This window comes from Puia sp. (genome assembly GCF_035546395.1).
Lineage (GTDB): Bacteria > Bacteroidota > Bacteroidia > Chitinophagales > Chitinophagaceae > Puia.
Map to the genome: position 1 here is coordinate 1 of NZ_DASZXR010000005.1, position 57671 is coordinate 57671.

The window sequence follows — 57671 nt, forward strand, 5'->3', positions numbered from 1 at the left end:
TACCCCCTTCCTGTTGTTTCAGTGCTGATACGATCTGACTTTCTGTAAACTGTTTCCGTTTCATAATTCAAGTTTAAAGTTAACAATTCATTCAATTGGTAACTCTAATTCTTGTGGCCGGAGATCGGGGGAGCCGACACATTGTAATCTGGAGGAACCAATTCAACGCAATATGCAAAGAAAGTTTCCAGCTCAACGGCCGCTGTGAACTCACTATAGTTTCTATCAAGGTAATCTATTTGTCTAAATTTCAATTTGTTCTTTGACTTCGTTTCCTCATCCCAATAACTAATCCTTGATTTGGGCGACTTTTCAATTACGGCAGAATCTTGCCTTGCTAGTAGCTTGTCCAAATTAAGGTCTTCGGAGACTGAATCAATATTAAAATACATAAACCTCCGCTGGTTATAGGCCTGCTCAGGTGTCAACTCGAATGGATTTAAAGTACATAATGCCATGTTACGCATTTCCGATGGCAATACTGTATTAATTAGCCATCCATTTGGAGCATATATAATTGCTCCGACTTTTCCGCGATAGGGGTTAGCCCAAAAATTTTGAAACTTTGGCAGGTGCTCAAAATCTAGAACCTGCAATTGAATATTGTTTTCAGACTTAGCCCTATTGTACGCTCCGCTGGTATAGCCCAATTTGGATACCATTATCCCCATCGAAATACCTACATCCTTCAATTTGTCCAAAAAACCTCCTACGTCGGCCACATCAATTTTGGAGTTCCATCTCTTACACTCAATTGCTAACTGAACCGAGCTACCAAAAGTAGTCGTAGAGAGCAAAATATCTATTTCTCGCTTCCTCTTCGAAAGACGACCAACAATTTTGACGTTTCGATCAATTTTGCAGTCCGGAAATCTGTGTGAGAAATATTCTAAAACTCTCTTTTCAAAATCCTTCCAAGCAATCATTTCCATAATGAATTTAGGCAAAATGGCTATAAAAGGCCCCCTTTATCAATCACCGCTACTTATCAGATCGCTTCGCAGAAAATGGTAAATCCATTTTTCATTTTATCCTCAAGTCGAATCCTGCGAAAACTAACTGAACCTTCATGAAGAATCTCATTTCCAGTATAGCTCGCACAATTATAGATCTTATACCCAGGCTTAGCAGACAGGCTCATCAAATCTCCTCCATTGTTGTATCCAACTATAACAAATTCTTCCGCATTAAGATAACCATGGTCTGTAAGAAGCCAAGCTGTCTTTGTTGTCAATCTTGACCCTATTCCACCGATGTGCATGACATCCGCAGCGTACTTTAGAACAGGCCCCCTATTGAATTTCCTCAATGCGTGTTCACTTTCTTTTCTAATATGATCTAAACACTCATCGGGCGCCATAACCAGCAGACTTACAGAATCCTTAAGCGTCTTGGCATTTCTAAGTATGTCATGATCATTTGTTACAAATACATCTCTTCGATTTATAAGATGTCCTATCAAATGTTCAATGTCCGAAATCTTGTTATGGATTCTCTTGTCATTGTGATTGAGTCCTGGAAATATAATTCTTCTTAGTTCTGTCCACAGCTTAGCGTGCTGGCTATTCAATTCTCTATCCCCTTCAAGAGAATTGATAGGAGTTGCAACCGATCCAACAACAGGAAAAATGCTCAGTTTTTCAAACATGTTGGCTTTCCTTATCGCACTTTTATCTCGTGCTAGATCGACCTCCGCTCTTGTCGTAATTGCCAGATTTAATTTTCCAGAAAATGACAAATTCAAAAGCTGAGTTAAACTTTCAAAATGAGGTGGTTTATCGAAATCAGGATCGAATAGGTAAATGAGACATTGCGTATCCAATGTAATTTTTAAAACGCCTTCTTTCATAAATCCATATACTTTGATTGAATGCTTTTAGATTACTAATTCGGTCAATCCGAAAATAAATCGCCGATCTTAAATTACAATTTAAGAAAAAATACAATATTTCACGTCAAAAATTCACCAAGGCCTTCGTGTACTGCGCCTGGGCGGCCAAATCAAACCCGGCAAAATACTTTTCCGTCGTGGCAATACTCGCATGCCCCAGGGTCTGCTTAGCCAAAGCCAAGGGAGCCCCGCTCCTGACCAGGATGGTCGCAAAAGAATGTCGGGCGACATAGGTGGTCAGGTTCAGGTCAAATTCCAGTTCCTTCCCTAGCCCCTTCATCCAGTCATTCACGAAATGGATAAACAGTTGCACCTTCAGCCGCGCCGGCTCGCCCTGATCGGTAATGTCTAAGATATCGAAAATATAACCGTTATACGACTTTGTTTCCGCCCTACCCCACTTCTCAATAAGGCCATTGATTTGGTTGTTCCGGATCACGGTTATAGTTATGGGATTATCCCGCCGGGTCCGTTTCGTCTTCTCCCGCTGAAAGCTGATCGTTTCAGCCGAAACATTGGACCAACGAAGCCGGGCGATATCTGCGATATTCATCCCGTTGCACAGATAACTGAACATCCAGAAATCTTTCGCCTTTTCTAGGGAGGACCCCGGCTCCGGCTTATACTGGAAGATTTGGCGGATCTGGTCTATATTTAAAGCCCGCTTCATATTCCGCCCAGTGGGTATAACATATTTCCGCCGCCCGAATGGGTACAACTCAGGGCGAACCACGCCCTGCGCGATAGCATTATTGAAGATAGTGCGCAGCGTCCGGAGATAGATGCCGACAGTGGAAATAGACCGCCCTTTCTCGATCATCCACTTCTCAAAGTCGTTCAGAAATTCCTTGGTAACGTCCTCCAGCCGGACCTTGCCGGGTCGAAAATGCTTTAACGCACTCATGCTATTCCGGTAGGAATTGGCCGACCCAAACTGTTCGTTGGCGCACAGCTCCGCAATATAATTGTCGTAAGCGATCTCCAGGGTTTGTTCACCGGGTGACGCACGGAAGAACTCCCGCTCGAAAATGGAAAAGGAAAACGGGACGATCCTGCCAACGCAGTCGAGAGCCTTCTTCTCGATCTCCGCCATCTCTATCCGTATTTTCTGAAATTTGCCTTTGACTTCGGGACTATTGATGATCTCCCATTGTGCATCTGATACGTCCAGGCCGGTAGCGTAATATTTGCGCGAACCTTTGAAAGTGATCCGCAATTTGAGGGGATATTTGGAAGCTGTTTTGATCCGGCGGATATCGGGGACAATCTTCACATGTACTTTAGCCTGCTTCATAAAACAAGGTTGAAAATTTGATACATAATTTGATACATTTTTTTGAAAAATGACCGCAACTATGTACCTGCAATTTAACCCTTCCATTGAATCAACAAAATAAAAATGAACACGTTACACGTAACTGTTAACAACTATAAGTAACCGAAAGTCAGCGGGTCGCGGCTCTTAATCAGCGGGTCCACGGTTCGAGCCCGTGCGGGGACACTGAAAATGAAGCACCTGGAAGCATTTAGCCGCCAGGTGCTTTTCTTTTGATACTAAATCGTCCCGTCACCCGTTTTATAGCAGGAAAACGAACCCCATATCCAATCCTAAGTAAAACCTCATGAAGCTTACCCCTATTTGCCTCGCCATAACCCTCCTGGCCTGTTCCTGCAGCTCCACCAACCTGATGTCACTCAGCGTCAACGTACCAGCCCCGGTGAGCCTCCCCCCAACTATAAAAGCCGCCGCAGTCGTCAATAGAACCCGCGCCGCCGAGGAGAACCGCACCATCGACGCCCTCCATAAAGCAGTCTCGCTGGAAAGCAAAACCCTCCAGGCAGAAGGCGCCAAAGCCACCGTCGATGGCCTCACCGACGAATTAAAGAAGAACAACCGCTTCGCCTCCGTCAGGTCCCTCGATAACCTCGACCTCCGTTCCTTCGGCGCCGGCGTATTCCCCAATGCCCTGCCCTGGGACACGGTGGAAAAGATCTGCCGCGACAGCTATGCCGACGTACTCTTCTCCCTCGAACTCTTCGACGCGGAAGCGACAGTGGGAGCCGGGTTCGGCGGCGGTCCGGGAGCAATGCTCGCCACCATCACCAAGGCGCCCGCACTCGCCGCCCAGGTGAATGTGAATACCCAGGTGAAGACCGGCTGGCGTATCTACGATCCCGCCTCCCACACCATCCTCGATGAATACGTCCTTTCCCGTAACCTCAATACCCGGGTACGCTTAATCGATCCTGTCGGCTCGGGTACCGCCATCGCCAGCCGCAAAGAAGCAGTCAAACAGGCCGGTATCGATGCCGGACAGGTTTATTCGTCCCGCATCCTCCCCTATTCCATCCGCGTCTCGCGATTGTACTATGTACGCGGCAACAGCAATTTTCACATCGCCAAAAGAATGGCACAAACCGGCAACTGGGATGGCGCTGGAAAAATATGGCAGCAGGAAACCAACAATCCTTCCCGAAAAGCCGCCGGCCGCGCCTGCTATAACATGGCCATTATCACCGAGATCAACGGCGATGTCGATGGCGCTCTCCAGTGGGCACAGAAGGCCTACGAGGTATATGGGCTACGCCTCGCCCTTAACTACGTCAATATCCTTCGGTATCGGCAAAATAACAATGCCATCCTAAAAAGCCAGGAAGTCACCAGCAATCCATAGTCAATCCCGAATAAGAAAACCCAGCAAGAAACCCGAACAACAACACCGGTCACACCCCCATCTCGCGCAGCGCCTCCACGCGTCCATTCACACCCCTGTCGAGGGATATCCCCTCGACTAACGCCCCGTTGATCCATTCCATAAAGTCGTCGGGATGGGCCAGCCGCCGCCCGGTTCGCGGATCGATACGGGTAAACCGCGTCCAAAGAATGGCCTTCAGCTGCCGCCGCTCCTCGTCGTACATCAGCATCTCCACCGCCAGCCAGCTGTCTCCCCATCCGATCAGTGAAGACTGGATAGCCACCCGGTCGTTATACAGCACCGGCCGCAGGTAGCGGATCTCGTGATGACTCACGACGAAACCGATGCCCTTCGACGCCCATTCCCGAAGATCGATGCCATAGTGCGCCCGCAGATGATCCTCGCGCGCATTCAGGCAATAGTCGATGTATCGCCCGTTGTTGAGATGCCCCAGCGGATCGCAGTCATTGAACCGAACAGTATAAAAGGAAACCGGCGTTCTTTCCATATTTCGTAATTTGGTAGGGCAAACATAGATGCTGGAGTATACTCCACCGTCGCCGCGACCAGAAAAAAAATTTTTACACGCATCAAAAAACACCGCTATGCGTATCGGGCAGCTGTCAAAGTTATCGGGTTTTAGCAGGGATACCATCCGCTTTTACGAAAAGAAAGGCCTTATCCGTGTCGCCGACGCCGGCCGCGACAGATACCAGTTCAAAGATTACCCCGATTCGGTCCTCAAGCGTCTCATGGCCATCCGGCAGATAAAGGAATACGGCTTTACCCTGCAGGAGACCCTGGCCATGCTCATCCTTTTCGAGGAAGGTGTTCTCGAACCCGAACGCGGCATCCGCTATGTAAGAAGGAAGATCGATCGCATCGATCAGAAGATACAGCAGTTGACCACCGTCAAATGCCGCCTGCTGGAAGTCATCGACAAGACCTATACCGGAAACTGCCCCATCGACAAGGCCCTCAACGAGGCTTTCGCCTGAGGCGCCGAAACCGGCTACAAAACAAGCCGGTCCGCCCAAAAGCGCCGCCACCACATAACAGCCCCCAGGGCCCCTACTCACTCCTCAGCGCCCGCACCGGATTCGCCCTCGCCGCTCGCATGGCCTGCCCGCCCACCGTCACAAACGCCACCGCGACAGCCACCAGCCCCGCCAGCCCGAATACCCACCAGGAGATCCCGATCCGGTAGGCAAAGCTCTGCAGCCAGCTATCCATCACCACCCAGGTCACCGGCACGGCGACAACAAACGCCACTCCCACCAGCAGCAGGAAATCGCGCGAAAGCAGGTACAGCAAACTACTCACCGAAGCCCCCAGCACCTTGCGGATACCGATCTCCTTGGTCCGTTGCAACACATTGTAAGCAGAAAGCCCCAGCAATCCAAAGCAGGCGATCGCGATCGCAAACACGGCAAAAAGTGCGAACACCGAGCCAAAACGCTGGTTCTCGGCATACTGCCGGCTGAAGAATTCGTCGAGGAAGAAGTAATTATAGGGGTCCCCCGGAAAATGCCGGTCCCAGATCGCCTTGATCGCCTGCACAGCCCTCCCGGCATCTGCACCCTGCACCTTGATGGAATAATTCGATCGCACATCCCGGTTCGGCAGGAACACCAGCGGCTGGATAGCCTTTTGAAGCCCCTCATTGTGATAGTCAGCGACCACGCCGACGACACGCAGGGAGTCGAACGGCTGCCAACCCGTAGACACCAGCTGCCCCACAGCCGCCTGCGGCGAAGGAAAACCCAGCGTACGTACGGCCGTTTCATTCAACAACGCCCCCTTACGGTCCGAAGGGAAGGCACGCGAGAAATTGCGGCCTGCGGCCATCCGTATCCCATAGGCCGGTATAAAATCCTCATCCACCCCGAGCATGAAGTTCTCTATCTTTTTCGTCCCTGCCGGGTTTCCGATCCAATGCCAGTCCGTCGACCAAAGTATCTCCTCGCCCATCACATTCGACGAACCAGTAAGGGTTTTCACTCCCGCTACCTGCAATACTTCGCCTTTGAAAGACTGGAAAACGTTCTGGTAGGCGGAATCATTCAGTCCGCTACCGGCACCCTTCACTACCAATGTTTGATCGATATCGACACCCAACTGTTGATTCCGCATAAAAGAGACCTGCCGGTAAACGATCAGCGTACCGGCAATAAGGATGATCGAAGCCGCAAATTGCCCCACGATCAATCCCTTCCGCAGCCATTGAGCACCCGCCGCATTCTTGAAAAGCCCCTTCAGTACTTTTACCGGCTGGTAACGCGAAAGCACCAGCGCCGGATAGATCCCCGACAACAGCGTTCCTCCGGCAAACACCCCCGCAAAATAGCCCCAATAGCGACCCGGCAAGGTGATCATCGAAGGCAGCGTCCGGCCCGTCAACTGCCCGAACAGCGGGTTCACCACCAACACAGCAATCGTCGCTAAAACCAGGGCCCCCAGGTTCAGCATAAAGCTTTCCAGCATGAACTGTCGGATCAGCTCCTGCCGCAACGCGCCCAACACCTTGCGCACACCAACCTCCCTTGCCCGCTCCAGCGACCGCGCCGTAGCCAGGTTGATATAGTTGATCCACGCAATGGAAATGATAAAAAAGGCGATCAGGAACAGGAAGAAGACCGACTGCCCATCTCCATTGGCCTCCATCTCTTCGGTATAATGCGAATACAGGTGGATATCGGACAAGGCGATCGGTGTAAGCCGATACTCATCCCTATTGGCAAGGTTATCGGGCCGGCTGTTGAAATATTTGCCGATCAACGCCGGCAGCTTGGCCGCGAACTGCCGCTCGTCGGTCCCTTTCCGCAACAGCACATATGTATAAAAATCCGTCCATCCCCAACTGGTCTCGATCGGATCATCAGCAGTGCCATAGGTGCCGTTTATCTGGCTGCGGGTCGGATAAGATACCAGGATATCGAACCGGATATGCGAATTCGCAGGATAGTCCCGGAATACCCCTGCTATCTCCAGGGGCCTTATTCCTCCACTCCCATGCATCGTCAGGACTTTGCCAAAAGCGTCCTCATGGCCGAAGTATTTCTTTGCCACCGTTTCAGAGATCAATATCTTATTCGGTGCGGACAAAGCCGTCCGGACATCCCCCTTTAGCAGCCGAACGGCAAAAATATCCGGCATCGCAGAGTCGACAAAGTACACCTCATTCTCTTTGAACCGGATATGCCGGGCGTCGTTGCCCAGCAGCATCCCCATTCGGTTCAACCGGCAGACACTCTCCACCTCGGGAAACTCCTTTTTCAGCGCCGGTCCAAGGCCCGGCATCGAAGACGCGCACGGCACCACCATCTTCCCATGCTGGTACTCCTCGTTCTGAACCCGGACGATCCGGCCGGCATTCGGATTGAAATTCTCATAGCTTCGCTCATACGCGACATACTCGAAGATCAGAAGACAACAGGCGATACCTGCGGTGAGGCCGACGATATTCAATGCCGCGTAACCTTTGCGTTTACGCAGATGGCGAAGCGCGATCCGCAAAATGCTTTTTAACATGGAAGGTCGATTGAGTCGTGACGAACTCGCTCAGGTGTAGATAGGGAAGATACGAAAAATGTCCTAAAAAAATAAGCCCGGGTGTAAATACATCCAGGCTTCGCAAAAACCTCTCTATACGAGAGGACCTCATTCAACGAAACAGCATCGCCACGAGCCCCTGGTCCCTCATTACCTTCCGGTTTCCCTCCCAGGCGACCAATGCCGTCCGCAAGCTTTTATTCAGTCTCTGTTGGACGCGATGGTTGCTCCCGTCCAGCCGCACCCCATCCAGATGTTCTTCATACACCAGCACCTGCCGTTCATTGTAGAACCGGACCACCGTCATCGCAGGCGCGTTGTCCCGGGTAATGATCACCCAAAAACCCTGTTCAGGCGGGGGTTTCATGGCAACAATGATCATCATCAAGCCAACTATACAAAGGATCTTTTTCATAACGCATCATTTTACTCCCCTAAATTACGTCCCTCCATCAGGCGAAAACCAGGCAATCGCCGAACCCCCGGTCACCGTAAACAGACAGCCGGTTAACCGCCCCAAACGCCTTCCATCTACCAAAACCGTCATTTCGTCGACGTTCCGCAACATTCCCCCCGCTTTCCAACTCTTTTGAATAACTTGCCCGGATATCGAAGGGCATGGCGGAACTGATGTACATAACATTTCTCAAACGAGTTTCCCGGCAGCGGACCTTCCAGCACGTTCTTTTCTGGCTGTGCTCCCTGGTCCTTTTCAACTTCGTCTTTCGCTATGGCCGCCCCCCATCGGAGGCCCTGGTCAACAGCATCGGTTTCCTTCCCGGTCATTTTCTCTTTGTCTACAGCCTCAACTACTTTCTCTTCCCGCGATACGTACTGAAAGGAAGGATAAAAGCCTCGATCCTCGGTCTACTCGTCATCCTGAGTCTCGCTCTCCTCTATGTCCGGATCGCGGACGTCTATATCCTCCATTACTCCGGGTATCACACGCTATGGCTTCCCCAGAATTTCCCCCATAGCATCTACGCGCTATTCAGCGTCGGATGGGTAGCGGTCACCATCAAACTCGTAAAAAAATGGTACGTCGAAAAAGAACGGCAGCAACAGCTGGAAAAAGAGAAACTGGTCGTCGAACTCCAACTCCTCAAGTCGCAGTTGCATCCCCATTTTCTCTTTAATACCCTAAACAGCCTCTACGCTTTCTCGTTGGAGAAAAGCGAGCAGACGCCGCATCTCGTCCTAAAATTGTCGGCCCTCCTGCGCTATATCCTTTATGAATGCAATGCGTCGCAGATCCCACTCGAGACGGAGATCGGCATCGTAAAAAACTATCTCCAGCTGGAAAGCATGCGATTCGGGGAAAGGCTGGACTACAGCCTGCAGTTCACCGGCGACACCGGCAACAAGTCCATCGCCCCCCTCCTGCTGCTTCCTTTCGTGGAAAACGCGATCAAACACGGCATCGGCAAACAGACCGACCTCGCCTGGATCAGCCTGCAGAGTCATGTCACTGACAACACCCTGCACTTCAAGCTGATCAACAGCCGCGATGAGGAGCAGTCCTCCCCGCACGCAATGGGCGGTCTCGGTCTTCAAAACGTGAAAAAAAGATTGGAATTACTCTATCCCGGCGACCACACTCTCAAAATAACGGCAGACGAAGACACCTGGCAGGTCAATTTGATCATCCGGCTCACCCCGGCTCCGGCTACAAGCCACATCACCCAAACCCCCTCATTATCGTATGAAACTCAGGTGCCTTATCGTTGACGACGAGCCGCCCTCACAAAAAATACTCCAGACCTACCTGGAGAGCACCGACAATCTCCTGTTGACCGGGACTTGCAATAACGCCCTGGAAGCAATGCAATTCCTGAAGCAGCATCCGGTAGACCTCCTCTTCCTTGACATCAACATGCCCCGCCTCCTCGGCACAGAGCTGATAAGAACACTCAGACACCCGCCAAAGGTGATCTTTACCACGGCACACAAAGACTACGCCCATGAAGGCTTCGACCTGGACGCCGTCGACTACTTACTCAAACCCTACTCCTTCGAACGTTTTCTCCGCGCGGTGAACAAGCTCGCATATACCGCCCCCGTTGCACCCGAAAAGACCGAAGAGCAAAACCCGGCTGCCGAACCCTTTTTGTATTTCCGCGTCGATCGAAAGATGGTCAGGGTCCGCCTGGACGAGATCGTCTATATAGAAAGCCTGAAGGACTATAGTAAAGTAGTGTTGGTGGAGAAAAAGCCCCTTATCATGAAAAAGTCTATCAGCACCATCGAGGAAATGCTCCCGCCACATCTCTTTCTTCGCATACACCGCTCTTTCATCATATCGGTCAACAAGGTCACCGCCTTCACCCAAAATGATGTGGAAATAAGCGGTCAGGAGCTCCCGATCGGAAAATTATACCGCCACCAGCTGGCAAAGCTTACTCTTTCATCTCAGCAAGCATCTCCAATATCCCCTCGTTCTTCAAGATGACCATCCCCATCCGCTCGTTGGAGATCCCACTTTTCAACTTATAACTATACCACGGCACGCCACCTTCCATCGTGGATTCAAAACACGCAAAAAAGACATTCGGGTTATGCTGCAGTCCCGCCGCGATCTCTACGATATGCGTCGAGACCAGGAACAGGCTCCCGCTGATCCCCGCCAACCCGTCGATCACCTGCAGGGATGCGTCGGACGCATCCTTGATATTCGTCCCCCGGAACAGCTCGTCGAAGATCACCACCATCCTTTTCCTCCGGCGAATGGCCAGCACCACCTCCCGGACCCGCCGGACCTCGGTATAAAAATGACTATGCCCCTGGCTGATATTGTCCGGCAGGTTCACGGTCGTGATCAGCCCGTTGAACAAACCCGTCTCCCAGCTCGCCGCCGGGACGGGAAATCCCACATGGGACAGATAGACGGCCAGCCCCACCGATTTCAAAAAGGTGGACTTCCCCGCCATATTGGCCCCGCTGATAAAACAACAGTTCGCTTCCCCGCTTATCTGGTAATCGTTGGGCGTCGGATTCGTCAGCAGGGGATGGTAAAGTCCCTGGGCCCGCACCGCCGGCACGGCCGAGTCGGTATACAAAGGAAAACAAAATTCATGCTGCCTCGCCGCATGCGCCACCGCAAAATAGGCATCCCATTCATACAGGATATCGAGCATCCGTCGCAGGGAGTGCTTCCCGCTATCCCGGAAAAAATGGTCGCACCGGGCTAATTCCATCGTCGTCAATGGCCTCTCGTGCGCAAAAAGGATCGCCTTTACCCGCGAGTCGAACACCAGCTCGATCAACTCGAGCACGGTGCCCAGCAACGGGTCGGGACCGCCGCCCTCCATCCACTCCTGGGCCTGTTGGAACAGGTGGCGCAACAGGCTCACCGTTTGTCTCACGCCATGGGTCACCGTGTAATATTGCGGGGATTCTTTGACAAGGTTTCGTAAGGTATACAGCGCTGCATCGAAAACAACACCGGGGAACAGACCGATGCCGCAGGAAAGATAATGCTCCACGGTCTTTAGCTGCTCGCGGTTGATCCGCAGTTCGGCGCCGTTCTCCGCAAACCACCGGATCGTATCCCGTCGCGCCTCCAGCAGGGGCCGTCGGTTACTGGGGCTCTTCAGCAATCGCTCGAGCATGTCCTCGCCGCCGGTCGTCTTTACCTTATTGAACAATTCGAATACCGGCCCGCGGCGGCCATGATCGAAAAGGTCCAGGTCCTTCCACGTCTGCCGGTCCGCCTCGAATTCTACGCCCGGCGCCGGCAACGAAGCCGCGCCTCCCCCGGCGGCAAAAGGCCATTGGGCAGCCACCCTGTCGCCGCCAGGCACTCCCCCGGCAACAGCCCCGCCGCAGAAAGTCCCCTTCGGCACATACCCCCGCTCTTCCAGCTCCTCCTTATGCCGGATACCGACCGCGCGGCCCTCTTCGAGCAACAGCAGCCGATCACTAACCTGCAGGATGCCGGGGTACAGATGATCAGTGATGATAAACCCCTTCCGGCCCCGGTATTCATCGATCAATTGAACGAGCCGCTCCTGGAACAGCGGTTCGATACCCGAGAACGGTTCGTCCAGCAGAACAAAGGGCGCCGGCAAATGCAACAACAATAATACTTCGAGATAGCGGAGCTCCCCACCCGACAAGGCCGAAGATCGCTTATGTAAATGGGGCCGGACACGCTCATTGGCCATCACCTGCCGCGCCAACCGGCGGTCGGGGACATACAAAGGGATCATCCGCCGGATGGAAAGATTCTCCGGCAGAAAGGAATGTTGTGGCAGATAGGCGATCCACCGGCCGCGAAGCGACAGCGCCGGCCGATGCTGACCATCGATCCGGATACTCCGGTCCGGCGTATCCTGCGTACCGAAAAGCACTTTCAACAACGTCGACTTACCCGTGCCGTTACGTCCCAACAATCCCACCACCTCGCCGGTCCGGCATTGCAGATAGATATCCGATAATACCGTTCTACCCCCAAGCTCAACGAGAATGCTATCGGCCTCCAGGAGATGTTCTTTCATTGGAGATTGTTTTTTATCACCAGCACCAGGGCTGCCAGCAATACATCGGTCAGGAAGGCGCAGGCATACAAAACCCTCCTGGAGATTCCCAGGTTATAAAAAAAGTAATATCGATGCCCACGTCGCCGTTCGTAGAAATAGGACGATAAAATGGCTCCGGCTGTTACAAGCGAAACGGAAAATGTTTTCCAAAACGAAAGACCATCGGCCATCCCCGTCAAAGAAATAAGGAAGGAGGTAAGCAAATTGGTGGGTAGCAGGTCTTTACAATAATGCAAACAGGCCTTGATCCGGACGGTTAGCATGGAATGGGATTAGTTGAGGCCAAGCTAATCAAAAACCCTTCCGCCGCTAAATCTCCGGCGTTAAAAAACTCCTAATTCACAAGGAGCCCTTAACGCGATTCATCGTCCGGAAAGTAAGATTCACCCGCGGCCGAGTCACCCGCTTCATCTTCGGGAGACTATGCAGCCATCGATCCTGCGTAGCCCCCCTCATCACCAGCAGGCTCCCCGGGGCAAGCATGAGCTCCACCGTCTCCTTCGTGCCTTTATGCCGGAACAAGAACCGCCGCTCCGCCCCAAAGCTCAACGAAGCGATCGCCCCGCCCGGCGCCAGTTCCTTCTCGTCATCGCTATGCCAGGCCATGCCCTCCCCCCCGTCATGATATAAATTCAGCAGGCAACTGTTATAGGCCACACCCGTCAAATCCTCCGTCAGCGCCTTCAAAGCCAACAGATCGGCCGTCCAGGGCAAGGCCTCCCGCACGATCCCGGAATACTTGTATCCGTAAGGGTTATCCCCATACCAGGCCACCTTCCGTTTGGTAATAATATGCCTGCCAAAGATCACCGCCTCGTCGTTCCGCCACTCGATGTTCACCATCAGATGATCCATAAAGACCCGCGCGTCCGCCGCCGCCACCACCGTCCCATAATAGTCGGCCTGGCCATCGAACGGCAGCAGGTTGACCACCGGCTCCGTATTGAATAAATTGTCCATAGCCCAAAAATACCCCCACCCGCCGGCAACAAAAACCCGGAAATTGCTCAATCAAACCCGCCAAAGACCTGCCGCCTTCCACCAACGGCTCCGGCAGGCCCATCATCGGGGCGGAAGTCTCGAAAAATAGTCCTATTATTGTGTCATACCGACATAAAGAAAACCATAAACTACACTCAATGAACGGTTATCGCCTGCCAATCAGAAGCCTGTTTGTCACAGCCTTATTCACAATCCTATTCCTCTCCTGCTCTCACAACAACAGCAAACCCCGCATCCTGGTATTCAGCAAAACGATGGGGTTCCACCACGAATCCATCGCCGACGGCAATATCGCCATCCAAAAGCTGGGCGCGGCAAACAATTTCGACGTCGACACGACGACGGATGCGACCCTGTTCAATGACGACAGCCTGAAGAAATATTCAGCCGTCGTCTTCCTCAGCACAACCGGCGACATGCTCGGCTACCGCCAGCGCGTCGCTCTCGAACGCTATATCCAGTCCGGCGGCGGCTTCGTGGGCATCCACGCGGCCGCAGATGCCGAATACGACTGGCATTGGTATGGCCGGCTGGTCGGCGGCTACTTCCTCGACCACCCGGGTATCCACGACAGCTTCCCCAACGTGCAGGAAGGGGTATTCAACGTCGTCGACGCCAATAACCCTGCCACGCAGTTCCTGCCCAAACCCTGGAAACGCAAAGACGAGTTCTACAGCTATAAAGAGCTGAATAAGGATGTCCACGTTCTGCTGTCCATCGACGAGAGCAGCTACAAAGGCGGTCACAAGATGGGCGATCACCCCATGGCCTGGGAACACGAGTACGACGGCGGCCGCGCCTTCTATACCGAGCTCGGACATACAAAAGAAAGCTATACCGAAGAGAACTATCTCAAACACCTGCTCGCAGGCATCCAATACGCCATCGGCGGCAACAACGGCCTCGACTATACAAAGGCAAAGACGCCCATCCCGCCCGACGAAGAACGCTTTGTAAAGACCCAGCTCTTCACCGGCCAGCTCTACGAGCCCACCGAAATGACCATCCTGCCCAACCTCGACGTCCTCATCATCGAACGCCGCGGCGGTATCAAGCTCTACAAGCAAGCCACCAAACAGGTGAAGCAGGTCGGCTTCTTCGACGTTTACTACAAGACACTCCATACCCCCGGCGTCAACGCGGAAGAAGGCATGCTCGGCCTGGCCAAAGACCCCGACTACGCAACAAATCACTACGTCTATATCTATTACAGCCCCGCCGACAGCTCCGTCAATCGCCTTTCGAGGTTCACCTTCGCAAATGACACCCTCGACAAATCCACCGAAAAAACCATCCTCGAAGTGAAGTCCCAACGGGAGATCTGCTGCCACACCGGCGGCTCCATAGCCTTCGGCCCCGACAAGCTGCTCTATTTCTCCGCCGGCGACAACTCCACGCCTTTTGACGAAAAAGGCGCAAAGCATGTCAGCAGCGGCTTCGCGCCTCTCAACGATATCCCCGGCCACCAGCAATACGACGCAAGACGCTCAGCGGGAAATACGAACGATCTCCGCGGCAAGATCATGCGGATAAAAGTGAACCCCGACGCCACCTATGACATCCCTCCCGGCAACCTCTTTCCAAAGGGAACGCCCAAAACCCGTCCCGAGATCTATGTCATGGGCGACCGTAATCCTTATCGCATCTCCGTCGATCAGAAAAACAGCTACCTCTATTGGGGCGAAGTGGGCCCCGACGCCAACGACGACAGCCTGGATACCCGCGGCCCCCGTGGCTATGACGAGGTGAACCAGGCCCGCAAGGCAGGCTTCTTCGGCTGGCCGCTCTTCGTGGGCAACAACTACGCCTATCACGAATACGACTATGCGACGGGCAAATACGGGCCGGCCTTCGACCCCGCCCATCCCGTCAACGACTCCCGCAACAACACCGGGCTCCGCGACCTGCCCCCCGCCCAGCCGGCCTTTATCTGGTACCCCTATGCGCCCTCTCCCGACTTCCCCGAGGTGGGCACCGGCGGCCGCAATGCAATGGCCGGACCGGTATACTACACCGATCTGTTCCCCGATTCGACCCGTTACCCGGACTATTACAATGGAAAGCTGATCGTTTACGAATGGATGCGCGGCTGGATGAAAGCGGTCACCCTTCAGCCCAACGGCGACTTCGACAAATTCGAACCCTTCGCCCCCGGTGTTAAAATGAACTCCGACATCGACATGGAAGTCGGCCCCGACGGCCGCCTGTACCTCCTCGAATACGGTACCGGCTGGTTCACGCAAAACCCCGACGCCGGCTTGGCGCGGATCGACTATATCAAAGGAAATCTGCCCCCAACAGTCTCTGCGCTCAACATCGATAAGACCTCCGGTCTCCTCCCTTTCACGGTCAAAGCCAGCACGTCAGCGCGCGATCCCGAGAATGGAAAGCTCACCTACACCTGGGATCTCGGCGACGGCACAAAGAAAGAAACCACCGAACCCACCCTCGACTATACGTACAACACCGCCGGCGATTACACCATCAGTGTCGAAGTGAAGGACGACCAGGGAGCCACCGCCAAAAGCCAGGGAGTGCCGGTCTATGCCGGCAACGAAGAGCCAAAGCTGGCCATCCACCTGAAAGGCGGCAACCGGAGCTTCTATCTTCCCGGCGTTCCGGTCGCCTACGCCGTCGACGTAAAGGATAACGATACGGCAAAGATCGATCCGGCCAACCTCTACGTCTCCGTGGACTATATCGAAGGCTATGACAAAACTGCCGTCCCCATGGGTCACCACCAGGGCGCGGCGGGCGTCACCGGCAAACAGCTCACGCAAACCCTCGATTGTAAATCCTGTCACAAGGAAGCGGACAAATCTATCGGCCCCGCCTTCCTGCTCGTTGCACAGAAATACCAGAAGGACCCGAAAGCCTCCAGCTATCTCGCCAATAAGATCGTCAAAGGCGGAAGCGGCGTGTGGGGCGACGTAGCCATGTCGGCCCACCCCACCCTTTCGCAAAACGATGTCAACTCCATCGTCACCTGGATCCTCTCCCTCGCCAACAAACAAGCCGTCAAAAAATCGCTCCCGCAAACCGGTTCCATCACCCCGCCGAAGGACACCAAACCCGGCCAGGCCATGGTCATCTCCGCCAGCTATACCGACAAGGGCGGCAACAACATCAAAGCGCTCACCGGCAAGACCACCGTCAGCCTCCGCAGCAACACGCTTTATTTTAGCGGTCTCGAGAAAGCAAAAGGATTCACCCCCTTTAAATACAACGGACATAATGTGATGATCTTCCCCGCAGGCGAAGGATATCTCTCCACCGATACCGTCGACCTCACCGGCGTGTCCTCGGTCACCCTGGCCTGCGGCTGGCAGGCGCCTCCAAAACATCCGCTCAACTTCGAGGCAAGATTGGATGGCCCCGACGGCAAGTCCATCGGCAAGGCAACCATCAGCCCGACCCCAGGTCCCAAAGGCGCCCTGTCGATGGCGATGGCAACGATTCCCATCGATAAAATAACCGATGGCGCCGACCACGTCATCTACTTTATTTATAAGGGGGTCGAACCCATCTCCGGCGGCATCATCACCGTTACCTTCAACTCAAAATAATTACCATGTCAAACAGAAGAGAATTCCTTAAATATACCGGCGCCGCCGCTCTCGGCACGTTCGCTCTCGGAAAACAGGCCCAGGCCTTCTTCAGCAACACAGAAAGCCCCGTATCCCTCCACCCCATCGGCCTCCAGCTCTTCACCTTCTTCCCCATCATCGACCAGGATGTCCCCGGCACCCTCAAAAAGATTGCCGCCATCGGCTATAAAGAGATCGAGTCGGCCTTCAGCATGAAAGGCGGCTACTATGGGATGAAGCCGAAGGAATTCGCCAAACTGGTAAAGGACAGCGGCATGTCCTGGCAATCTCACCATGTGCTGGGCGCGCCCTTTAAAATGCCCGCCAACGCCAAGCCGATGCTCGACGCCAAAGGCCAGCCCATCAAATTCCCGCCGATGCACAACCTGAAGGAGAATAGGCAACAGCTGGTCGACGAAGCGGCCGAAGGCGGCTTCCCCTACCTCGTCTGTGCCAATATCCCAACGCACACGATGGACGAAGTCAAAAGCTCCATCGATATCCTTAACAACACCGGCGAAGCCTGTAAAAAAGCCGGCATCACCCTGTGCTATCACAACCACACCGAGGAATTCGAAAAGCTCGGAACCGCCACCGCGTACGAGATGTTCCTTAAGGACCTCCACCCCGACATCGAAATGGAGCTCGACCTCTGCTGGGCGACCAAGGCCGGGATCGACCCCGTTGCGCTCTTCAAAGCCCATCCCGGTCGCTTCCCACTCTGGCATGTGAAGGACCTCGATCAAAAACGGGAAGGTCCCGCACCCGTGGGCACCGGCGTTGTCGACTTTAAACGTATCTTCGCCAACGCAGCCACGGCCGGCATGAAACATTTCTTTGTAGAACATGACATGCCAAAAGACGCCTACGCCAGCATCCGGACAAGCTATAACAATCTCACCAAAATTCTGAGTGCTTAAAGAATGAAACGCCTTTCACTGATCCTCACCCGCCGCGTCGCCCCAATCCTCGCCCTCCACCTTATCCTCCTGATCCATACCACCGCCCAGACCCAGCTCGACTCCGTCACGGTCACCGCCGAAAAACGCGAGGCGCCCCTGCAAAAGGTGCCGGTCAGCGTAACGGCCATCGGATCGAAACAGGTGGACGCCTTTCGCCTCTGGGATATAAAAGGTATCACCGGCATCGTTCCCAATCTCTATTCGGGTAACTCCGGCGACGGCCGCAACGTCACCTCCATCCGTGGGGTCACGACAACGTCCTATGATCCGGCCGTCGCGACGTATATCGACGGGGTAAACCAATTCAGCCTCGATACCTATATCCCCGAGCTGAACGATATCGAACGCATCGAGATCCTCCGCGGCCCCCAGGGAACGCTCTATGGCCGCAACGCCATGGGCGGGGTGATCAATATCATCACCAAACAACCCGACAACAACACCCATGGCTTTGCTCAAATAGATGAAGGCAGTTACAAGCAGCAACGCTATGCCGCCGGTATCCGCACACCGGTAGTAGAAAACAGACTGTTCTTCGGCGCCGCGGCGGCCTACAACAAGCGCGACGGTTACTACACCAACGACTTCAACAACAGCTCCTTCGACCGGCAGTCAGCCCTCACCGGCAACTACTATCTGAAATACCTCCCCGGCAAACAATGGTCGCTCACGTTGAATGTCAAACACGAGAACAACCGCAACCGGGGCGCCTTCCCCCTCTCGACCAGTGTCGATGAGGCCTTCACCCATCCCTTCCATCTCGATCAAAACGCCATTGGCAAAATGATCGACAATACCCTCAACGCCGCCCTCGTCATCAATCACAGCAGCCAGGCCCTCAACCTCAGTTCCATCACGGCCTGGCAGAACAACCATCGGTATTATCAACCCTCCGTCGATGGCGACTTCTCCCCGATCGACGGAGTCACTATCATCAATGACTTCGGAAGATCCTGGAACAACGTACAGGTCTTCACACAGGAACTGCGCTTCGCCTCCTCCGACCGCAAAAGCTCGCCGTTCAGCTGGACCGCCGGCGCCTATTTCTTCCACCAGTACAACCCGAACCGACAAGCGACCCATTACGGCGCGGACGCCGGCCTCCTCGGCTCGCCCATCACCGATTTTTCCAGTATCGATATCACAAAGGGAAAGAATACCGGCGTCGCCGGCTATGGCCAGGCGAATTACAAAGCTACCGACAAGCTCACTTTCATCGCCGGTCTGCGCTATGACTACGAACATCGTTACCTGGACGTAAGGGAGCAGTTCCAACCCGATGGCCAACCTGCAATCACCACCACACCCGACACAAACGCCGCCCTGCATTTCAGCGCCCTTTCACCAAAGGCCGGCATCGCATACCAGCCAAGCAACAACACCAATCTCTACGCCACTTACAGCCGCGGCTATCGCCCGGGCGGACTGACCCAACTGTCCCCCGATCCGTCCCAGCCCCCGCTGTATCCCTACAACCCCGAGTACAGTGACAACGTCGAAATAGGAATAAAGAATACCTTCTGGGATCGCCGCATCCAGCTCAACGCAACGGCCTTCCTCACCCATGTCACGAACGCCCAGGTTCCCACGCTGATCCTCCCCAGCGCCATCACCGTCACCCGCAACACCGGCAAGCTGATCAGCAAGGGAGTTGAACTCGAAGCCGCCGCCAACCCGGTCAACGGCCTGCAACTCATCTATAGCTTCGGTTATACCGACGCCCACTATAAGTCCTTAAATATTGCCGAGAACGGCCAGGCCGTCGACCTCGCCGGGAAAAAACAGATCTTCACCCCCGAATTCACGTCGATGTTCGCGCCGCAATACACCCTCCCGCTCAGCACACGCCGCCACCTCGACCTCGTCGCAAGAGGCGAATGGTTCTGGCTCGGCAGGGAATATTTCGACCTGGACAACAACATTGTCCAACAGGCTCACAGCCTCGTCAATATCCGCGCCGGCCTCACCCTCCCCCATCTCGAATGCTGGTTCTGGATGCGCAACCTCGGCGACGCCAAATACATCGAATATGCTTACGACTTCGGCGCCGTCCACCTCGGCGACCCGCGCACCTGGGGAATTACGTTGAAAACCAGTTGGTAAATCCTATTCGCTCCGTAAAGACTTCACCGGGTTCGACAACGCCGCCCGCACCGTCTGTATCCCCACCGTCACCAGGGCGATCGCCAGCGTCAACACACCCGCCAACCCAAAGATCCACCACGACGCATCGGTCCGGTATTCGAAATCCTGCAGCCACTGGTGCAGGAAATACCAGGCCACCGGCGTAGAGATCGCAAAGGCGATCGCCACCAGCACGACAAAGTCCTTCGACAACAATCCGGTGATGGAAAAAAGAGTAGCTCCCAACACCTTCCGTACCCCGATCTCCTTCCGCCGCTGCTCCATCACCAGCGAAACGATCGCAAAAAGCCCGAGACAGGAAAGCAACACGGCAATAAAGGCCGAGCTGAAGAAAATAGTGGACAGCCGAGACTCCTTCTCATACCAGCGCCGCGTATTCTCCGTGAGATAAGAGGCCGCCTTCGTATTGTCCGGCTCCAGTTTATGGAATGCCGCTTGCACAAGCCCCAGCGTCACGTTGGGGTTCTGGGTCCGCACCTTGACAAAAAGATAGGAAAGACCACCCCGCCGGTTCAAAAACAAAGTCGTCGGATTCATCCGCTCATTCATCGAATAGAGATGGAAATTGGGAATGACCCCGACGATATTCCACTTCGGCGCAGAACTGTCGACAAAGAAAGAAAAGCCTACCGCCTCCTTCGGATCCTTGATCCCAAACTGCCGGGCCATACTCTCGGTGACGATGACATTGGTGACCTTGCTCGACGTATCCGTGGCATAATCCCGGCTGAAATCGCGACCCGCAACCGGTTTTATCCCCAACACGGACAGATAGTCGTAATCTACCTCCAGCATCGCCGTGCTGATGCCCTGCCCCTTGTAGGTGAAACCCGTATTGCTATGGCTCATGCTTTGGTCTTCGCCGATCCCAATATTGATCGAGCTGGCTGTGATCGCCTCCATCCAGGGTTGAGAACCGAGGGCCATCCGCAATTCATCGGCATACCGCTGTGAATTCTCGGGACTCCGCACCGGGATACTGATGACCGACTCCGTCGTGTATCCCAGCGATGCGGTCCGCAAATGGGTAAACTGCCGGTAGATCACCAGCGTTCCACTGATCAGTGCACTGGCCAGCACAAATTGAAAGGTGATCAGCCCATTTCGCAAGAGGCTACTCCGATTGACGGACACCTTCCCTTTCAGCACCTCTACGGTATTGAACCGCGATACCAGCCAGGCGGGATATCCGCCCGCCAAAAATGATACGACAATGGCCCCCGCCAGCGCAATCGATAAAACCGCCGGCTGAAGCAGCGTCGATAACTGCAATTTCTCCGTAAATAAGTCATTAAAAGGCTTCAGCAGCGAAGAGGCGAAGCCTACGGCAATGGCCACGGCTGCCAGGAACAACAACAGGCTCTCCGCCCACAGCTGGAAATAGATCTGCCGGCGGTCTGCACCGATCGTCTTGCGGATACCCACCTCCCTGGCCCGGGTGAAACTCCGCGCCACGTTGAGATTGACGAAATTGAAACAGGCGATGACCATCACGACGATAGCGATCAGCACCAGCGTATACAGATAGGTCTTGTTAATGGAGTCGCTTCCGCCCAGCTTCTGGTCAAAATGCACGTCGGATAGCAGCTCCAGCCGGAGAGAAAAGTAGTCGCCATGTTCATCTTTCAGGAATCCGCGGGTGCGCAAAAAACTGCTGTCGGCCAGGTTATGCCGCTTGACAAGCGCCCGAAAATCCTTTTCCGCCGCAACCACCGAAGCGGTCGGCGCCAGCTGTACAAACACGGGATGATCCTGCGAATTCCAGTTGTTCTTCCGGTCGGGATAATCAGGCCGGATCTCGGTCCGTGCCAGGATATTATACTTAAGCGTAGAATTATACGGGGGATCAGCGATCACCGCCGACACGGTCACGGCCTTCCATTCCGCCAGGGCCCGGATCTCCACCGCCTTCCCCACCGGGTCTTCATTGCCGAAAAGCGCCTTCGCCGTGGTCCGGGATAGGACGACATCATTTACGCTCGCCAGCGGCGTGGTGGCATTCCCGGCAACGATCGGGAAGGAGAACATTGTGAAAAAGTCAGGGTCTACCAACTGCAGCCCCTGGTACACCTCCTTCCCCTTATAACGGATACCCGCGCCCGCAGTCTCAAACCCCGTGCTGGCAATGACACCGGCAACCTCCTTCTTGAAAGTTGGCGCTGCGGGAACCGCCATACTCTCGGCCCGGTCATCCCCCTCTGCCCGGCGCGTATTCTCATACACCTGGTACAGCCGGGGGCCGTTCATATGGAACGAGTCATAAGAAAACTCATGCCGCACCATCAAAAACAGCAGTATACAGCAGGTGAAAGCCACTGAAAGCCCGATAATATTGATCGCCGCATTGAACTTGTTCTTCTGGAGATTCCGCCAGGCGGTCAGCAGGTAGTTCCGTATCATGAAAAAGATTTTACAGATGAAAAAAAACGGTGACCATCCTTTCATTCCGCCCCATCTTCCCTGGCGACATTCCGCTCGATTCGTCGATCCGGAATCAGCCAGAGCATGGCCACCCCCACATACATCCCAAACGCCAACAGCGGATTGAGAAAGGCAACCGCGATCGCCGCCGCATAGATGGCAATCGAAGTCATCCCTTTCCAGTCCCGGCTCAAGGCCAGCGCCAACGGAGAATTCGGCCCCGCCTCCTTGACCAGCAGGTTGCAAAGGATCGTATAGGCGATCCCGTTCATGATAAGAATGCCACCGTAAAGCACCACCGGCCATTTCGCAAAATGACTCTCCCCCATCCACGCAGTACCGAATGGCATCAGCGATAACCAGAACAAAAGGTTCAGATTCGCCCACAGGATGGCCCCATTGACCCGGGTGCAGGCATACAACATGTGATGATGGTTATTCCAGTAAATGCCCACCAGCACAAAACTCAGGACGTAGCTCAGAGCGACCGGGATCAACGGCCCCAGATCACGCAATCCCTCTCCATGCGGCACATGCAGCTCCAACACCATGATCGTAATGATGATCGCGATGACCCCATCGCTAAACGCTTCTAACCGGCCTTTCTTCATAATGTTATCGTTTATTCAGAGACGGCCGCAGGCCGGCTGGCCGAAGGACCGGTGGAAAATCATTCAGATCGCAAGATAGTAACCGGATTAATACCCGCCGCACGCAAAGCTTGAAACCCGATGGTCAGCAACGTAATCCCCAACGACAGCCCCCAGGCCAGCACAAAGATCCACCAGCTCAGCCCCACCCGGTAAGCAAACCCCTGCAACCAGGAATGCATGGCCCAATACGCCAGCGGGAAGGCCACTAGCGCCGAGATCGTCACCAATTTCACAAAATCCCTCGACAACAACCCCACGATCGTCCCTACCCTGGCGCCCAAGACCTTCCGGATACAGATCTCCCGGATACGCTGCTGCGTAGCATAGGCCGCAAGCCCCAGCAGGCCGATACACGCAATAAAGATAGCCAGTGCCGAAAACACCGTAAAGATACGTTGTAAAGTCTGCTCCGGCCGGTATTGCGCCGCCAGCGTTTGGTCAAGAAAGGTATAATGAAACGGATGATCCGGAACAAACTGCCGCCACTTCTGCTCGATCGCCGCGATCGCCGGCGCAAATGCATCCCCCCTGATCCGCACGGCCGTCACTCCCGTCACATCCCCAAACTTCGACGCCGAGGTGAACACCAATGGGTTGATCGCCTGGTGGAGGCTCTGGTAATGAAAATCCCGCACGACGCCGATCACGGTATAGGTATAGAACGAGTCCGGTTTCGGGTTCAGGAACTCACTCGTAGTGGTCAGTCGCGTCCCGATCACCGGCTCCTTAAGGCCCAAAGCCGCCACCGCCTTCTCATTGAGCACAACAGCCAGCGAATCGGTTGGGAAGCTTTTATTAAAGAACCTGCCCTCTTTCATCGTAAGCCCAAGGGTCTCGGCAAAAGAGGCGTCGGCGACGATCCCTCTCCCCGTCATCGATTCCTTGGAGCCCACCGGCTGCCAGGCAACGCCGAAAAAATTTCCTTCGCCCGGCATGCTCGACACGCCGCCGATCTTCTCGACCCCTGCGATCCCCGCCAGCTCATTGCGGAAAGCAAAGGTCTTCGAATCCACAAGATCGGTCCGCTCGATCTCGAGGATATGATCCTTCACAAAGCCCAGCTTATCGCCAAGCATAAAGCCCATCTGCCGGTTGACGACGATGGTACAGATCATCAGCACGATGGAGATCGCGAACTGGAAGATGACAAGCCCGTTCCGCAATGCCACGCCATACGCGTTGGACTGGAATTTCCCCTTCAGCACTTTTATCGGTTGAAAGGAGGACAACACAAAAGCGGGATAAAGGCCCGCGACCAACCCAACCCCGATGCCAAAAGCCAGCAACACCGGGATCGTAACGGGCGTCAGCAGCATCCCCAGCGAGAAAGCCTCGCCGGAAAGCCGGTTGAAAAAAGGCAGCGCCACGGCCACAAGCCCGACGGCCAGCAGAATGCCCAGCACGCTCACCAGCACCGACTCGAGCAGAAACTGCCACACGAGGCTTTGCTGACCCGACCCAAAGGTCTTGCGGACACCCACCTCCTTGGCCCGCTCGACGCTTCGCGCAGTTGAGAGGTTGATAAAGTTGATCCCCGCGATCCCAAGGATGAACACGGCGATGATCCCGAAGATCGCCACAGCCCGCCGGCTGCCATTGGGCTTCAGCTCGGCTTCGAGATCCGAATCGAGATGGATGTTCCGCACCGGCTGCAGGTAGTAGTGATAGCCGTTGCCCGCCGCGATGAATTGCTCATAGGTCATCCCGAAATTACGGGCGATCTCCCCTGAGACATACTTCTTGACCACCTGCGGGAGCTGTGCCTCGAGCCCGGCCGCCGAAGCGTTCGGCTTCAAAAGAAGATAGGTGTACGTGGAGAACCCGGTGTAGTTGGTATTCCGCGCAAACGGAAAGCTCGTCACGGAAAGCAGGATGTTAAGCCGTAGATGGGAGTTCTCCGGCAAGCCGGGGCAAACCCCGCTGACACGGAACCGCTGCTGCCTGTCCGTCTCGAACTCTTTCCCGATGGCCGCGGCCGGCGATCCATACAGGCGCTTTGCCGTGCTCTCGGTCAACACCGCCATCCCCGGCTTATCCAGCGCCGAAGCGACATCCCCTTCCAAAAGTCGCATCGGGAACACGCGAAAGAACGTGCTGTCGGCCACAAGCACATTTCGCTCCTCGAACCGCTGGTCGCCAATCCGCACCAGCATCGTATTCGTTCCTGTGAAATCCCCAAACCCGGTCTGCTCCTCCACCTCGGGAAATTCCTTCCGGATGGCCGGACCGATCGAAAAGGGAATGATGGCATAGGAGGTCAGCCGCCCGGGATATTTCCGTTCAAGCACCACGCGGTAAACGCGGTCGCCGTTGACCTCCCACCGGTCAAAGCTCAGCTCGTGGCGGACAAACAACACGATCAACAGGCACACGGCCATCCCTGTGGCCAGGCCCAGGATATTGATCAGGGTGAATCCCTTTCTTTTCAACAGGCTGCGCACAGCCACCTTCCAGTAGTTACGAAACATGATCTATTCGTTTAGGTTAACGCTTCATTCCGTCACCCTCAAACCGCATCTGCCCCTAGTCGGCCCCCAATCCCCAATCGATCCCCTTCATCGTCGCCGGCACGCCCTCCACCATCCACCGCGGCGGCCGCTCCCCCTTCAGGTAATAGCCAAAGAACTGCGATAGCCGGATCGACCAGTCCTTCCGGTCCCTCCGCTCCGTCAGTCCATGCCCCTCACCGTTATACTCGATCAGCCAGACCTTCTTACCAAGCCGCCGTAGCGCCGAGAAATATTCGATCCCCTGGTACCACGGCACGGCCCCATCCGCATCGTTATGCATCATCAGCAACGGCGTCGTCACCTTGTCCGCCCGGAAAAGCGGCGAGTTCTTCAGGTAAAGATCCGGCCGCTGCCACAACGTCGAGCCGATCCGGCTCTGGCTCTTCTCGTATTGAAACTGGCGGCTGATCCCACTCTCCCATCGGATCCCGCCATACGCGCTGGTCATATTCGCCACCGGCGCACCCGCCTCCGCCGCCGCAAACTGGTGCGTCCGCGTTACGAGATACGCCACCTGGTACCCACCCCAGCTATGGCCCTGCAAACCCATTTTGGTCGTGTCTACCCAGGGGAACTTCGATAGGTATTTCGCCGCGGACACCACCGAATTATAAGCATCCTCCCCCGGCTGCCCCGTCTTGTAATAGATATTCGGATCGAACACGAGGTACCCGTTGCTCACGAAATAAGCGACATTGATCGACGCCCTCACCGGCTGCGGCGCAATGTAATTGTACCGGGTCCGGGCATCCCGCTCATAGAAATAAAAGATGATCGGGTACTTCTTCGATGGGTCAAAGTTCTCCGGTTTATATAAAAGGCCTTCGCTCACCTTCCCGTCCAACATCTTCCAATGATGCAGCTCGACGGTCAGCCAGTTGTAATTCGCCTGCTGCGGGTTGATATGACTGTATTGCCTGCCGCCCACAAAGATATCATAGGATTTGTCAAAGCTCCCCTGCAGCGAACCATACACCGGCGCCTTCATTGCCTTGAAGAACCCGCTGAAGCTCTGGGCGGCCGTCATCGAATGGACCGTGTCCGGCGCAAAGGGCTCGCCGATCGTGTAGAACAACTGCCCCGCCTTCATCTCCCGCTGATCGAATACCGTCAGCAACAGCTGCTGCCGGTAATGCAGGGCCGAATCCTGCCGCAAGCCCCGACCCCGTCTTTCCTCGCCATCAAGCCGCACATGGCGGAAGGTCAGCTGGTGCCGCCGGCCGATCCCCCGCGTCAGGCACACGGGTGCAACCTGCCCCGTTGCATCGCACTGCCAGATATCGAATTTATCATAGACATACACCGCTTGATCCCCTTCGAGCCAGCCCATCATCCCATGTGGCGGCGGGTCATCGGGATGATCATCCTCCTCATCATACAACGCTGCCCGGATACCCGCCGTGATATTGGCCACCCTCCCACTACCGGTCGAATAAGTGTACCAGTTATGTCCCTTCCAGTCATACCACAAGACATAGTCGCCGCCCGGCGACAAGGTAGCCCCGCCCCGAACCCTGTCCCGTATCAGCTTCCGGCTGCCGTCGCGCAGATCGATGAGAAAGAGCTTTTGAAGTCCGCTTTCTTCCCATTGTTGCTGGATACGGTACCCGCGGGAACTCATCCCCAGGGCAAAGCGTCCGTTCCCCTCCTTCGAAGGGATCACCGTCTCGCAATTGGCGTCACCCAGCGGCACCACCCTTCCCCCACCTTTCGGCAACACCGCGAGGTAGCTCCGTTTGAGTTCATTGTTCACCTGCACCAGCTGCTGCGGTGACAGGTAATCGTCATTATAGTTCCATACATCCAGCCGGGCCGTCTCGAAATCCACCAGCGCCGTATCCTTCGGCGGTCGGATCGGCGCGAGGCCAATGAAAAGCCTGTCTCCATCCTTGCTGAATACATTGCCATAGTCCGGGCTCACCGTCAATCCGGCGGCAAGTCCGCTCCGATCGGCCCGTATCACCGCACTGTCCATCCCCGGGGTATAGTACCACAGCTTATAGAATTTAAGCAGCGCCTTGGCCGCACTGTCCCGCTCGGCCACAAAGGCAAGCTGCCCGCCGGCCTCATCCAACGCGTAATTCTTCGCGTCGTTAAAGCCCCGCAGGACCGTATCGACCCGCCCGCTGCCGGTATTGACCCAAAGCACCCGGGCCCTGGCCAGCGTATCGGTCTCCACCACCAGGGTGTTGCCCTTCGTACTGATCCAATATTCAGTGGTCAGCGGGAATCGCCTCTCAAGACCGGTTCCCAAATTCACCAACACAAGACCGGTCCCCGCCTCGGGTTCACTCGCACGCGCCCCCGCAGTTCTAACCGCCTTCCACCCCTTGGTTTCCACCTCGGCCGCCTGCCGCTTCAGGCTATCGGCCAGTTTAGCCAGGCTATCGGCTCGCGCCAGCAGTCCCTTCAGCCGCGTCGCCGAATCCGGCACGATGACAGGCTTCTCCAGCAAATACGCCAGCCAGTTCTCCGCCAATTTATAGGACTTCACCCTGGGCACCTTGGTCAATTTATCCGTCCCCAGCTCCAAAATACCCAGGCTATCCTTGGGCATCTGATCCGGCGTCCGCTTGCGGATGCGGGCCTCCCGCGTATCTTTAAAGAAAGGCTTGATCAAAAAAACGACAAACCGCCCGTCTTCGGTAATAAGGGCATCCACCCCACGCGGTATCTCTTTTGCATATTCATTGGACGTACCCCGCACCTCGAGCCGGGCATCGCCCTCCTGCGGTGTGATCGTATAGACCAGCCATTTCCCATCCGGTGACAACATCCGTTCCCCGATGCTCTCCCACTTGTCGTAGACGGAAGGGTCCAGGGCTTTTTTTTGGGCTTGGGCCGGAAGACCCAACACAACAAAAAACAGTACGGTAATACAGGTTCTCATGTGCAGATTTGTTGGTTCAGACGAATTTAAACAAATTCCCCGACTGGCGCGTTTACCCTGACATGAGCACGAAAATCAATCTCCAAAAAGATTTCACCCTCGGCGGGGACCTGAGAGTCCGCCGCATGGGCTTCGGTGCCATGCGCATCACCGGTCAGGGCATCTGGGGTCCGCCAAAGGACAAAGCGGAATCCATCCGCGTCCTCCGCCGCGCCGTCGAACTGGGCGTCAATTTCATCGACACCGCCGACAGCTATGGTCCCAACGTCTCCGAAGAGCTGATCGCCGAAGCCCTCTATCCCTATCCGAAAGGCCTCGTCATCGCCACCAAGGGCGGCTTCCTGCGCTCCGGCCCCAACCAATGGCATGTCAGCGCCGGCCCTGCCCATCTCAAGGAAGCCCTCGAAGGAAGTCTTGCCCGCCTGAAGGTCGATCGCATCGATCTCTATCAGCTGCACCGTATCGACCCCATCGTTCCCTTCGAAGAGACCCTCGAATTCCTGCAGGGCGTACAAGAGGAAGGACTGGTAAAGCACATCGGCCTCTCCGAGGTCGGGGTGGACGAAATAAAAAAGGCGGAGGAATACATCGACATCGTGTCGGTGCAGAATAAGTACAGCCAGGACTTTCGTAAATGGGAACCGGTGTTGCAATATTGCGAGGCCACCGGGAAGGCCTTCATTCCCTGGAACCCCATCAACGCAGGCAATCTCGGTGGCATGTCCTCGGTGGAAAAGGTCGCCAAAAACATCGGCGCCACCCCCCACCAGGTCGCCCTCGCGTGGTTGCTCTATCACTCGCCCAACAACCTGCTGATCCCAGGCACCTCCAGCGTGAAACACCTCGAAGAGAATGTCGCGGCCGAAAACGTCGGGCTCACCGAAGAGATGCTCGAACAGCTCGAACGCTGACCTATGCAAGCAATCGCCTGATCTCCGCCTCCATCGCCTCCGGCTTCGTCACCGGCGCAAACCGCTTCACCGGCCGCCCCTGCCGGTCGATCAGGAATTTCGTAAAATTCCACTTGATCCGGCTTCCAAACCACCCGCCCAGCCGCCGCTTCAGAAAGCGGAATACCGGGTTCGTCCCCGGCCCGTTGACATCCGACTTCGCAAACAAGGGAAACGTCACTCCGTGATTGACAAGACAGGTCTGCTCCATCTCGCCATCCGATAACGGTTCCTGCGACCCGAACTGGTTACAGGGGAATCCCAACACCACCAGTCCCGCGTCCTTATACTGCTGATGCAGCCGTTCCAGACCCGCAAACTGCGGCGTCAACCCACATTGCGTCGCCGTATTGACCACCAACACGACCTTTCCCCGGTAATCCCCCATATTTACGGTCCGCCCCTGTGGGGTCTGGGCCGATAGATCATAAAATTCGTTTGCCATACCGGCAATATAAAGATTTGCGTAATATTGCGGGCATGCAAAAGTCCTGGTTCCGTCCGCTGATCCCTCATGCCATCGCCATCGGCGTTTTCCTGATCGTAGCCCTCGTTTATTGCAGCCCCGTCCTGCAGCACAAAACCCTCGCTCCGGGCGACACCGCCGGCTGGAAGGCCATGGCCCAGAACTCCTTCGAATACAAGGCCGTGCACGGTCACTTCCCCCTATGGATAGAAACCCTTCACAGCGGCATGCCCGGCTACCAGGTCGCCATAGAAGCCCCAGCCTTCAGCCCGCAATATATCATCTCTTACGTTCTTACCCTCGGCTTGCCCAACCCTGCCGCGCTATTCTTCCTGGCCTCGGTCTGCTTCTACCTCCTGGCCCTCGCCCTGGGACTAAACCCCTATGTAGGAATGGTCACCGCGCTGGCTTACGCTTATTCTACCTACAACCCGTCCATCCTGGTCGTAGGCCACTCGACAAAGATGCAGGCGATCGCGGTCATGCCGGCCTTTCTCGCCTCCCTCATCTGGCTCTATGAGAAAAGATACTGGCTGGGCACCGCCGCCGTCGGCCTGTTCACGGCCCTGTACGTAGGAGCCAATCACCCGCAGATCGTCTACTACGGCCTCATCGCCGCCGCCTTTATGACCCTGGCTTATCTCATCCGCTGGATAAGGGCAAAAGACTATGCTCACATCGGGAAGGTCATCGCCCTGGGGGCAGTCGGCGCCATCATCGGCGTCGCCTGCAACGCCGTCGTCATCCTCACCACCGCCGACTATGCCAAAGCCTCCCTGCGGAACGGCAGCGACCTGGCGACACCCGGCGGAGCCGTCACAAAGACCGGCCTCAGCCAGGATTACGCGCTCAGCTACAGCATGTACAAGACCGAGGCCTTCACCCTCCTCGTGCCGAAGATCTATGGCGGAAGCGACTATGACCCACAGATCACCGCCGACGACTCAAAAACGACGGCAGCCCTCCAAAGCATGCCGCAACAGCTGGCCCAACAACTCTCTCCCTCCAGCTATTGGGGCGGCATCGGTACCACGGCAGGCCCGGCCTATGCCGGCGCCGTCATCGTTCTCTTCGCCCTTCTCGGCTTCTTCCTTCTCGACGGAAAACACAAATGGTGGATACTCGCCGCGGCGGTCGTTACGCTCATGATGAGCTGGGGCATGTATTTCGTCGGCTTCAACAGCTTCCTGCTAAAAGTGCTCCCGGCCTATAACAAATTCCGCGCGCCCAGCGTCATCATCGTCGTCCCGACCCTCCTGCTGGTCATGCTGGCGGCCCTTACGCTCAACCGGCTGTTCACCATTACGGCCGCGGAACGCACCAACGCCTGGCAACAATACAAGAAAGGCCTCTACCTCACCGGTGCCGTCTTCGTCATCCTGTTCATCTGTTACGGCAGCTTCGACTACGCCGGCGAGCTCGACCGCAACCTCCAGCAACGCGTCACCACCGCCCCCCAGCAGATCCAGGAATACATCCGCAGCTTTGTCCACGCCCTTCGCGAAGACCGGCAAAGCCTCTTCCTCAACAGCCTTCTCCGGAGCCTGCTCTACGTGGCCATCGCCGCAGCCGTCGGCTTCTTCTGGCTCAAAGGCCGCCTCAAGCCCTTGATTGCCCTCGGCTTCGTTGGCGCTCTGGCCATGATCGATCTGTTCACCATCGATGTCCAATACCTCAGCGCCGACAAATATGTTGACGAGGAAGAAGCCCAGACACCCTTCCAGCCCACAGCGGCCGATCAACAGATCATGGCGGACAAATCCTATTATCGCGTCTTCGATCTTCGCTACGGCGGCGGCCCGACCATCACCAACGTTCCTTCCTCTTATTTTCATCATTCCATCGCCGGTTATCACCCGGCCAAGCTGAGCATCTACCAGGACCTGCTGGAGAACCAACTCTATAAATATCCCAATTGCCAGCCCGTACTGGACATGCTCAATACCAAGTACATCCTGCTGCCCAACAGCGCCGGCCGCGACTCCGCCGCGATCAACCCCGGCGCCCTCGGCCCGGTCTGGCTCGTCCGGGGCATCCGCTACGCCGACAGCTCCCGCGCGGTCATGGATGCGCTCAATACGCTCGACGTAAAGGACACCGCCGTCCTCTTCAGCACCGACCGGCAAACCATTCCCACAACCGCTACCGGGACCGCCAGCAGCGGCGACACCATCTATTTGACAAAACACGACAACGATGAGATGGCCTACCAGTCGAAGACCGCCACACCCCGCTTCGCCGTCTTCAGCGAGGTCTATTACAATCGGGGATGGAAGGCCTATATCGACAACAATGAAGCGCCGATCTACCGCGTCAACTATGTGCTGCGCGGTATGGCCCTGCCCGCGGGCACCCATAGCATCCGCTTCGAGTTCCACCCGGCATCGTACTACAACGGCAGGACGATCCAGATCATCGCCGGCCTGCTGCTGTATGCCCTGCTGATTGTTGTGGGCCTCCAAATGCGGAAAAAGCCCTAACTTCGTGCCTTTTTTACAGGGCGCTTTCTATCGTTTTCACTTATGGCTATATTGGTGTTTTTCCTGAGTCACTGGTTTCTGTCCCTATTTTCGCAAACATTCTTCCTGCATCGCTATGCTTCGCACAAGATGTTTAAGATGAACAAATTTTGGGAGAAGTTCTTTTACACCTTCACCTTCGTCACCCAGGGTTCTTCCTTTCTCAATCCACGGGCCTATGCCATCCTTCACCGAATGCATCACGCCTATAGCGACACAGAGAAAGATCCCCACTCCCCGCATTTCATAAAAGATGTCTGGGGACTGATGATGAAGACCAAGGATATCTACATAGATTATCTGAAATACAAGCTGGAACCCGAACCCGCGTTTCGCGACCGCTATCCCACCTGGGCGCCGCTCGACCGCATCAGCGATCTCTGGACCACACGCATCGCCTTCGGCCTCGGCTATACCGCCTTCTACGCGGCCTTCGCCACTCATTGGTGGCTTTACCTGCTTCTGCCGGTGCACTTTTTCATGGGACCGATCCACGGGGCGATCGTTAACTGGTGCGGGCATAAATACGGTTATTCCAACTACGACAACCACGATCACAGCAAGAATACCCTTCCGCTGGACTTCCTGATGATGGGCGAGCTGTTCCAGAACAACCATCACAAAAGCCCGAACGACGCCAACTTCGCCCGCAAATGGTTCGAATTCGACCCCACCTGGCCCATCATGCGGCTCCTGCATTCGATGCGCATCATTCGCCTTCGCAAAATTCCGCCACCACCCACTGGCCCCGCGGAGATCAGCCTGCCACTGCGATCACCGGCTCATGTCGAACAGGAAAGTTGACCGAATTGGCGATAAAACAGAATTGGTTCGCCTCGTGATGCAACGCCATCGCCTTCTCCCGCATGCCCGCCTCTTTCACGGTCACCACGGGCCGCAGGACCACCTCTGAAAAACGACCGCTGCCGCTTTCCGCCTCCTGCATAACCCCGGCCGCGGAATCCTCATAGGCGACAACGACCACGCCATTCACCGCGCAAAGATGCAGGTACCAGAGAAGATGACAGGAAGATAAGGACGCGACGAGCAGCTCTTCCGGGTTATAACGTTGCGGGTTGCCGCGAAAGGAAGGATCGGAAGAGGCCGAAATCTCCGGCTTGCCGCCGGCGGTTAGGACATGATCCCGGTCATAAGCGCGATAGCTGGTGGTGCCCTCGCCGCGATTGCCGGTCCACCGCAGCTGGGTGAGATAATGATGCTCTTTACTCATAGGCCCATAAAGATACCCTATTTTTACACTATGAATAAGGTCATCGCGTTCTCCCTGTTCCTCACACTGTTTATTTCCCAAATTGGCGCCGCCAACGCCCAATCCCCCGCGGAACCCGCCTTCACCGTTATCCCCCTCGGCGTCCGTGGCGGACTCGACGAAAGCAACCTCTCGGCGTATCTCGTCGCCGCAAAGGGAAGCGACGACTATATCAGCCTCGACGCAGGCACGCTCTACGCCGGCCTGAAAAAGGCCGTCGATAACGGTCTCTTCCGCCAGCCGCCCGGAACCGTACTCCGCAGCCGGGTAAAAGGCTATTTCATCTCCCACCCGCATCTCGACCATGTCGCCGGGCTGATCATCAACTCCCCCGACGACAGCGCCAAGAACATCTATGGTTTCCCCACCTGCCTCGCAACCCTGCAGGACAAATATTTCAGCTGGAAAAGCTGGGCCAATTTCGGTGACGAAGGCGAAAAGCCCCAGCTGAAGAAATATCACTATGTGACCCTGGAGCCCGGTCGCGAGATTGCCGCGGACAACACGCCGCTTTTCGTACAGGCCTTTCCGCTAAGCCACGGCAAGCCTTTCGAAAGCTCCGCCTTCCTCGTACGCAGCAATACCCAATATCTTCTTTATTTGGGCGACACCGGCGCCGACAGCGTCGAAAACGCCACTAACCTCCACGCCCTCTGGACCGCCGCCGCTCCGCTGATCAAAGAAGGAGCACTCCACGCGATCTTCATCGAGGTCTCCTTCCCCAATGAACAGCCCATCAAATCCCTTTTCGGCCACCTCACCCCCGCCCTCCTCCAACAGGAGATGACCGCCCTCGCCAACCTCACCGGCCCGCAGGCCCTCGACAAAGTATCCATCGTCATCACCCACCGCAAACCCGTCGGCAACCAGGAAGAAGCCATCCGCCGCCAACTCCTCGCCAACAACCCTCTCCATCTAAAGCTGATCTTCCCCCAACAAGCCCGCCGCCTCGAGTTCTAGCCCGCCAAACCCGCTCCCCGCCCCGGTCCGACCGCAACCGCAGCCCGCTGCATCCACCCGGCCCCTACAGCGCCAAGGGTTAAAATATGGTGAGACTTGGTGAAAATTCAGCCAACCGATGGGTAAAAAACCGCGTTTTCTGATGGATACTAATTTTAAACTTATTATCATCCTCACGCATTAATTAGTATAGCCGGTCGAATCCGCCCTCCATCGGGCAAATATTAACCGGCTAAAAAATTAAGTTTGTGCATGTTTGATTGCCTGCCTGACCCTTCCGTTCACTCAAAAAAATGAACAAATGACAGAGCGAAAAACTAGTTCCACGAATTACCGCAACCAATCCTTCCTGGAAGAAAAATGCAGCCTTAACGAATTGCTCGACCTCGTGAGCAAACGCTGGTTCAGCGATGTCCTGTTTTGTATCCAGGAGGGGAACAACCGCTTCAAGCTCATTAAGGACGACCTCAAGTACATCAGCGATACCATCCTTTCCGATAGATTGAAACTGCTCGAACGCTACAACCTCATCACCCGAACCGACTTCGATGAGATCCCGCCAAAAGTGGAGTATTCCCTCACCCATAAAGGAGATGAACTGGCCGCCCTGCTCGAGCAGATGTGCGAATTCAGCGACACCTTAATGGCCGAGTTAGTCGCGCCGCGTCGCTAAACCCGCAGGAAAACCTTCTTCTTATAGAGGAAATACATCACCACCCACTTCACCGCCAGCAGGCACCACACCATGGCAAACGCATTCCATGGCTCGCCGATCCATTGCCCCACCCAGGCAAAGAACCCGTCTGTCATATATTTCCAGTTGATAAAGTGACCCGACAGATAGATGAAAATGGAATTCATCCCGATCACTGAAAAGAAGAACGCACATTTTTTATACCCCCGCACGTCGATGACATAATAGAAAAGAGCCAGCAGCAACAGACTGATCCCACCGACACAAAGGACAAACGAGCTCGTCCAGAGGTTCTTATTGATCGGAAACACCGTGTTCCACACCAGCGCCAGCACAAGTGAGACAACCCCGGCTAACGCCAGCCGCGCCGACTTGGCCGCCCCGGACAAGGGAGAGTTCCTCAGCAACAAACCCGCCTGTATTCCCAACAACGCCGTCCCGATCGCCGGAATCGTGCTCATCACACCCTCCGGATCGTGGATCTTCAGGTACAGCCGGCCCGGCATGATCGACCGGTCGATATAAGAGGCAAAATTTCCCTCCATCGTCAGGTCCCCATGCGGGAAGCCCGGCGCAGAAGTAAAAGCCAACAATAACCAATAACCGATAAGCAGGCCGGCAAACCAGATCCACTGACCTCGTTGTTTCGTGTATAGATAGATGATGTTGGCGAACATATAGGCGAGTCCAATGCGCCCGAGTACACTGCCCCAACGGACATCCGACCAGGCATGCAGCCTGGCGCCGTTATTATAATACAAACCCAGCAACACCAGGACCAACCCCCGCCGGACCACGCGCCACAACAATTTCTGCCGCGAAGCCCCCCTCTCCAGTTCTTTCCCCACGGAATAAGGCGTCGCCACTCCCGACATGAACAGGAACAACGGGAAGATCAGGTCATAGAAATGAAACCCATTCCAGGCCGGGTGTTCGAATTGATCGGAAATCGCTTGCCAGAAAGGACTACCGGTGATCTTGGCCAAAGTGTGGAAGATTTCCTCACCACCCGCGATCCAAAACATGTCAAAGCCGCGAAGCGCGTCGAGCGAATACAATCGTTGGGTGGGTTTAGTTTGAATGGAGGCTTGGGGCATACTCATAATGAGTATGAATATAAGGAAATTAACAACTTCTTAAACAGTCAACGTGGAAAAAGCTCAAGCCCTTCTCCGTGGCATGGATGTCCGAATCGCCCCGCATCGCCCACCTCGTCTTTCAAGCCAATATCACTCGGAAATAAAATATTTATTAAAATACTTGCCCGCCTCAAAAGTTTTACGCAACTTAGTGTACTATTTCACTAGTACACCAACCGAAAATGGTCACCATCCACAATCTCCACTACTCCTATCGCCGGCAACCGGTCTTCGCCGGCCTCGACCTGCAACTCCAACCCGGCCACATCTACGGCCTCTTAGGCCGTAACGGCACCGGCAAATCGACCCTGCTCCGCAACATAGCCGGCTTCCTATTCCCGCAACAAGGCCACATCGACGCCCTCGGCTTCACGCCCCGCAAACGCCAGCCGGCCTTCCTGGCCAAATATTTCCACATCCCCGAAGATTTCCAGCTGCCCGATCTTTCCCTCCCCCGCTGGATACAGTATATCGCCCCCTTCTACCCCGATTTCAACCGCCGGCAGTTCGACCACTATTCCCGGGAGTTCGCCATCCCCGCCGTCGGCGGCCTGCGCGAACTCAGCTACGGTCAGCAGAAAAAGGCACTGATCAGCCTCGCCCTCGCCACCAACGCCCCGCTCCTGCTGATGGACGAACCCACCAACGGTCTCGATATCCACAGCAAAAGCCAGTTCCGCAAGGTCATCGCCGGCGCGATCGACGACGAGAAATGCATCCTCATCAGCACCCACCAGGTGAACGATCTGGAAAATCTCATCGACAACGTCACCATCCTCGAAGAAGGAAAGATCCTCTTCCACCAGTCGATGAGCCGCATCGCTGAAAGATTGCTCTTCAGGCTTTCCTTTGATCCCGAAGAAATCGCACAGGCCCTCTACAGCGAATCCGCCCTGAAAGGCCACGCAGTGCTGCTGCCCAACCGGGAGGACCAGGACAGCCGCCCCGACCTCGAAATGCTTTACAAAGCCGTCCTGCTCAACGGCAAAAAGATAAACGCGCTCTTCGCATGACAACCGCACCGACCAACCAGCTCTTCCTCTTCTCCCGGTGGCGCCTGCTCGTAGCCAAACACTGGGTAGAACACCGGCGACCCTATCTTCTTTCCCTGCTGGCCATCGGCGGCCTGTACGCCGCCTGGTTCGCCTTCACGATCGCCATCGATGCCTACGCACCCATGGCGGCGAATATGCAATTCATGGCCTATATTACAGGACTATATGCCGTTGGCTGCCTCTTTTCCAGCATGTTTTTTGCCGATCTGAGCACAAAGAAAGACGCCCTTCCCTGGCTATCCCTTCCCGCCTCCCACTTCGAAAAGCTGCTCTGCGTCATTCTTTATGGCGTGGTGCTCTTCTTCATCGCCTTCAACGTAGTCTTTTACTGCGTGGATATCATCATGGTCCAATGGTCCAATAATATCACTTTTCACCATCCAAGGTTCTTCCCGGGTACCACCGTCCGCGTCCAGCCCGTCACCGTTTACAACATCTTTACCGCGGTAGGCGCGCCCGTTCCCGAAAAGAACTACCACATCTTTACCTCCCTTTATTTCGCCATCCAGGCGGCCTTTCTGTTAGGCTCCGTCTATTTTACCCGCTATTCTTTTGTAAAAACCGCCATCGCCGTGCTCCTTTTCATCCTGGGTTTCGCTTTCCTGCAACAGGGCGTCATCTACCCCCTGTTGCCCAAAGGCTGGAATAACGAATTCCTCGATTGGGCCAGGATGTCTTACGATGGGGGCCCGCCGGATAGCGAAGTTCGCCTGCCCGGATCACTGGAAAAAGCCATCGTTGCACTCGGCCAGTTCGGACTGCCGCTGTTCTTCTGGTTCGTCACCTGGCTTCGGCTAAAAGAAAAAGAGGTGTAAACATGAAGTTCAGAGAAACCCAAAGCATCTATCTGCAGATCGCCGACTTTGTCTGCGAGAAGATCCTTCTTAAGGACTGGCCGCCGGGCGATCGCATCCCCTCCGTGCGGGAACTGGCCGTACAGCTGGAAGTAAATCCCAATACCATCATGAAGACATACGAGCTTCTCCAGCAGGAAAAGATCATCTTCAACCAGCGGGGCATCGGCTTCTTCGCAGCCAATGACGCGATCCAGCAGGCTACCCGCTACCGGCGCGACTGGTTCGTCGAAAAAGACCTTCCCCAGGTATTCCGCAGCCTGTTCCTGCTCGGCATGGACCCGGAAGAATTGAAACCCCTCTACCTGCAGTTCAAAAAACAAATGCGCAACAAAAACAGTTAGCCGATGAAAGCAAGTAATAAATGGCTCCTGGGCTTTATCCTCGCCACGGTTTTGTTCTGCCTGGGGATGTACGGGTTGTTGTACAGCGAGTATCGAAAAGGCCATTTCGTCACGGAGGCGCAGTTGCACAAGGAGCAATTCATAAAGCAGCCCATCCGCAAACCCCGCGTCATCGCCCTCGACGGTACCGTCTGGGTCAACCTGGTCCCCGCGGACAGCTTTTCCCTCGAGCTGCCCCGAGTCAACAAAGACGCCGATGCCGGACTGTTCCAGACCGGCCCCGCTATACAACTGAAAATAAACAGCCCCGAAACCCCGGCCGTCACCTGGCGCCAGCAAGGCGATACGCTCTTCATAAAAGGTAGCGTCAATCGCCCCCTCCATCGCCCCTGGTCCGCCTGGTACTACCGGCGCGCAATACCCGAGGTGAATGTCCTCGGCCCGGATGTCGACGAGATCATCCTCAACAATGGCCAGCTTTACCTGCAGGGAACCGCCGCAGCAACCGCCAAACGATCCGCCCGCCTGACGATCCGCAACTCGACGCTCTGGCTGGGAATGCAATATGACAACGACCACCGGGGCCCCACCGAATTCTTCGACAGCCTCGATATCCATTCTGCCAACAGCATTACCATTATCAACAGGGCCGCCGTAATCAACCATCTTCGAATGACCGAAACGGACAGTTCCGTCGTCAGCGATCAATACGCCAACATCCAATCCTCGATCATACAGTCGAGTCCCGACTCCCGCGTCGATCTCAGCGGCGGCAATCTCAAAAACAATCAACTCATCATCCGTTAAACAGCTTCCTATGCAGCTCATCATCCGCAATCTCTCCAAGACCTATCCAAACGGCGTCCGCGCCATCCACGACGTCTCCCTCACCCTCGACACCGGCATGTTCGGGCTCCTCGGCCCCAACGGCGCCGGCAAATCCTCCCTCATGCGCACCATCGCGACCCTGCAGGAGGCTGACAGCGGGTCTATCACCCTCGATGACATCGACGTCCTGCGCGAAAAGACGCGCGTTCGCCAACTGCTCGGCTACCTTCCGCAGGAATTCGGGGTCTACCCCCGCATTTCCGCCGAACAGATGCTCGACCACGTCGCCCGCCTCAAAGGCGTCGACCGCCCCGGCGAACGCAAAGACCTCGTCGACGGACTCCTCAACAAGGTGAATCTCTATAAGGATCGCAAAAAACGCCTCGGCACCTACTCGGGGGGGATGAAACAACGCTGGGGCATCGCCCAGGCGCTGATCGGCAATCCCCGGCTCATCATCGTCGACGAACCCACCGCCGGCCTCGACCCCGCCGAACGCAACCGCTTTTACAACCTGCTAAGCCATCTCGGCGAACAGACCATCGTCATCCTCTCCACCCACATCGTCGAAGACGTCTCGACGCTCTGTTCCCGCTTCGCCATCATCTGCCTCGGCGAAGTGCTCTACCACGGCGAGCCCGACGCCGCTGTCGCGGAGCTGGAAGGCAAAGTCTACAGCAAACGCATCCCCCGCGACTCCATCGATGAATACCGCGCGGTCTATCCTATCATCTCCACCCAGCTGAAGGGCGGAGACATCCATATCCGTATCCTCGCCGATATCGACCCCGGCAGCGGCTTCCGCCCCACGCCCCCCAACCTGGAAGATGTCTACTTCTCCCATATCGCCACAAAAATGGATGTCCTAACGATCTAGTTCAAAAGCACCATAAAATTCAAGTTTATGTTCTCCCAGATCTTTCTGTTCGAGATCCGGTACCGCCTGCGCCGGCCGGCCTTCTATCTCTATTTTCTCCTCGTCTTCGGCTTCGCCGCGATCGCCTTCTCCCAGGGAAATTTTGGCGCGGCCGAAAAAGAGGTGCTCAACTCCCCCCATATACTCGCAGACTTCTGCGCAACAATGAGCATCTTCCTTATGCTCGTCAGCTCCGCGATCATGGGCACCCCCCTCTACCGCGACCTGGAACACAACACCAAAGAATATTACCTCGCCTACCCCATCACCAAAGCCGGCTATTTTTGGGGCCGCTTCCTGGGTTCCTTTGTCTTCGTCGGGGTCATCGCCACCGCCGTGATCCTCGGCGCCCGGGTGGGCTGCTGGGCCGGACCCGCCTTCGGCTGGACACCCGCCGCCCGCTATGGCGCCAACCACCTTTCCTACTACCTCGCACCCTTCCTGATCCTGACCCTCCCCACCCTCTTTTTCACCTCCGCCCTGTTCTTTGGCCTAGTAGCCATCTTCCGCAACGTCAAAGTCATCTATAGCAGCGGGATCTTTTTCTTTTTGGGCTATATCCTGGCCAATTTCTTCATGCATAACATCCATGACAATAGGGTCATCTATCTCTCCGACCCCTTTTTGCAAAACGCCATACGCATGTCCGGCGCAGGCCGTTCGGCCAATCAGCTGAACCATGACGTCCTTCGCCTCAGCGGTCTCGTCTTATCCAATCGCCTCCTTTGGGTCGGCGTCGGAACCGCAGTGCTGGCCTTCACCTGGTGGCGCTTCAACTTCGAGCGGTTCTTCAGCGGCCGCGCATCCAAAGACAAAAGCTCAGCCCCTCCCCCCCGCACAATACTCACCGACACCACCCCACATATCCAACTACAGGGCGCCTATTACCACCGCACCCTCGCCAGCCTGACCCGGATCGAACTCCTCAACATTATCCGCGACAACTATTTTTGGATCATCCTCTCCGGCGGCTATATCTTCCTCTCCTTCGTTTTTTGGCATGGTCCCGGCCAGTATGGCGTCCGCGATTACCCCCGGACCGTCTTCTTCGTCGACGCATTCGCCGACATCTTCCTCTTCTTTGTCTTCCTGATCATTGCGTTCTATACCGGCGAGACCGTTCACCGCGAAAAGCTTACCCGCTTCTCCTCGATCAACGACGCTCTTCCCCCGCCCGACTGGCTGCTCAATCTCTCAAAGCTGCTGAGCCTCTGTATCCTCGCAGCCTTCCTCGCGCTGACGCCCATGCTGATCGGTTTACCCGTCCAGCTGTTAAAAGGATATACCCATTTCAACATGCCGCAGTATCTTTCCTCCACCGTCGTCATCATCCTGCCCAAGCTGGTCCTGATGGTCCTCTTCTGCTATACGGTCCAGCTCATCGTCAACAACAAATTCGCCGGCCACGGAATCACCATCACCGTGTGGATCGCGATGTTCTGCCTGTATGCCTTCGGCTATTTCGATTATATCCAGCTGCTGTATTCCTATGTCCCACAGGTCTGGGCCTCCGATATGGACGGCATCGGCCACATGGTACGACCCATCCTATGGTTCAACACCTACTGGACCCTCGGCGGCGGTCTGTTGGTCATCCTCGGCGGACTCTTCTTCGCCCGCGGCGTCCCCCGCTCGGCAAAAGAACGGCTTCGCCTGGCCCGGCAACGATTTCACGGAACCACGCGGATCGGCGCCGTCACATTACTCATCGCCTTTCTGGCCGCTGGCTCTTATACCTGGTACAACATCAGCTATCTAAACGAATTCACAACCCGCTGGGAAAGGAACGAACGAAAAGCGCTGGTGGAAAAAAATCTGAAGCATTATGCGTCCCTGCCCGTGCCCTGGATCACGCGGCTAAAGCTCAACGTCGACCTGTTTCCCAACAAACAACAAGACAAGACTCAGGCGTGGCTAACGGTCACGAACAAGACCGATCGGCCGATCGATACCCTCCTGATCGACGGAGACGGTCTCGACTTCGAGATCGAACAGAACGGGACGATATTGCCTTACACCTGCCCCCTGTATTTTCCCCGAGCAAAGTTCAGCCTGTTCCGTCCGTCGCAGGAACCCTCCGACTACCGGCTCTACATCCTGCCCCACACTCTTCGCCCCCGGGACACCATGCAGTTCCAGCTGCGTTCCACCCTCGCCTTCCATGGTTTCAGAAATTATCTTTACGCTGCGCAGACCCTTCACAACGGCACCTTCACCACGGGCAACCTCCCAGGCCTCGGCTACGACGAAGGAGATGAGCTCGGCAACAACGAGATCCGCCGCGCCCACGGCCTGCCCGAAAAGCACGATGTCGAGATCCCCTGGAATGACTCCGTCAATCAACGCATGAAAGCCAACGGGGTGAATGCCGACCCGATTGCCTATGATCTGACCGTCAGCACCATTGCAGGTCAAACTGTCGCCGCCTCCGGCCGCCTCGATCGCGAATGGACAGAGAACGATCGGCATTATTATCATTTTGTACAGGACACGCCCGGGATCAACCCGCCTGTCGCAATCCTCTCGGCCCGCTTCGCAAAACTCACCGACACCGTCCAACTGGACAACGGCCGCATCGTCCACCTCGAGATCGATTATCATCCCGCCCACTCGTCCAATCTGGAACACTTTCAACGGGCAATGAAAGAGGGATTGCGCTACTACTCCCACGCCTTCGGTCCGTATCCCTATGGCCGGCTCACCCTGGCCGAATCCCCAGCCTATGGCCGCCGCGACCTGTCCACCCCAGGCGTCATCTATATCGGCGAACCCGAAGGATGGGTCGCCGATCTCCATTCTCCGGATAGCTGGGACTATGTTTACTATGTGGTCGCGCTGCAGGTGGCGCACCAATGGTGGGGCAATACCGTAGTGCCCAACAATACGCTGGCCTCGCGGACCATCGATGCCGGCATCTCTCACTATTCCGCCCTCGCGCTTCTCGCCCGCCAGCGCGACAGCACCAACCTCCGGCGGGCACTGGAATTCCTCGGCTGGGACTATGGCTGGGGCCATCGCACCAACTTCGACGGCGAACGCCCCCTTCTCAATGCCAACAAATGGTACCAGTGGGACGCCGGCACGGCCCTCCAGCTCTTCGTCCTCGCCCGGACCATCGGCACAGACAGCCTCAACAGCGCCCTCCGCGACTTCCATGACCAATGGTCCCTCCGCCCCACCGGCCCTTACCCCGGCGTCCACGATCTCTACAACACCCTCGCCGCGCATATCCCCGACACGCTCCACTCCTGGTTCGCCAATGCATGGCTCAAGCCCCAATCCGGTCCGCCCGCGCCGCCTGCACCCTCACCCCCACCCGTAGCCGCCACAAAACGGAGGTCATAACCCGCCCCACCGAACCCGCGATTCCTCGGGGCACTTCATCTCCTTACTCGGCAATATCTTGAACAACACTCCCAACATGATACTGTAATAATGATCATTCCGCCCGTCATTCCCCACCCGGCTGAACCCGTCGAGGTAATCCGTCTTGCTGAACCGGTAATTGCCCTCCAGGTTGACCGACCAGGCCGGCCCCGGCACATACCGAACCCCCACGCCGATCGGGAATACCAGCACGCCGCGGGGAGGATTCCGCGCCAGATCCTCCTTCAGTCCGTTAACGATCTTCGTCCCCTGCGTCGACGCGAAATACGTCGAGTCGAACCGGCTCGCATCCCGCCGCACCGTCAGGAAGCTATAACCGATGCCCCCAAACACGTAAGGAGAGAATCGCAAATGATTATCGTTATTGCCAAAAATATCATAGACCAGCGTCTCCGACACCTCGAAGGTCGTCGTCCGGAACCGCAACGCCCGCGCCTGTCGCCAGGCTTCCTCGCCGTATTTCCGGTCATCGCCCCGCAGCTCTCCCAAAGTAAGGCCGGTCCGAAGCGCAAAAGAACGATCCAGGAAACGGCTCGCCGATACCATCCCGCCGATGCTCACCTCCTTGAAACTACCGGCAAGTCCGGGCGCAAGATCGCCCTGGTAGATGAATGGACCCACACTGAGCCCCACTTCCCATTTGGGTAAAGGTGTTGAAATTTGTCCTCTGACGCCCGTAGCAAGGGAACAGGTCAATGCCGTCGCGGCAGCCAAACCGGAGATCTTTTTCATCATAATGGAACGAATTTTAATTCCTTCTCCGGCATAGGGTCACGCTCCCCAATACAACAACAGGGCCGGAAATCAGTTATCCACATGCGCGCGCCGGCCGTTCCATCCCCACCAGAAATAAAAAAATTTGGTCAAATCCAAAAAGGGTGTAATTTTGCCTAACGCTGTTACAAAAAGTAACGTCGATAGAACAAATGGGAATCAACGATCGCAAACTAAGGCAAAAAGAAGAGGTCCGGGCCAGCATCCTGGACACGGCCTGGGAAATGGTCGTCACCGAAGGGTGGCAATCCTTTTCCATCCGCAAGATCGCCGATGCTATCGAATACAGCGTCCCGGTGATCTATAGTCATTTTGAAAATAAAGACGCTATTCTATTGGAATTCAACCGAAAAGGATTTCAGATATTAGCCGATTCACTGGCAAAGGCAAAAGCCGGAAAAGCCCTCCCCGCCGACCAGATCCGGGCCATGGCCCGAGCTTACTGGGACTTTGCCTTCCAGAACAAAGAGTATTACCAACTCATGTTCGGCCTCGGTATCCCCACCTGCGAAACCGTCAGCAAGATCCCGGCAATGGCCGCCTTCAACGAGGTCATCACCACCAGCATCGTCGCCATGGTGCCGGCCGGTCAACAACTACCCTTCGATCCGTTTCTTAAATACCAATCTTTTTGGTCTATGCTTCATGGCCTGGTATCTATCAACATAAGCAAACTCGGCAAGACCGACCCAACCGGTAGCGAACACGCCAACCTGCCCCTGAAGGTCCTCGAAGACGTCATGTGCAGCTTTATCCGCGGCATCGAAGGAGCAATTGGCCCATCCGGCAAAACAGACCAATCCTCTGAACCCAGCCAACCCACCCATCCCGCCTAGCCTTTTTTTTAGCGCAATTAAATAACACCGTTATAAATTATAATACCGATAACACGTATGCACCTCATAGAAGCCTTACACTGGCGCTACGCCACCAAACGCATGACCGGAGAAACCCTTCCGAAACACAAGGTAGAAACCGTCCTCGAAGCCGTCCGCCTCGCGCCAACCTCCAGCGGCATCCAGCCGTTTACTATCCTGCATATCACCGATAAGCAATTGCTGGAAAAAATAAAACCCATCGCCAACAACCAGGCCCAGATCACCGAAGCATCCGACCTGCTGGTCTTCGCAGCATGGGAAGACGTCACCCCCCAACACATCGATGCAGTATACGACCGCATCTCCCGGGAACGCAATCTCGCACCCGGCGCTCAGAAAGAATATGTAGAGAAATTGAAAACCCGGTTCGCCGGCTCTACTCCCGAATTCCGCGCCCAGTGGGCCATCCGCCAGGCCTATTTAGCCCTCGGCATCGCCATCACAGCCGCCGCACTCGAAAAGGTCGACGCATCTCCGATGGAAGGATTCCGCAACGCCGAACTCGATCAGCTGCTCGGTCTGCCCGAAAAAGGCCTCCGCAGCTACGCCCTCCTGGCCCTCGGGGTCCGCGACCCGGCCGCCGACAAATTAGTCCATTTAAAAAAGGTACGCCGCCCGAAAGAAGAATTAATCATCAATTTATAATTTAGAATCACTTTAAAAATCCCAAAAAATGAAGAAGATCATTCTCAGCACCGCAGCACTCTTTATCCTCGCCGGTTCTACGTTCGCCCAGGATTGGAACATGGACAAAGCGCACTCCCAGGTCAATTTCGTCATCGGTCACATGGGCATCAACGAGATCGCCGGTAGCTTCGGCTCCGTCACCGCGAAGTTCACGGCCACAAAGGACGATTTCACCGATGCAGTGATCGAACTCTCCGCCGACGTCAATTCCATCAACACCGGCAACGAACAACGGAACAACCACCTGAAGACTGACGCATTCTTCGACGCTGCCAAATTCGGTACGTTCACTTTCAAAAGCACCAGCTTCAAAAAAGTAGGCGACAAGAATTACCAGCTCACGGGCGACCTGACCCTTCACGGGATCACCAAATCCGTTACCCTCAACGCTACCTTCAACGGTACCGCCACCAACATGCAAAAAAAGACCATCGCAGGTTTCAAGGTTACAGGTATCATCAAGCGTAGCGATTTCAATATCGGCATGGGTATGCCCGCCGGCATGCTGACCGATGAAGTATCCCTCGTCGCAAACACCGAATTCGTAAAAGGCTAATTAGAAGAACCCTGCCGCCTTCGGCGGCAGGGTTAAAGTAAAAAATTATGAAATTTATCGCATTCCTGCTCCTCACCGGCAGCGCCTTCGCCTTCATCGCCGCACAGAACTGGCAGATCGCCGATGGCTATACCATCGCCTTCAGCAGCGACGACGCCGGCGGCGTCTTCAAGGGGTTCAAAGGCAACATCGCCTTCGACGAACAAAATCCGGCCGCATCGAAATTCGACGTGACCATCGACGCATCCACCATCAATACCGGCAACGGATTGCAGAACAAACACGCCAAAAGCGATGAATGGTTCGATGTTGCAAAATATCCCCAAATTCACTTCGCTTCTAAAAGCATCGCTAAGACCGCCAACGGATACCAGGTGACGGGGGACCTGACGCTTCACGGTGTCACAAAATCCATCACCTTCCCTTTTACCTTTAAAAAGACCCCTGCCGGCGGCGCCTTCGCGGGTTCCTTCACCGTCAACCGCAACGACTATAAGCTCGGAAAGCCGGGTGGCGATGTCGGGGAATCCATCAAGATCGATCTCAACGTCCCGGTGACAAAATAATAACCCATGTTTAAAAAAGCGCTATTCCTTGGCATCGTCTCCGGCTTGCTGGCCGGCGTTGCCGGGATCATCTACGCAAAAGTGTATTACACGGCCAACGAAGCCGATTTTTCGAAAGTGGCCGGCACCGTTAACATCGTCGCCTCGAGCCTCTTCGGCGGCGTACTCGCCGCCATCGGTTACACGGTACTGGACAAGTGGCTCAAGACAAAAGGAGAGATCGTCTTCAACTTTCTCTTCACGCTCCTCAGCTTTGCCAGCCTCCTGCTGCCGATCGGCCATCGCTTCTCACCGCCGATCGATACCCCGGAGTTATTCCCGGGTATGGTCATCCCCATGCACTTCTTCCCGGCCCTCGGTTGGTACACCCTGAAGCCGCTCTTCTTTACAAAACTTGCGGGGCGTTAGCCCCGCAAGTTTGTTGGCATAGTATTTTCAAGGATATTTACAACAATAGTATGTATGAATAAGAGGGTGCTCATATTGGACGACGACCTGGACATCCTGCAGATATGCACCATCGTTCTCCGTAAAAAAGGGTTCGACGTACAAACGCTCAACAGTTCCAACCAGGTCCTCAACCAGGTAAAGGCCTACCGGCCCGACGTCATCCTCATGGACAACTGGATTCCTGGCCCCGGTGGCATCGAAGCGACCCGTCTCCTCAAAGGAGCTCCCGATACCCAGGACATTCCCGTTATCTTCTTCACCGCCAACAGCAACGTCACCCAGTTGGCACGGGAAGCCAAGGCCGACTACTTCCTCCAAAAACCCTTCGACATCACCGAACTCGAAGCAACCGTTCAAATGGCGCTTGCACCCCTCAACCAGAAATAATCTGGACTACCGCCATTATTTTCCCCGAGTAGTCCACTTTCCCTTGCGCCTTCCCATATTCCTCTCATCTTTGCGAAGCTAAAACACCACTGTCATGGCTTCTGCATCCGCTACTGTAACCAACCCCGCCGCTCTTTTGTCGCCAACAACCACCCGCCGCCAACGCATAGAATCCATCGACCTCCTGCGCGGCGCCGTCATGATCATCATGGCGCTCGACCACGCCCGCGACTATTTCAACGGCAGCGCCTATTTGTACGATCCCACCGACCTTAGCCAGGCCTCCCCCGCCCTCTTCCTCACCCGGTGGATCACTCACTACTGCGCCCCCATCTTCATGCTCCTGGCCGGCATCGCCGCCTGGCTCTACGGCAACAAGAACGGCCGCAAAGCCGTCTCCTTCTTCCTCTTCACCCGCGGCTCCTGGCTCATCTTCTGCGAACTCTTTATCGTCACCGTCGGTTGGACCTTCAACCTTCATTTCACCTTCTATATCCTGCAGGTCATCTGGGCCTTTGGCGTCGCCATGGTCGCCCTCTCCGCGCTGGTCTACCTGAGCCGGCCGGTCCTGCTCGTCGTCGCCGCGATCCTCATCGCAGGCCACAACCTCCTCGACGGCATCCACGCCGCCGGCAACAGCCTCGCCACCGTCGGCTGGGCCTTCCTGCACCAGTTCACGTTCTTCTCGTATCCCAACGGGTTCGGCTTCGTCATCGGCTATCCCATCTTGCCCTGGCTCGGCATCATCAGCCTCGGCTACTGCCTGGGCAGCCTGTACGCACCGACTGTCGCCTCCCATCGCAGGAAAAAGACGCTTCGCGTCCTCGGCCTCGGCGCCATCGCGGCTTTCATTCTCATCCGCGCGATCAATATTTATGGCGATCCCGTTCCCTGGACCACCCAGCGCACCCCGCTCTACACGATCCTTTCCTTCCTCAACGTTACCAAGTACCCGCCCTCGTTGGACTATATCCTCATGACCCTTGGCCCCGGCCTGCTGTTCCTCGCCATCGCCGAAAAACCGCTGAACAAGCTCACCGCCCCCATCGCCGTCTTCGGCCGCGTCCCCTTCTTTTACTATATCCTGCATATCTATATCTTCCACGCCCTCGCCGTCCTCGCCGCCATGCTCCAGGGGCACCCGGCCTCGGACATGACCAACTTCACCAACTGGGTCACCGCCAATCCCAAGCTGAGAGGTTATGGCTTCGGTCTGGGAGTCGTATACGCCGTCTGGATCGCCGTCGTCCTTGCGCTTTACCCGCTCTGCAAACGCTTCGACGCCTACAAACGCGCCAACCAGGGACAAAAGAAATGGCTGAGCTATCTCTAACACTCGTTGGGGCGCTAGCGCGCCCCAACGCCGTCGCCGGGTCCCGCCCGAAATAGATCAGCACATTCCTGCAAAGGATCAGCTGGAACTCGTTGAACGGGAAATCCGACACCAGGTTATGCGTCGCAAAGATCATCTTCTCCCGCAATGAAGGATCGAACTTCGCCGTATCGGCAGGAAAGGGGCCGCTGTGGAACTATTTCTACAATTTAAGAAAAAAATAGCGTGCCGGCTTTTGGATTGATTATTGAATCCGTATCGATATGCAACCCATCCTTGGCCGATACAAACAGGGAAAAGATTTCTTCTATCGCGCCGGTGACCTCACCGCATTTATGCTGCGCTTCTTCCGCGAAGTGGTCCGGCCGCCTTACGAGTGGCGGGAGATATTCTACCAATGCTACCTCGTAGGCTATAAATCCACCTTCCTGATCGGCCTCACCGCCTTTATCATGGGCGCCGTCCTCACCATCCAGACCCGGCCTTCCATGGCGGCCTTCGGCGCTATTTCACTCATCCCCGGCATGGTCGCCGTCTCTGTCGTCCGGGAGATCGGCCCCGTTATCACGGCCATCATCTGCTGCGGAAAGGTCGGATCGAGAATGGGCGCCGAACTGGGTTCGATGCGCGTCACCGAACAGATCGACGCCATGGAAGTCTCCGCCATCAATCCCTTCCACTATCTCGTCGTCTCCCGCACCGTTGCCACAACCCTGATGGTCCCCCTGCTGGCGATCATCGCCGACCTCATCGCCTTCTACGGCGCCTATCTGGCAATGAATATCCACGATACGACCACCATGCGGCACTTCTTCGTGGCCGCCATGCATCACCTCGAATTCATCGATATCTTTCCCGCCATCATAAAGACCTTCTTCTTCGGCTATGTCATCGGCATCATCGGCTGCTACAAAGGCTATCACGCCCGCCGCGGAACGGAAAGCGTGGGAGTCGCCGCCAACAGCGCCGTCGTGGCATCCTCGCTCGCCGTCTTCATCATCGATATGATCGCGGCCCAAATAACCGACCTGTTGTAAAACGAGCATATGACACGAGGCGCAAGTCGACTGCATAGCACCATTGAAAAATAATCAACTCGTTATGACACGAGGCGCAAGCCGACTGCATAACACCCGTGAAAAATAATCGACTCGTTATGAACAAAGAGATCATAGAGGACCCCAGCGAAACAACCACCCGGGAAGAGGACAAAGCCCCTCTTCCCGCTCCCGAGCCCACCCGGGACACGAGCGTCCAGCCGCAGGAAGAACCCACCCTCCAAAAAGTCCAGGAACCCGTCATCGTTATCCGCGGCCTGACCAAATCCTTCGATGACCACGCCGTCCTGCGCGGCATCGACCTCCACGTCGACAAAGGCGAGAACCTCGTCGTCCTCGGCAAGTCGGGGACGGGAAAATCCGTTTTGATAAAATGTCTCGTCCGGCTGGAATGGCCCGACAGCGGCCAGATCACCATCCTTGGCCACGACCTGGACTCCCTCAGATATGAAGAAGTGAACGCCCTGCGCCTCCGCGTCGGCTTCCTTTTTCAAAACGCCGCCCTTTATGACTCCATGACCGTCCGCGAAAACCTCGCGTTCCCGCTGCGACAGCACAAAAAGACCATGTCAAAGGAAAAAAAGGAAGCGCTCATCATGGAAATGCTCGACAATGTCGGCCTCACCGACAGCATCGACCAATTGCCTTCGAAACTCTCCGGCGGCCAGAGCAAACGCATCGGCCTGGCTCGCACACTGATCCTCCGCCCCGAGATCATGCTCTACGACGAACCCACCACCGGCCTCGACACCGGTACCGCCAAAGAGATCAGCGAGCTCATTTGCAAGATGAAAAGGAAATACAACATTTCTTCGATAACGATCACCCATGACATGCCCTGCGCAAAAATGACTGCCGACCGCATCGTCCTGCTGAAGGATGGCATTGTCTATGCAGAAGGTAGTTATAGCCATCTGGAATCCTCCAAAGACGAATGGATCCAGTCCTTCTTTAATGTTTAACGGGAAACTATGCCAAAGGAAAGAAACTATAAATGGAAGCTTGGGCTCTTCGCCGTCGCCGCCCTGGTGATCACCATCTCCGCTATCTACTATATCGGCAAGCAAAGAAATAAGTTCGGTTCCGTCCTGCACATCACGGCCAAGTTCAGCTCCGTCAGCGGCCTGAAGGTCGGCAGCAACGTCCGCCTCGGCGGCATCGACGTGGGCACCGTGGACGACATCGCGCTCACCACCGACACCACCGTCCAGGTAGGTATGGTCATCCAGAAAAAGGTTCAGCGATTCATCCGCCGGGATGCCAAAGCAAGCATCAGCAGCGACGGGCTCATGGGCGACAAGGTGATCACCATCGCCGCAGGCACCCCCACGGCCCCCATTGTATCCGAAGGCGACTCCCTTGCTTCCCTAAAGCCCATCGAGACCGACGCCATCATGGCCAGCCTCAAGACCTCCGCCGACAACGCGGCAATCATCACCGGCAACCTGGCCGACATCTCCAACCGGATCAATAACGGCCGCGGCGCCCTGGGCCGGCTCCTCCGCGACACAACCCTTTCGGACAACATCACCACGACCGTCAAAAACCTAAAGTCCAGCAGTAAGAAGCTGGACGAGAATATGGAGGCCGCCCAGCATAACTTCCTGCTCCGCGGCTTCTTCCGGAAGAAAGAGAAGGAAAAAAAGAAACAAGAAGAGGAAAAGAAAAAAGAAGCCGAAGAAGCAAAGAAAAATCCGTAAATTTAAATACAACTCTACGGTTATGAAGGCCATAACCCTTGCTTGCTGTATCCTGGCGCTTGCCGCCCTGTCGGGGCCGGCCAATGCCCAGCTCACCGCCGTTCAACAACACAACGCGCGGATAATGGATTCTTTGCAAATGGAGGTCATCACCATTTGGTGCAAGGGACAACTCGACTTCCCCGCCAAATACAGCCGTCGCAAGACCGATCAGGTGACCCATATTCTCCGCACGCTGAACACGCTCTACACCGATACACTGACCCGGAGCAGACTGATCGCCGGGATTGAAGGCATCCGCGATGGCCGCGTTACCGTCGACAGCACCCAAAGCGGCGGCTCCACCTCCATCGTCGTCCGGATCAGCCTGCCCGAGTACCTCGAGGCCCGGCTGCTGTTCACCTGCGCCGGCGAGAATGTCGTCGCCCAGCGCTATGAGATCCAACCCGAGACAAAGATCTGGGCCAACGACCATGCCCAGGGCTTCGTGGATTTCAACTACTGCAAGACCGTTTACGCACCGGCCCTCAACTTCCCGGTACAGTATGCCCGCAACCAATACTTCTACGCCTCACTCGGTCTTTAAAATTCAATCACGACGCAAAGCGCCGACGGGATTGGCCAGCCCCGCCCGAACCGCCTGCACTCCAATCGTCAAAATCGTGATCAGCAACGTACACACAAACGTTATCGCGAAAACCATCCAGTCGATCGGCACCTTATACGCAAAATCCTGCAGCCACCGATGCATGATCAGGTAGGCCACCGGCGACGCGATCAGCATCGCAAGCCCTACCAGCTTCATAAAATCCAACGACAACAATACCACGATCCCGCTTACACTCGCCCCCAGCACCTTGCGGATGCCGATCTCCCGGATACGCTGCTCCGCACTGAAGCTCGCCAGGCCAAAAAGCCCGAGACAGGAGATCAAAATGGCCATCACCGTAAAATAGCCGATCATCGCCGACAACCGGTCCTCCGACGCATAGTTCTTCTGGAAATCCTCGTCCAGGTACGAATATTCAAAGGGCTCGTTGGGATCCAGCCTGTGCCAGGCGGCCTGTAACGCCAACAGCACTTTTGCCGGATCGCCGGGACGGGTATGGACGATCAGGTAACTGTTCTGCATCCGCTGAAACCGCAAGGCATAAGGCTCCACCGCCCAATGCAGATCCTTGAAATGGAAATCCTTTACCACCCCGATCACCTCCGACGTACTGGTCTGCCCCCGGAAATCGGCGTGTATCTTCTTTCCGATCGCATCCTGCGGGCTTGCAAACCCAAATATCTTTACAGCCGCTTCATTCAGGACGATACGATCGGCCGTATCCGCCATAAAATCCCGTGAGAACAGCCGGCCCGCCACCGGCTGCAAACCCAGCGTCGGTCCATAGTCGAAATCCACAAAGTTCATCTGCACCCGTTTTCCCAGGTGCGGGTCTTCGCCCTGGCGATACATCATATTGTCGGATGGATTGATGATCCCCGGATAATACGCAGCCGCGCCGGCATCCAGCACCTGCGCGTTACGGCGAAACTCCGTCTCCAGCGCCTTGCATTGCTGCTTGGCTACCGCCCCCCGCAAGGGGATAACTATCTGCGCGGCCTTGTTGAAACCCAGGTCCTGGTTGCGGAGATACCGCATCTGGCTGTTTATCACCACCGTCGAAACGATCAGCGTCACCGAGATGATGAACTGGAAAACCACCAGCCCCTTGCGCAACGATACCGCGGCCAGCGAATTGGAGAACTTCCCTTTCAGCACTTTTGCAGGTCGGAAGGAAGAAAGATAGAACGCAGGATAGACGCCCGCGATCAGCCCGGCGAGTACGGCCAGCAGGAAGAAGCCGGCCAGCATAGGCGCCTGGCTGGCGCCGGCAACTTCAAGGTGCCGGTTGGTCATCATGCTGAACGCGGGAAGCAAGAGCACCGTCAATCCCCACGCCAGGCCAAAGGAAATAATGCTCATCAAAACCGACTCCCCAAGGAATTGCGCGATCAGTCCACTCTTTACGGCGCCAAGCACCTTCCGGACCCCGACCTCGGACGACCGCTTCGCACTGCGCGCCGTCGCCAGGTTCATAAAATTGATACAAGCGATCAACAAGGTAAAGACGGCGATCGACCCCAAAATATACAGATAGGTCTTACTGGCGGTTTGCATGATGCTGCTGTCGAGATCGGGACGCAGGTGCAGCTCCCGGACCGGGACCAGGAACTGCCGGCGCGAATAGCCGTAGGACCTCAGGTCCTTGCCCGCATATTTGTCGACCCAACCCGGCCATTTCGCCTCCAGCCCCGCCGGGTCTGCACCAGGCCGCAGCTTCACATACATCACATACATATTGTTCGTTGCATAGTCGTTCTCCGACTGCCGCATCATATCATCCATATCCCCGCCGTGCATGCTCAGGAAAAAATTGGCTTCCAGGTGCGTTGGCGCGCCGATCGGCCGGAACACACCCTTCACCGTCAGGTTATGATCCCCATTGGTGGCGCTGCTGACATGGATCACCTTGCCCACCACCGGCCCGGGACCGAACAGCTTGTGCGCGATCTCCTCCGAAAGGACGATACAGGAGGGCCCATCCAACGCAGTATTGGGATCGCCCTCGATAAAATGATAGGTGAATAGCCGGAAAAAATTGGAATCGGCCAGGAATCCCCGGTTTTCGTAGAACGAGACCGGGATCGCCGTCCCCTCCCGGTATTGCAACATCGTCTTGTCCTCAAATAGGGACAATGGCAGCAGCCGCGTCGATTGCTCGATCTCTGGAAAATCCCGTTTCATCGCCGGCGCCATCGGCCAGGGCGTCGCCGGCATCACCTGCTCCTTCCCATGCCCGAAAGAAAAGGCCGTCTCCATCTGGTAGAGCCGGCGCACATCCTTCTGATAACTGTCATAGCTGGTCTCATGCAATAGATAGATGGAAATAAGCATGCAACAGGTAAGCCCCGCCGCCAGCCCGAAAATATTGATAAAGGAGAATATCTTACTCTTCATCAAATTGCGCCAGGCAATCTTTAGAAAGTTGGTCAACATACAACGCGAGATTAGTTGATGTCGTGTCCGCTAACGCCATGCCAAAGCCGCAAAAAATTAAAAATCAATCAATTATGATAGTCTAAAAACGCAACCACCTGTACTCTTTCGATACACTCGCCGTACGCTACGCCATCTGTGGATCGCTGATACCCTCTTTCCCCGTCTCTATCCTGCCGGCATATCGCCACTCAAATCCCTTCACCCCCTTTATCCTGACGCTGAAGTCATACCACTGGTGGCTCCTTTCGAAGGACAAGGGAACCAAACTATCCCCACCTGTCATCTCCTTCGTAACCGTCGCCGCCCCATAAGCATTGTCTATGATCTCAACAACAAAAGCCGCATGCTGCCTTTTCTTCAGCAGCACCCCCATCGTATAATCAAAAAAGACACCTATCGCATCGTTCGCATCTCCCTTGAATTCCCGGTAAAATCCATTCGCTCCATACACTCTCAAATGGTATTTGCCACCGGATTCCGCCAGCGGCCAGCTGTCCGCTAACACATCCCCGGCCTTCACGGTGTACGCCCAGTTCCGACCGGCCATACCCGGCGCATATACATTGAAAGGAGCTCCTGCCGTCCGGCCGCTGAAAAACAGGTCATCGTTCCGGAACAGGATCTCGAACTTCGTTTTGTCCGCATTTAGCTGCCCATCCGCATTGAAACGGTAAGGCAACGGACAGGACGGCCTCGTCCCCGGCTCCTGCTTCGTCCGGTATGGCGATGCGTGAGGCGTCCGGTTATAAACCTCAACCTCCTGCGCCGTCAACGCCTTAAAATCGTTCGGCAAAGGCCGGAACTGCGCCTTGTGGATACTCTCCAAAAACGCATCCTTCGGCACAAAGGACGGCTGCTGAATGGCCTCTCCGTTATATGGCCGGAACACCGACGTCAAATCCCCACAAACCGTCCGCCGCCAGTCCGAGATATTCGGTTCCTTCACCGGCTTGCCCAGCTTGCGCGAAAGGAACCGCTCCAGGAATTGCAACGTCGACGTATGATCGAACACCTGCGAGTTCACATATCCCCCACGGCTCCACGGTGAGGCGATGATCAGCGGCACCCGGAAACCCAACCCGATCGAACACTCCATCTCGAATTTCTCGGGGAAACCGTTCCGCGCCTTCTCCTGCTCGAGCGTGATATAATCCACCCGCGTATCGATCCCCTCCGATACCTTACCCGTCCCCGTCTTGTGAGGATGCGCGGCTGTAAACGGCGGCACATGGTCAAAGTATCCATCATTCTCATCATAAGCGAGAATAAAAATGGTCTTTTTCCAGACTTCCGGATTCTGCGTAAGGATGTCCAACACCTCCGAAACATACCAGGCCCCATACCACGGCGCGCTCGGATGATCCGAAAAGTTCTCCGGCGCCGACAACCAGGACACGGTCGGCAGCTTGCCTCCCAGTACATCGGAACGGAACTGGTGCAGCACATCTCCCTTGGGCGCTTTCATCGACCGCTTAACTTCTCCGTCGCTGTATTCCAGGTCCTCCAGCGTGCGATAATGCGGATCGCCGGAATTGGTGTCGAAGGCCTTCCGATGCAGCGCCTGCTGGCGCGCCGACAGATCACCAAGGCTCCGCCCATCCACAGGCTTGTTCTGCCGCTTCAACTCTTCGATATGCGGCGGATGCAGGTGGATGTTATATTGTCCAAAGAACTCGAGCGGATTGTCCTGGAAATTCGACAGCCAGGGATCCTGCTCGCCGCGAAGCCCGGTATCGATGCTCACCTCGTTCTGATAACATTTCCAGCTGACGCCAAGATCCTCCAGCCGCTCGGGGAAGGTATCCCATCCCAGCGTCCCATAGTCCATATCGTCATTCCATACCAGCGCCCGCGAACCCTCATGCTGCTCCGCCCGGACCGTGCCCGTCCAGAAGAACAGGCGGTTGGGATTGGTGCCCGTCAGCGAGGAACAGAAATTCTGATCGCAAACGGTAAAAGCATCCGCCAGCGCATAATAAAAGGGAAGGTCTTCACGAGAGTGAT

Annotated in this window: 48 protein-coding genes and 1 pseudogene (1 of these 49 running past the window's edge); 29 read left to right on the top strand and 20 right to left on the bottom strand. The window is 55.6% G+C overall.

What is annotated here, in order from left to right:
• Nucleotides 1–104 precede the first annotated feature (104 nt).
• The 3 genes from VHE34_RS04800 to VHE34_RS04810 form a co-directional block, all read right to left on the bottom strand.
• Complete coding sequence (locus VHE34_RS04800; RefSeq protein WP_325585183.1) at nt 105–932, bottom strand: restriction endonuclease; 828 nt, start codon at nt 930–932, stop codon at nt 105–107.
• Between the two features lie 56 nt (nt 933–988).
• On the bottom strand, nt 989–1849 hold the full coding sequence (locus VHE34_RS04805) for a hypothetical protein (RefSeq protein WP_325585185.1): 861 nt from the start codon (nt 1847–1849) through the stop codon (nt 989–991).
• 106 nt (nt 1850–1955) lie between these two features.
• A complete protein-coding gene (locus VHE34_RS04810; protein ID WP_325585187.1) occupies nt 1956–3185 on the bottom strand; it encodes a site-specific integrase in 1230 nt (409 codons plus the stop codon).
• Nucleotides 3186–3513: 328 nt separating this feature from the next.
• Between VHE34_RS04810 and VHE34_RS04815 the strand changes: the two genes are divergently transcribed.
• A complete protein-coding gene (locus VHE34_RS04815) occupies nt 3514–4566 on the top strand; it encodes a DUF6340 family protein (protein WP_325585189.1) in 1053 nt (350 codons plus the stop codon).
• Between the two features lie 49 nt (nt 4567–4615).
• Here the strand turns inward: VHE34_RS04815 and VHE34_RS04820 are convergent, their stop codons facing one another.
• Entirely contained in the window at nt 4616–5095 is a 480-nt protein-coding gene (locus tag VHE34_RS04820) for an acyl-CoA thioesterase (RefSeq protein WP_325585191.1), read from the bottom strand.
• 97 nt (nt 5096–5192) lie between these two features.
• Between VHE34_RS04820 and VHE34_RS04825 the strand changes: the two genes are divergently transcribed.
• Entirely contained in the window at nt 5193–5585 is a 393-nt protein-coding gene (locus VHE34_RS04825) for a MerR family transcriptional regulator (protein ID WP_325585193.1), read from the top strand.
• Nucleotides 5586–5658: 73 nt separating this feature from the next.
• Here the strand turns inward: VHE34_RS04825 and VHE34_RS04830 are convergent, their stop codons facing one another.
• Together VHE34_RS04830 and VHE34_RS04835 are read right to left on the bottom strand one after the other, a co-directional pair.
• Nucleotides 5659–8118, bottom strand: coding sequence for an ABC transporter permease (locus VHE34_RS04830; RefSeq protein WP_325585195.1), 2460 nt, complete (start codon nt 8116–8118; stop codon nt 5659–5661).
• 133 nt (nt 8119–8251) lie between these two features.
• On the bottom strand, nt 8252–8554 hold the full coding sequence (locus tag VHE34_RS04835) for a hypothetical protein (protein ID WP_325585197.1): 303 nt from the start codon (nt 8552–8554) through the stop codon (nt 8252–8254).
• 215 nt (nt 8555–8769) lie between these two features.
• Here VHE34_RS04835 and VHE34_RS04840 point away from each other — a divergent pair, with 215 nt between their 5' ends.
• Nucleotides 8770–9867 (top strand): sensor histidine kinase, encoded by a 1098-nt coding sequence (locus VHE34_RS04840; RefSeq protein ID WP_325585201.1) that lies wholly within the window; start codon nt 8770–8772, stop codon nt 9865–9867.
• Nucleotides 9842–10588, top strand: a complete 747-nt coding sequence (locus VHE34_RS04845; RefSeq protein ID WP_325585203.1) for a LytTR family DNA-binding domain-containing protein — start codon at nt 9842–9844, stop codon at nt 10586–10588. Before VHE34_RS04840 ends, VHE34_RS04845 begins: the two co-directional genes overlap by 26 nt.
• Here the strand turns inward: VHE34_RS04845 and VHE34_RS04850 are convergent.
• The 3 genes from VHE34_RS04850 to VHE34_RS04860 all read right to left on the bottom strand — a co-directional run bounded on the left by VHE34_RS04850 (nt 10536) and on the right by VHE34_RS04860 (nt 13637).
• Nucleotides 10536–12635, bottom strand: coding sequence for a MutS-related protein (locus VHE34_RS04850; RefSeq protein WP_325585208.1), 2100 nt, complete (start codon nt 12633–12635; stop codon nt 10536–10538). The two genes, VHE34_RS04845 and VHE34_RS04850, sit on opposite strands and share 53 nt — an antisense overlap.
• Nucleotides 12632–12940: a hypothetical protein gene (locus tag VHE34_RS04855; RefSeq protein WP_325585210.1), complete on the bottom strand. Its 309-nt coding sequence runs from the start codon at nt 12938–12940 to the stop codon at nt 12632–12634. The genes VHE34_RS04850 and VHE34_RS04855 overlap by 4 nt, the downstream gene beginning before the upstream one ends.
• A 76-nt stretch (nt 12941–13016) precedes the next feature.
• Nucleotides 13017–13637, bottom strand: coding sequence for an alpha-ketoglutarate-dependent dioxygenase AlkB (locus VHE34_RS04860; RefSeq protein WP_325585212.1), 621 nt, complete (start codon nt 13635–13637; stop codon nt 13017–13019).
• Between the two features lie 179 nt (nt 13638–13816).
• Between VHE34_RS04860 and VHE34_RS04865 the strand changes: the two genes are divergently transcribed.
• Genes VHE34_RS04865 through VHE34_RS04875 form a run of 3 tightly spaced genes read left to right on the top strand, consistent with a single transcriptional unit; the run spans nt 13817 to nt 20331 of the window.
• Nucleotides 13817–17245, top strand: coding sequence for a ThuA domain-containing protein (locus VHE34_RS04865; protein WP_325585214.1), 3429 nt, complete (start codon nt 13817–13819; stop codon nt 17243–17245).
• Between the two features lie 5 nt (nt 17246–17250).
• Complete coding sequence (locus VHE34_RS04870; RefSeq protein ID WP_325585216.1) at nt 17251–18186, top strand: sugar phosphate isomerase/epimerase; 936 nt, start codon at nt 17251–17253, stop codon at nt 18184–18186.
• 3 nt (nt 18187–18189) lie between these two features.
• The gene (locus VHE34_RS04875) at nt 18190–20331 is read left to right on the top strand and encodes a TonB-dependent receptor (protein ID WP_325585218.1); all 2142 of its coding nucleotides are present in this window, start codon (nt 18190–18192) and stop codon (nt 20329–20331) included.
• A 3-nt stretch (nt 20332–20334) separates the two neighbouring features.
• Here the strand turns inward: VHE34_RS04875 and VHE34_RS04880 are convergent, their stop codons facing one another.
• Genes VHE34_RS04880 through VHE34_RS04895 form a run of 4 tightly spaced genes read right to left on the bottom strand, consistent with a single transcriptional unit; the run spans nt 20335 to nt 28847 of the window.
• Nucleotides 20335–22773 carry an FtsX-like permease family protein gene (locus VHE34_RS04880; RefSeq protein ID WP_325585220.1) on the bottom strand — a complete coding sequence of 813 codons (2439 nt, stop codon included), beginning with the start codon at nt 22771–22773 and terminating at the stop codon, nt 20335–20337.
• Between the two features lie 41 nt (nt 22774–22814).
• Nucleotides 22815–23405 carry a TMEM175 family protein gene (locus VHE34_RS04885; protein WP_325585222.1) on the bottom strand — a complete coding sequence of 197 codons (591 nt, stop codon included), beginning with the start codon at nt 23403–23405 and terminating at the stop codon, nt 22815–22817.
• A gap of 59 nt (nt 23406–23464) precedes the next feature.
• On the bottom strand, nt 23465–25915 hold the full coding sequence (locus VHE34_RS04890) for an ABC transporter permease (RefSeq protein ID WP_325585224.1): 2451 nt from the start codon (nt 25913–25915) through the stop codon (nt 23465–23467).
• Nucleotides 25916–25970: 55 nt separating this feature from the next.
• A complete protein-coding gene (locus tag VHE34_RS04895) occupies nt 25971–28847 on the bottom strand; it encodes an alpha/beta hydrolase family protein (protein WP_325585226.1) in 2877 nt (958 codons plus the stop codon).
• A 62-nt stretch (nt 28848–28909) separates the two neighbouring features.
• On the opposite strand from VHE34_RS04895, the gene VHE34_RS04900 reads away from it, so the two are divergent.
• Nucleotides 28910–29758, top strand: a complete 849-nt coding sequence (locus VHE34_RS04900) for an aldo/keto reductase (protein ID WP_325585228.1) — start codon at nt 28910–28912, stop codon at nt 29756–29758.
• Between the two features lies 1 nt (nt 29759).
• On the opposite strand, the gene VHE34_RS04905 is transcribed toward VHE34_RS04900, so the two are convergent.
• Nucleotides 29760–30242: a glutathione peroxidase gene (locus VHE34_RS04905; RefSeq protein ID WP_325585230.1), complete on the bottom strand. Its 483-nt coding sequence runs from the start codon at nt 30240–30242 to the stop codon at nt 29760–29762.
• 35 nt (nt 30243–30277) lie between these two features.
• On the opposite strand from VHE34_RS04905, the gene VHE34_RS04910 reads away from it, so the two are divergent.
• Complete coding sequence (locus VHE34_RS04910; protein WP_325585234.1) at nt 30278–32743, top strand: YfhO family protein; 2466 nt, start codon at nt 30278–30280, stop codon at nt 32741–32743.
• 42 nt (nt 32744–32785) lie between these two features.
• Complete coding sequence (locus tag VHE34_RS04915; protein ID WP_325585236.1) at nt 32786–33586, top strand: acyl-CoA desaturase; 801 nt, start codon at nt 32786–32788, stop codon at nt 33584–33586.
• Here VHE34_RS04915 and VHE34_RS04920 read toward each other — a convergent pair.
• A complete protein-coding gene (locus tag VHE34_RS04920; protein WP_325585238.1) occupies nt 33540–34013 on the bottom strand; it encodes an OsmC family protein in 474 nt (157 codons plus the stop codon). The genes VHE34_RS04915 and VHE34_RS04920 overlap by 47 nt on opposite strands.
• Nucleotides 34014–34043: 30 nt before the next feature.
• Between VHE34_RS04920 and VHE34_RS04925 the strand changes: the two genes are divergently transcribed.
• Both VHE34_RS04925 and VHE34_RS04930 read left to right on the top strand, forming a co-directional pair.
• Entirely contained in the window at nt 34044–35012 is a 969-nt protein-coding gene (locus tag VHE34_RS04925) for a 3',5'-cyclic-nucleotide phosphodiesterase (RefSeq protein ID WP_325585240.1), read from the top strand.
• Between the two features lie 301 nt (nt 35013–35313).
• Nucleotides 35314–35685 (top strand): helix-turn-helix domain-containing protein, encoded by a 372-nt coding sequence (locus VHE34_RS04930; RefSeq protein WP_325585242.1) that lies wholly within the window; start codon nt 35314–35316, stop codon nt 35683–35685.
• Here the strand turns inward: VHE34_RS04930 and VHE34_RS04935 are convergent.
• Nucleotides 35682–36809: a DUF5009 domain-containing protein gene (locus VHE34_RS04935; protein ID WP_325585244.1), complete on the bottom strand. Its 1128-nt coding sequence runs from the start codon at nt 36807–36809 to the stop codon at nt 35682–35684. The two genes, VHE34_RS04930 and VHE34_RS04935, sit on opposite strands and share 4 nt — an antisense overlap.
• A gap of 218 nt (nt 36810–37027) precedes the next feature.
• Between VHE34_RS04935 and VHE34_RS04940 the strand changes: the two genes are divergently transcribed.
• From VHE34_RS04940 to VHE34_RS04965, 6 genes are read left to right on the top strand one after another with little or no spacing between them, the layout of a single operon-like run.
• On the top strand, nt 37028–37858 hold the full coding sequence (locus tag VHE34_RS04940; protein ID WP_325585246.1) for an ABC transporter ATP-binding protein: 831 nt from the start codon (nt 37028–37030) through the stop codon (nt 37856–37858).
• Nucleotides 37855–38715: a hypothetical protein gene (locus VHE34_RS04945; protein ID WP_325585248.1), complete on the top strand. Its 861-nt coding sequence runs from the start codon at nt 37855–37857 to the stop codon at nt 38713–38715. Before VHE34_RS04940 ends, VHE34_RS04945 begins: the two co-directional genes overlap by 4 nt.
• A gap of 2 nt (nt 38716–38717) precedes the next feature.
• On the top strand, nt 38718–39098 hold the full coding sequence (locus tag VHE34_RS04950) for a GntR family transcriptional regulator (RefSeq protein ID WP_325585250.1): 381 nt from the start codon (nt 38718–38720) through the stop codon (nt 39096–39098).
• A gap of 3 nt (nt 39099–39101) precedes the next feature.
• The gene (locus VHE34_RS04955; RefSeq protein WP_325585252.1) at nt 39102–39905 is read left to right on the top strand and encodes a hypothetical protein; all 804 of its coding nucleotides are present in this window, start codon (nt 39102–39104) and stop codon (nt 39903–39905) included.
• Nucleotides 39906–39915: 10 nt separating this feature from the next.
• Nucleotides 39916–40803: an ABC transporter ATP-binding protein gene (locus tag VHE34_RS04960; protein ID WP_325585254.1), complete on the top strand. Its 888-nt coding sequence runs from the start codon at nt 39916–39918 to the stop codon at nt 40801–40803.
• 27 nt (nt 40804–40830) lie between these two features.
• Nucleotides 40831–44187, top strand: coding sequence for a hypothetical protein (locus VHE34_RS04965; protein WP_325585257.1), 3357 nt, complete (start codon nt 40831–40833; stop codon nt 44185–44187).
• Here VHE34_RS04965 and VHE34_RS04970 read toward each other — a convergent pair.
• Complete coding sequence (locus tag VHE34_RS04970) at nt 44182–44964, bottom strand: DUF6089 family protein (RefSeq protein ID WP_325585259.1); 783 nt, start codon at nt 44962–44964, stop codon at nt 44182–44184. The genes VHE34_RS04965 and VHE34_RS04970 overlap by 6 nt on opposite strands.
• 191 nt (nt 44965–45155) lie before the next feature.
• On the opposite strand from VHE34_RS04970, the gene VHE34_RS04975 reads away from it, so the two are divergent.
• From VHE34_RS04975 to VHE34_RS05005, 7 genes are all read left to right on the top strand, one after another.
• Nucleotides 45156–45839, top strand: a complete 684-nt coding sequence (locus VHE34_RS04975; protein WP_325585261.1) for a TetR/AcrR family transcriptional regulator — start codon at nt 45156–45158, stop codon at nt 45837–45839.
• Nucleotides 45840–45896: 57 nt separating this feature from the next.
• The gene (locus VHE34_RS04980) at nt 45897–46526 is read left to right on the top strand and encodes a nitroreductase family protein (protein WP_325585264.1); all 630 of its coding nucleotides are present in this window, start codon (nt 45897–45899) and stop codon (nt 46524–46526) included.
• A gap of 28 nt (nt 46527–46554) precedes the next feature.
• Nucleotides 46555–47124, top strand: a complete 570-nt coding sequence (locus tag VHE34_RS04985) for a YceI family protein (protein ID WP_325585266.1) — start codon at nt 46555–46557, stop codon at nt 47122–47124.
• Nucleotides 47125–47171: 47 nt separating this feature from the next.
• Nucleotides 47172–47690, top strand: a complete 519-nt coding sequence (locus VHE34_RS04990) for a YceI family protein (protein WP_325585269.1) — start codon at nt 47172–47174, stop codon at nt 47688–47690.
• 6 nt (nt 47691–47696) lie between these two features.
• Entirely contained in the window at nt 47697–48098 is a 402-nt protein-coding gene (locus tag VHE34_RS04995; RefSeq protein ID WP_325585271.1) for a hypothetical protein, read from the top strand.
• A gap of 54 nt (nt 48099–48152) precedes the next feature.
• Nucleotides 48153–48527 (top strand): response regulator, encoded by a 375-nt coding sequence (locus VHE34_RS05000; protein ID WP_325585273.1) that lies wholly within the window; start codon nt 48153–48155, stop codon nt 48525–48527.
• A gap of 94 nt (nt 48528–48621) precedes the next feature.
• Nucleotides 48622–49860: a DUF1624 domain-containing protein gene (locus tag VHE34_RS05005; protein ID WP_325585275.1), complete on the top strand. Its 1239-nt coding sequence runs from the start codon at nt 48622–48624 to the stop codon at nt 49858–49860.
• Between the two features lie 52 nt (nt 49861–49912).
• On the opposite strand, the pseudogene VHE34_RS05010 reads toward VHE34_RS05005, so the two are convergent.
• Nucleotides 49913–50020, bottom strand: a pseudogene (locus tag VHE34_RS05010) (CheR family methyltransferase); the annotation flags it as partial.
• A 103-nt stretch (nt 50021–50123) separates the two neighbouring features.
• On the opposite strand from VHE34_RS05010, the gene VHE34_RS05015 reads away from it, so the two are divergent.
• The 4 genes from VHE34_RS05015 to VHE34_RS05030 all read left to right on the top strand — a co-directional run bounded on the left by VHE34_RS05015 (nt 50124) and on the right by VHE34_RS05030 (nt 53204).
• Nucleotides 50124–50897, top strand: a complete 774-nt coding sequence (locus VHE34_RS05015) for an ABC transporter permease (RefSeq protein ID WP_325585277.1) — start codon at nt 50124–50126, stop codon at nt 50895–50897.
• 119 nt (nt 50898–51016) lie between these two features.
• Nucleotides 51017–51880, top strand: a complete 864-nt coding sequence (locus tag VHE34_RS05020) for an ABC transporter ATP-binding protein (protein WP_325585279.1) — start codon at nt 51017–51019, stop codon at nt 51878–51880.
• A gap of 9 nt (nt 51881–51889) precedes the next feature.
• On the top strand, nt 51890–52618 hold the full coding sequence (locus VHE34_RS05025) for an MlaD family protein (protein WP_325585281.1): 729 nt from the start codon (nt 51890–51892) through the stop codon (nt 52616–52618).
• A gap of 22 nt (nt 52619–52640) precedes the next feature.
• On the top strand, nt 52641–53204 hold the full coding sequence (locus VHE34_RS05030) for a hypothetical protein (protein ID WP_325585283.1): 564 nt from the start codon (nt 52641–52643) through the stop codon (nt 53202–53204).
• 3 nt (nt 53205–53207) lie between these two features.
• Here the strand turns inward: VHE34_RS05030 and VHE34_RS05035 are convergent, their stop codons facing one another.
• The gene (locus VHE34_RS05035; protein WP_325585285.1) at nt 53208–55664 is read right to left on the bottom strand and encodes an ABC transporter permease; all 2457 of its coding nucleotides are present in this window, start codon (nt 55662–55664) and stop codon (nt 53208–53210) included.
• A 127-nt stretch (nt 55665–55791) separates the two neighbouring features.
• A protein-coding gene (locus VHE34_RS05040; protein ID WP_325585287.1) for a phosphocholine-specific phospholipase C crosses the window boundary here: on the bottom strand, nt 55792–57671 show its 3' portion. 460 nt of this gene lie beyond the right edge of the window; 1880 of the gene's 2340 nt are visible here — the last part of the coding sequence; its start codon lies off the right edge, out of view; the stop codon is at nt 55792–55794.

Excerpts from the sequence above, each read along its gene's own strand:
- VHE34_RS04800 (WP_325585183.1), bottom strand. The coding sequence starts at position 932 with ATGGAAATGATTGCTTGGAAGGATTTTGAAAAGAGAGTTTTAGAATAT.
- VHE34_RS04805 (WP_325585185.1), bottom strand. The coding sequence starts at position 1,849 with ATGAAAGAAGGCGTTTTAAAAATTACATTGGATACGCAATGTCTCATT.
- VHE34_RS04810 (WP_325585187.1), bottom strand. The coding sequence starts at position 3,185 with ATGAAGCAGGCTAAAGTACATGTGAAGATTGTCCCCGATATCCGCCGG.
- VHE34_RS04815 (WP_325585189.1), top strand. The coding sequence starts at position 3,514 with ATGAAGCTTACCCCTATTTGCCTCGCCATAACCCTCCTGGCCTGTTCC.
- VHE34_RS04820 (WP_325585191.1), bottom strand. The coding sequence starts at position 5,095 with ATGGAAAGAACGCCGGTTTCCTTTTATACTGTTCGGTTCAATGACTGC.
- VHE34_RS04825 (WP_325585193.1), top strand. The coding sequence starts at position 5,193 with ATGCGTATCGGGCAGCTGTCAAAGTTATCGGGTTTTAGCAGGGATACC.
- VHE34_RS04830 (WP_325585195.1), bottom strand. The coding sequence starts at position 8,118 with ATGTTAAAAAGCATTTTGCGGATCGCGCTTCGCCATCTGCGTAAACGC.
- VHE34_RS04835 (WP_325585197.1), bottom strand. The coding sequence starts at position 8,554 with ATGAAAAAGATCCTTTGTATAGTTGGCTTGATGATGATCATTGTTGCC.
- VHE34_RS04840 (WP_325585201.1), top strand. The coding sequence starts at position 8,770 with ATGTACATAACATTTCTCAAACGAGTTTCCCGGCAGCGGACCTTCCAG.
- VHE34_RS04845 (WP_325585203.1), top strand. The coding sequence starts at position 9,842 with ATGAAACTCAGGTGCCTTATCGTTGACGACGAGCCGCCCTCACAAAAA.
- VHE34_RS04850 (WP_325585208.1), bottom strand. The coding sequence starts at position 12,635 with ATGAAAGAACATCTCCTGGAGGCCGATAGCATTCTCGTTGAGCTTGGG.
- VHE34_RS04855 (WP_325585210.1), bottom strand. The coding sequence starts at position 12,940 with ATGCTAACCGTCCGGATCAAGGCCTGTTTGCATTATTGTAAAGACCTG.
- VHE34_RS04860 (WP_325585212.1), bottom strand. The coding sequence starts at position 13,637 with ATGGACAATTTATTCAATACGGAGCCGGTGGTCAACCTGCTGCCGTTC.
- VHE34_RS04865 (WP_325585214.1), top strand. The coding sequence starts at position 13,817 with ATGAACGGTTATCGCCTGCCAATCAGAAGCCTGTTTGTCACAGCCTTA.
- VHE34_RS04870 (WP_325585216.1), top strand. The coding sequence starts at position 17,251 with ATGTCAAACAGAAGAGAATTCCTTAAATATACCGGCGCCGCCGCTCTC.
- VHE34_RS04875 (WP_325585218.1), top strand. The coding sequence starts at position 18,190 with ATGAAACGCCTTTCACTGATCCTCACCCGCCGCGTCGCCCCAATCCTC.
- VHE34_RS04880 (WP_325585220.1), bottom strand. The coding sequence starts at position 22,773 with ATGATACGGAACTACCTGCTGACCGCCTGGCGGAATCTCCAGAAGAAC.
- VHE34_RS04885 (WP_325585222.1), bottom strand. The coding sequence starts at position 23,405 with ATGAAGAAAGGCCGGTTAGAAGCGTTTAGCGATGGGGTCATCGCGATC.
- VHE34_RS04890 (WP_325585224.1), bottom strand. The coding sequence starts at position 25,915 with ATGTTTCGTAACTACTGGAAGGTGGCTGTGCGCAGCCTGTTGAAAAGA.
- VHE34_RS04895 (WP_325585226.1), bottom strand. The coding sequence starts at position 28,847 with ATGAGAACCTGTATTACCGTACTGTTTTTTGTTGTGTTGGGTCTTCCG.
- VHE34_RS04900 (WP_325585228.1), top strand. The coding sequence starts at position 28,910 with ATGAGCACGAAAATCAATCTCCAAAAAGATTTCACCCTCGGCGGGGAC.
- VHE34_RS04905 (WP_325585230.1), bottom strand. The coding sequence starts at position 30,242 with ATGGCAAACGAATTTTATGATCTATCGGCCCAGACCCCACAGGGGCGG.
- VHE34_RS04910 (WP_325585234.1), top strand. The coding sequence starts at position 30,278 with ATGCAAAAGTCCTGGTTCCGTCCGCTGATCCCTCATGCCATCGCCATC.
- VHE34_RS04915 (WP_325585236.1), top strand. The coding sequence starts at position 32,786 with ATGGCTATATTGGTGTTTTTCCTGAGTCACTGGTTTCTGTCCCTATTT.
- VHE34_RS04920 (WP_325585238.1), bottom strand. The coding sequence starts at position 34,013 with ATGAGTAAAGAGCATCATTATCTCACCCAGCTGCGGTGGACCGGCAAT.
- VHE34_RS04925 (WP_325585240.1), top strand. The coding sequence starts at position 34,044 with ATGAATAAGGTCATCGCGTTCTCCCTGTTCCTCACACTGTTTATTTCC.
- VHE34_RS04930 (WP_325585242.1), top strand. The coding sequence starts at position 35,314 with ATGACAGAGCGAAAAACTAGTTCCACGAATTACCGCAACCAATCCTTC.
- VHE34_RS04935 (WP_325585244.1), bottom strand. The coding sequence starts at position 36,809 with ATGAGTATGCCCCAAGCCTCCATTCAAACTAAACCCACCCAACGATTG.
- VHE34_RS04940 (WP_325585246.1), top strand. The coding sequence starts at position 37,028 with ATGGTCACCATCCACAATCTCCACTACTCCTATCGCCGGCAACCGGTC.
- VHE34_RS04945 (WP_325585248.1), top strand. The coding sequence starts at position 37,855 with ATGACAACCGCACCGACCAACCAGCTCTTCCTCTTCTCCCGGTGGCGC.
- VHE34_RS04950 (WP_325585250.1), top strand. The coding sequence starts at position 38,718 with ATGAAGTTCAGAGAAACCCAAAGCATCTATCTGCAGATCGCCGACTTT.
- VHE34_RS04955 (WP_325585252.1), top strand. The coding sequence starts at position 39,102 with ATGAAAGCAAGTAATAAATGGCTCCTGGGCTTTATCCTCGCCACGGTT.
- VHE34_RS04960 (WP_325585254.1), top strand. The coding sequence starts at position 39,916 with ATGCAGCTCATCATCCGCAATCTCTCCAAGACCTATCCAAACGGCGTC.
- VHE34_RS04965 (WP_325585257.1), top strand. The coding sequence starts at position 40,831 with ATGTTCTCCCAGATCTTTCTGTTCGAGATCCGGTACCGCCTGCGCCGG.
- VHE34_RS04970 (WP_325585259.1), bottom strand. The coding sequence starts at position 44,964 with ATGATGAAAAAGATCTCCGGTTTGGCTGCCGCGACGGCATTGACCTGT.
- VHE34_RS04975 (WP_325585261.1), top strand. The coding sequence starts at position 45,156 with ATGGGAATCAACGATCGCAAACTAAGGCAAAAAGAAGAGGTCCGGGCC.
- VHE34_RS04980 (WP_325585264.1), top strand. The coding sequence starts at position 45,897 with ATGCACCTCATAGAAGCCTTACACTGGCGCTACGCCACCAAACGCATG.
- VHE34_RS04985 (WP_325585266.1), top strand. The coding sequence starts at position 46,555 with ATGAAGAAGATCATTCTCAGCACCGCAGCACTCTTTATCCTCGCCGGT.
- VHE34_RS04990 (WP_325585269.1), top strand. The coding sequence starts at position 47,172 with ATGAAATTTATCGCATTCCTGCTCCTCACCGGCAGCGCCTTCGCCTTC.
- VHE34_RS04995 (WP_325585271.1), top strand. The coding sequence starts at position 47,697 with ATGTTTAAAAAAGCGCTATTCCTTGGCATCGTCTCCGGCTTGCTGGCC.
- VHE34_RS05000 (WP_325585273.1), top strand. The coding sequence starts at position 48,153 with ATGAATAAGAGGGTGCTCATATTGGACGACGACCTGGACATCCTGCAG.
- VHE34_RS05005 (WP_325585275.1), top strand. The coding sequence starts at position 48,622 with ATGGCTTCTGCATCCGCTACTGTAACCAACCCCGCCGCTCTTTTGTCG.
- VHE34_RS05015 (WP_325585277.1), top strand. The coding sequence starts at position 50,124 with ATGCAACCCATCCTTGGCCGATACAAACAGGGAAAAGATTTCTTCTAT.
- VHE34_RS05020 (WP_325585279.1), top strand. The coding sequence starts at position 51,017 with ATGAACAAAGAGATCATAGAGGACCCCAGCGAAACAACCACCCGGGAA.
- VHE34_RS05025 (WP_325585281.1), top strand. The coding sequence starts at position 51,890 with ATGCCAAAGGAAAGAAACTATAAATGGAAGCTTGGGCTCTTCGCCGTC.
- VHE34_RS05030 (WP_325585283.1), top strand. The coding sequence starts at position 52,641 with ATGAAGGCCATAACCCTTGCTTGCTGTATCCTGGCGCTTGCCGCCCTG.
- VHE34_RS05035 (WP_325585285.1), bottom strand. The coding sequence starts at position 55,664 with ATGTTGACCAACTTTCTAAAGATTGCCTGGCGCAATTTGATGAAGAGT.